This window comes from Bradyrhizobium betae (assembly GCF_004123905.1).
Classification (GTDB): Bacteria; Pseudomonadota; Alphaproteobacteria; order Rhizobiales; family Xanthobacteraceae; genus Bradyrhizobium; species Bradyrhizobium betae_A.
The window spans coordinates 332,405-387,640 of record NZ_MZXW01000035.1 but is presented as its reverse complement, the minus strand read 5'-3'; the positions used below and the strand labels follow the sequence as shown (position 1 = coordinate 387,640).

The 55,236-nt window shown below is 64.9% G+C and carries 53 protein-coding genes and 2 pseudogenes (2 of these 55 only partly in view); 25 read left to right on the top strand and 30 right to left on the bottom strand.

Annotated features, from left to right (window positions below; translation table 11 throughout):
• The 3 genes from B5V03_RS27030 to B5V03_RS27015 all read right to left on the bottom strand — a co-directional run.
• On the bottom strand, positions 1-1,004 hold the 5' portion of the coding sequence (locus tag B5V03_RS27030) for an MFS transporter (RefSeq protein WP_129273395.1). It extends 292 nt beyond the left edge of the window; the window shows 1,004 of its 1,296 coding nt (coding positions 1-1,004); it begins with the start codon at positions 1,002-1,004; its stop codon lies beyond the left edge, outside the window.
• Between the two features lie 112 nt (positions 1,005-1,116).
• Entirely contained in the window at positions 1,117-2,313 is a 1,197-nt protein-coding gene (locus B5V03_RS27025) for an acetyl-CoA C-acyltransferase (RefSeq protein WP_129273394.1), read from the bottom strand.
• A gap of 246 nt (positions 2,314-2,559) precedes the next feature.
• Complete coding sequence (locus tag B5V03_RS27015; RefSeq protein ID WP_129273393.1) at positions 2,560-3,330, bottom strand: enoyl-CoA hydratase; 771 nt, start codon at positions 3,328-3,330, stop codon at positions 2,560-2,562.
• A 153-nt stretch (positions 3,331-3,483) separates the two neighbouring features.
• Here B5V03_RS27015 and B5V03_RS27010 point away from each other — a divergent pair, with 153 nt between their 5' ends.
• Both B5V03_RS27010 and B5V03_RS27005 read left to right on the top strand, forming a co-directional pair.
• Entirely contained in the window at positions 3,484-4,017 is a 534-nt protein-coding gene (locus tag B5V03_RS27010; protein ID WP_129273392.1) for a PaaI family thioesterase, read from the top strand.
• Between the two features lie 64 nt (positions 4,018-4,081).
• The gene (locus B5V03_RS27005) at positions 4,082-4,702 is read left to right on the top strand and encodes a TetR/AcrR family transcriptional regulator (protein WP_129273391.1); all 621 of its coding nucleotides are present in this window, start codon (positions 4,082-4,084) and stop codon (positions 4,700-4,702) included.
• Between the two features lie 112 nt (positions 4,703-4,814).
• Here the strand turns inward: B5V03_RS27005 and B5V03_RS27000 are convergent, their stop codons facing one another.
• Positions 4,815-5,723: a LysR family transcriptional regulator gene (locus tag B5V03_RS27000; protein ID WP_129273390.1), complete on the bottom strand. Its 909-nt coding sequence runs from the start codon at positions 5,721-5,723 to the stop codon at positions 4,815-4,817.
• A gap of 100 nt (positions 5,724-5,823) precedes the next feature.
• Here B5V03_RS27000 and B5V03_RS26995 point away from each other — a divergent pair, with 100 nt between their 5' ends.
• The 8 genes and pseudogenes from B5V03_RS26995 (at position 5,824) to B5V03_RS26960 (ending at position 15,016) form a co-directional block, all read left to right on the top strand.
• The gene (locus tag B5V03_RS26995; RefSeq protein ID WP_129273389.1) at positions 5,824-7,320 is read left to right on the top strand and encodes a CoA-acylating methylmalonate-semialdehyde dehydrogenase; all 1,497 of its coding nucleotides are present in this window, start codon (positions 5,824-5,826) and stop codon (positions 7,318-7,320) included.
• A gap of 123 nt (positions 7,321-7,443) precedes the next feature.
• Positions 7,444-8,589, top strand: coding sequence for an isobutyryl-CoA dehydrogenase (locus B5V03_RS26990; protein WP_129273388.1), 1,146 nt, complete (start codon positions 7,444-7,446; stop codon positions 8,587-8,589).
• Entirely contained in the window at positions 8,586-9,653 is a 1,068-nt protein-coding gene (locus tag B5V03_RS26985; RefSeq protein WP_129273387.1) for an enoyl-CoA hydratase/isomerase family protein, read from the top strand. Before B5V03_RS26990 ends, B5V03_RS26985 begins: the two co-directional genes overlap by 4 nt.
• A 22-nt stretch (positions 9,654-9,675) precedes the next feature.
• Positions 9,676-10,572, top strand: a pseudogene (gene mmsB / locus B5V03_RS26980) (3-hydroxyisobutyrate dehydrogenase); the annotation flags it as partial.
• Positions 10,572-12,290 carry an AMP-binding protein gene (locus tag B5V03_RS26975; RefSeq protein WP_129273385.1) on the top strand — a complete coding sequence of 573 codons (1,719 nt, stop codon included), beginning with the start codon at positions 10,572-10,574 and terminating at the stop codon, positions 12,288-12,290. The pseudogene mmsB and the gene B5V03_RS26975, both read left to right, overlap by 1 nt.
• Positions 12,291-12,770 carry a MaoC family dehydratase gene (locus B5V03_RS26970; protein WP_129273384.1) on the top strand — a complete coding sequence of 160 codons (480 nt, stop codon included), beginning with the start codon at positions 12,291-12,293 and terminating at the stop codon, positions 12,768-12,770. It begins immediately after the preceding gene.
• A 105-nt stretch (positions 12,771-12,875) separates the two neighbouring features.
• Positions 12,876-13,793 carry an SDR family NAD(P)-dependent oxidoreductase gene (locus B5V03_RS26965; protein WP_129273383.1) on the top strand — a complete coding sequence of 306 codons (918 nt, stop codon included), beginning with the start codon at positions 12,876-12,878 and terminating at the stop codon, positions 13,791-13,793.
• A complete protein-coding gene (locus tag B5V03_RS26960) occupies positions 13,790-15,016 on the top strand; it encodes an NAD(P)/FAD-dependent oxidoreductase (protein ID WP_129273605.1) in 1,227 nt (408 codons plus the stop codon). Before B5V03_RS26965 ends, B5V03_RS26960 begins: the two co-directional genes overlap by 4 nt.
• Before the next feature lie 10 nt (positions 15,017-15,026).
• On the opposite strand, the gene B5V03_RS26955 is transcribed toward B5V03_RS26960, so the two are convergent.
• A complete protein-coding gene (locus tag B5V03_RS26955) occupies positions 15,027-16,244 on the bottom strand; it encodes an MFS transporter (protein WP_129273382.1) in 1,218 nt (405 codons plus the stop codon).
• A 93-nt stretch (positions 16,245-16,337) separates the two neighbouring features.
• Between B5V03_RS26955 and B5V03_RS26950 the strand changes: the two genes are divergently transcribed.
• Positions 16,338-17,240 (top strand): LysR family transcriptional regulator, encoded by a 903-nt coding sequence (locus tag B5V03_RS26950; RefSeq protein WP_129273381.1) that lies wholly within the window; start codon positions 16,338-16,340, stop codon positions 17,238-17,240.
• Here the strand turns inward: B5V03_RS26950 and B5V03_RS26945 are convergent, their stop codons facing one another.
• The 3 genes from B5V03_RS26945 to B5V03_RS26935 form a co-directional block, all read right to left on the bottom strand.
• Positions 17,241-18,320 carry a D-TA family PLP-dependent enzyme gene (locus B5V03_RS26945; RefSeq protein WP_129273380.1) on the bottom strand — a complete coding sequence of 360 codons (1,080 nt, stop codon included), beginning with the start codon at positions 18,318-18,320 and terminating at the stop codon, positions 17,241-17,243.
• A gap of 64 nt (positions 18,321-18,384) precedes the next feature.
• Positions 18,385-20,196, bottom strand: coding sequence for an ABC-F family ATP-binding cassette domain-containing protein (locus B5V03_RS26940; protein ID WP_129273379.1), 1,812 nt, complete (start codon positions 20,194-20,196; stop codon positions 18,385-18,387).
• Between the two features lie 2 nt (positions 20,197-20,198).
• Complete coding sequence (locus B5V03_RS26935) at positions 20,199-20,702, bottom strand: YaiI/YqxD family protein (RefSeq protein WP_129273378.1); 504 nt, start codon at positions 20,700-20,702, stop codon at positions 20,199-20,201.
• A 105-nt stretch (positions 20,703-20,807) separates the two neighbouring features.
• Between B5V03_RS26935 and B5V03_RS41690 the strand changes: the two genes are divergently transcribed.
• A complete protein-coding gene (locus tag B5V03_RS41690) occupies positions 20,808-21,605 on the top strand; it encodes a hypothetical protein (protein ID WP_164988308.1) in 798 nt (265 codons plus the stop codon).
• Positions 21,606-21,768: 163 nt separating this feature from the next.
• Here B5V03_RS41690 and B5V03_RS26925 read toward each other — a convergent pair whose 3' ends face one another.
• Positions 21,769-24,138, bottom strand: coding sequence for a xanthine dehydrogenase family protein molybdopterin-binding subunit (locus tag B5V03_RS26925; RefSeq protein ID WP_129273377.1), 2,370 nt, complete (start codon positions 24,136-24,138; stop codon positions 21,769-21,771).
• A 211-nt stretch (positions 24,139-24,349) separates the two neighbouring features.
• On the opposite strand from B5V03_RS26925, the gene B5V03_RS26920 reads away from it, so the two are divergent.
• The 3 genes from B5V03_RS26920 (at position 24,350) to B5V03_RS26910 (ending at position 28,254) form a co-directional block, all read left to right on the top strand.
• A complete protein-coding gene (locus tag B5V03_RS26920) occupies positions 24,350-25,420 on the top strand; it encodes a Ppx/GppA phosphatase family protein (protein ID WP_129273376.1) in 1,071 nt (356 codons plus the stop codon).
• A gap of 1 nt (position 25,421) precedes the next feature.
• On the top strand, positions 25,422-26,111 hold the full coding sequence (locus tag B5V03_RS26915; protein WP_129273375.1) for an RlmE family RNA methyltransferase: 690 nt from the start codon (positions 25,422-25,424) through the stop codon (positions 26,109-26,111).
• Between the two features lie 316 nt (positions 26,112-26,427).
• A complete protein-coding gene (locus B5V03_RS26910; protein WP_129273374.1) occupies positions 26,428-28,254 on the top strand; it encodes a hypothetical protein in 1,827 nt (608 codons plus the stop codon).
• On the opposite strand, the gene B5V03_RS26905 is transcribed toward B5V03_RS26910, so the two are convergent.
• Entirely contained in the window at positions 28,246-29,736 is a 1,491-nt protein-coding gene (locus B5V03_RS26905) for a DHA2 family efflux MFS transporter permease subunit (RefSeq protein WP_129273373.1), read from the bottom strand. The two genes, B5V03_RS26910 and B5V03_RS26905, sit on opposite strands and share 9 nt — an antisense overlap.
• A 419-nt stretch (positions 29,737-30,155) precedes the next feature.
• Here B5V03_RS26905 and guaB point away from each other — a divergent pair, with 419 nt between their 5' ends.
• A complete protein-coding gene (guaB, locus tag B5V03_RS26900) occupies positions 30,156-31,646 on the top strand; it encodes an IMP dehydrogenase (RefSeq protein WP_129273372.1) in 1,491 nt (496 codons plus the stop codon).
• Between the two features lie 16 nt (positions 31,647-31,662).
• Here guaB and B5V03_RS26895 read toward each other — a convergent pair whose 3' ends face one another.
• On the bottom strand, positions 31,663-32,127 hold the full coding sequence (locus tag B5V03_RS26895) for a hypothetical protein (RefSeq protein ID WP_129273371.1): 465 nt from the start codon (positions 32,125-32,127) through the stop codon (positions 31,663-31,665).
• A 170-nt stretch (positions 32,128-32,297) separates the two neighbouring features.
• Positions 32,298-34,427, bottom strand: a complete 2,130-nt coding sequence (locus B5V03_RS26890) for a methyl-accepting chemotaxis protein (RefSeq protein WP_245502349.1) — start codon at positions 34,425-34,427, stop codon at positions 32,298-32,300.
• A 137-nt stretch (positions 34,428-34,564) separates the two neighbouring features.
• Here B5V03_RS26890 and B5V03_RS26885 point away from each other — a divergent pair, with 137 nt between their 5' ends.
• Positions 34,565-35,587 carry an NADP-dependent oxidoreductase gene (locus tag B5V03_RS26885; RefSeq protein ID WP_164988307.1) on the top strand — a complete coding sequence of 341 codons (1,023 nt, stop codon included), beginning with the start codon at positions 34,565-34,567 and terminating at the stop codon, positions 35,585-35,587.
• A 152-nt stretch (positions 35,588-35,739) separates the two neighbouring features.
• On the top strand, positions 35,740-36,063 hold the full coding sequence (locus B5V03_RS26880; RefSeq protein WP_129273369.1) for a hypothetical protein: 324 nt from the start codon (positions 35,740-35,742) through the stop codon (positions 36,061-36,063).
• Positions 36,064-36,069: 6 nt separating this feature from the next.
• On the opposite strand, the gene B5V03_RS26875 is transcribed toward B5V03_RS26880, so the two are convergent.
• The 10 genes from B5V03_RS26875 to B5V03_RS41685 form a co-directional block, all read right to left on the bottom strand.
• A complete protein-coding gene (locus B5V03_RS26875) occupies positions 36,070-37,134 on the bottom strand; it encodes a LacI family DNA-binding transcriptional regulator (RefSeq protein WP_129273368.1) in 1,065 nt (354 codons plus the stop codon).
• 41 nt (positions 37,135-37,175) lie between these two features.
• Positions 37,176-38,207, bottom strand: coding sequence for a succinylglutamate desuccinylase/aspartoacylase family protein (locus B5V03_RS26870; protein ID WP_129273367.1), 1,032 nt, complete (start codon positions 38,205-38,207; stop codon positions 37,176-37,178).
• Between the two features lie 58 nt (positions 38,208-38,265).
• Positions 38,266-38,610, bottom strand: a complete 345-nt coding sequence (locus B5V03_RS26865; protein ID WP_027557462.1) for a RidA family protein — start codon at positions 38,608-38,610, stop codon at positions 38,266-38,268.
• A gap of 58 nt (positions 38,611-38,668) precedes the next feature.
• The gene (locus B5V03_RS26860; protein WP_129273366.1) at positions 38,669-39,466 is read right to left on the bottom strand and encodes a transporter substrate-binding domain-containing protein; all 798 of its coding nucleotides are present in this window, start codon (positions 39,464-39,466) and stop codon (positions 38,669-38,671) included.
• A 31-nt stretch (positions 39,467-39,497) separates the two neighbouring features.
• Positions 39,498-40,226: an amino acid ABC transporter ATP-binding protein gene (locus tag B5V03_RS26855; protein ID WP_129273365.1), complete on the bottom strand. Its 729-nt coding sequence runs from the start codon at positions 40,224-40,226 to the stop codon at positions 39,498-39,500.
• Entirely contained in the window at positions 40,213-40,863 is a 651-nt protein-coding gene (locus B5V03_RS26850; RefSeq protein ID WP_129273364.1) for an amino acid ABC transporter permease, read from the bottom strand. The genes B5V03_RS26855 and B5V03_RS26850 overlap by 14 nt, the downstream gene beginning before the upstream one ends.
• A gap of 9 nt (positions 40,864-40,872) precedes the next feature.
• A complete protein-coding gene (locus tag B5V03_RS26845; RefSeq protein WP_129273363.1) occupies positions 40,873-41,532 on the bottom strand; it encodes an amino acid ABC transporter permease in 660 nt (219 codons plus the stop codon).
• 9 nt (positions 41,533-41,541) lie between these two features.
• Positions 41,542-42,837, bottom strand: coding sequence for an alanine racemase (locus B5V03_RS26840; protein ID WP_129273362.1), 1,296 nt, complete (start codon positions 42,835-42,837; stop codon positions 41,542-41,544).
• Positions 42,838-42,979: 142 nt separating this feature from the next.
• The gene (locus tag B5V03_RS26835) at positions 42,980-43,822 is read right to left on the bottom strand and encodes a metallophosphoesterase family protein (RefSeq protein WP_129273361.1); all 843 of its coding nucleotides are present in this window, start codon (positions 43,820-43,822) and stop codon (positions 42,980-42,982) included.
• A gap of 68 nt (positions 43,823-43,890) precedes the next feature.
• Positions 43,891-44,514, bottom strand: coding sequence for an acriflavin resistance protein (locus B5V03_RS41685; protein ID WP_164988306.1), 624 nt, complete (start codon positions 44,512-44,514; stop codon positions 43,891-43,893).
• A gap of 159 nt (positions 44,515-44,673) precedes the next feature.
• On the opposite strand from B5V03_RS41685, the gene B5V03_RS26825 reads away from it, so the two are divergent.
• Together B5V03_RS26825 and B5V03_RS26820 are read left to right on the top strand one after the other, a co-directional pair.
• Complete coding sequence (locus B5V03_RS26825; protein ID WP_129273360.1) at positions 44,674-45,096, top strand: MAPEG family protein; 423 nt, start codon at positions 44,674-44,676, stop codon at positions 45,094-45,096.
• Between the two features lie 34 nt (positions 45,097-45,130).
• Complete coding sequence (locus tag B5V03_RS26820) at positions 45,131-46,429, top strand: RsmB/NOP family class I SAM-dependent RNA methyltransferase (RefSeq protein ID WP_129273359.1); 1,299 nt, start codon at positions 45,131-45,133, stop codon at positions 46,427-46,429.
• 219 nt (positions 46,430-46,648) lie between these two features.
• Here the strand turns inward: B5V03_RS26820 and B5V03_RS26815 are convergent, their stop codons facing one another.
• The 3 genes from B5V03_RS26815 to B5V03_RS26805 form a co-directional block, all read right to left on the bottom strand.
• On the bottom strand, positions 46,649-46,858 hold the full coding sequence (locus B5V03_RS26815) for a cold-shock protein (RefSeq protein ID WP_008141931.1): 210 nt from the start codon (positions 46,856-46,858) through the stop codon (positions 46,649-46,651).
• Positions 46,859-47,121: 263 nt separating this feature from the next.
• Positions 47,122-47,454 (bottom strand): DHCW motif cupin fold protein, encoded by a 333-nt coding sequence (locus B5V03_RS26810; RefSeq protein ID WP_129273358.1) that lies wholly within the window; start codon positions 47,452-47,454, stop codon positions 47,122-47,124.
• 331 nt (positions 47,455-47,785) lie between these two features.
• Positions 47,786-48,157: a nuclear transport factor 2 family protein gene (locus B5V03_RS26805; RefSeq protein WP_129273357.1), complete on the bottom strand. Its 372-nt coding sequence runs from the start codon at positions 48,155-48,157 to the stop codon at positions 47,786-47,788.
• Between the two features lie 150 nt (positions 48,158-48,307).
• Here B5V03_RS26805 and guaA point away from each other — a divergent pair, with 150 nt between their 5' ends.
• From guaA to B5V03_RS26785, 4 genes are all read left to right on the top strand, one after another.
• Positions 48,308-49,906: a glutamine-hydrolyzing GMP synthase gene (guaA, locus tag B5V03_RS26800; protein WP_164988305.1), complete on the top strand. Its 1,599-nt coding sequence runs from the start codon at positions 48,308-48,310 to the stop codon at positions 49,904-49,906.
• 52 nt (positions 49,907-49,958) lie between these two features.
• Complete coding sequence (locus tag B5V03_RS26795) at positions 49,959-50,861, top strand: HNH endonuclease (protein ID WP_129273355.1); 903 nt, start codon at positions 49,959-49,961, stop codon at positions 50,859-50,861.
• A 219-nt stretch (positions 50,862-51,080) separates the two neighbouring features.
• Positions 51,081-51,386, top strand: coding sequence for a hypothetical protein (locus B5V03_RS26790; RefSeq protein ID WP_129273354.1), 306 nt, complete (start codon positions 51,081-51,083; stop codon positions 51,384-51,386).
• 154 nt (positions 51,387-51,540) lie between these two features.
• On the top strand, positions 51,541-51,822 hold the full coding sequence (locus B5V03_RS26785; protein WP_164988304.1) for a PIN domain-containing protein: 282 nt from the start codon (positions 51,541-51,543) through the stop codon (positions 51,820-51,822).
• 110 nt (positions 51,823-51,932) lie between these two features.
• Here B5V03_RS26785 and B5V03_RS26780 read toward each other — a convergent pair.
• The 5 genes and pseudogenes from B5V03_RS26780 to B5V03_RS26760 all read right to left on the bottom strand — a co-directional run.
• Positions 51,933-52,022 (bottom strand): annotated as a pseudogene (locus B5V03_RS26780) (NADP oxidoreductase coenzyme); the annotation flags it as partial.
• Positions 52,023-52,026: 4 nt separating this feature from the next.
• Positions 52,027-52,659, bottom strand: a complete 633-nt coding sequence (locus B5V03_RS26775; RefSeq protein ID WP_129273352.1) for a class I SAM-dependent methyltransferase — start codon at positions 52,657-52,659, stop codon at positions 52,027-52,029.
• Positions 52,660-52,705: 46 nt separating this feature from the next.
• Positions 52,706-53,116, bottom strand: a complete 411-nt coding sequence (locus tag B5V03_RS26770) for a nuclear transport factor 2 family protein (RefSeq protein WP_129273351.1) — start codon at positions 53,114-53,116, stop codon at positions 52,706-52,708.
• 207 nt (positions 53,117-53,323) lie between these two features.
• Positions 53,324-53,917: an NADPH-dependent F420 reductase gene (locus B5V03_RS26765; protein WP_245502348.1), complete on the bottom strand. Its 594-nt coding sequence runs from the start codon at positions 53,915-53,917 to the stop codon at positions 53,324-53,326.
• 16 nt (positions 53,918-53,933) lie between these two features.
• Positions 53,934-54,668, bottom strand: a complete 735-nt coding sequence (locus B5V03_RS26760; protein ID WP_129273349.1) for an SDR family NAD(P)-dependent oxidoreductase — start codon at positions 54,666-54,668, stop codon at positions 53,934-53,936.
• A 272-nt stretch (positions 54,669-54,940) separates the two neighbouring features.
• Between B5V03_RS26760 and B5V03_RS26755 the strand changes: the two genes are divergently transcribed.
• Positions 54,941-55,236: the beginning of a LysR family transcriptional regulator gene (locus B5V03_RS26755; RefSeq protein ID WP_129273348.1), read on the top strand. It continues 601 nt past the right edge of the window; 296 of the gene's 897 nt are visible here — the first part of the coding sequence; its start codon is at positions 54,941-54,943; its stop codon lies beyond the right edge, outside the window.

Genomic DNA, 55,236 nt, shown 5'->3' with positions numbered 1-55,236 from the left:
GAGAGCCCATAGAACGAGAAATCGCTGAAGGGCAGGAAGATCAGCGAGAGCCCGCGCAGGCCGTAGTACCAGAACAGGAGGTAACGGTTGTCGTAGCGGTCCGACAGCCAGCCCGACATGATGGTGCCGAAGAAGTCGAAGATGCCCATCGCAGCGAGCAGGCTGGCGGCCTGCACCTGCGGGATGCCGAAATCGAGGCACATCGGAATCAGGTGGACCTGGACGAGGCCGTTGGTCGAGGCGCCGCAGACGAAGAAGGTCGCAAACAGGATCCAGAACGCACTCGACTTCGAGGCATCGCGCAGCGTGCCAAGTGCCACGGCCGTGATCGAGCCGTGGTTCACCGGCGGCACGGGCAGGGGCTCGGTGCCCTCGTCGCCGAACGGGCGTAAGCCGACGTCGCTCGGCCGGTCGCGCATCACGAGGAGGACGGCGAGGGCGGAAACGCCAAGCGCGATGCAGACGAAGCCGAGCGCAAGCCGCCAGCCGTAGCGTTCGGTCAGGCTTGCGAGCAGCGGCAGGAACACGAGCTGGCCGGTGGCGACGCTCGCGGTCAGGATGCCGACGACGAGGCCGCGCCGCGCCGCGAACCAGCGCGTCGCGATGGTGGCGCCGAGCACGAGCGCAGTCATGCCGGTGCCGATACCGATCACCACGCCCCAAAGCGCCACGAGTTGCCAGACCTGGGTCATGCCGAGCGAGGCCACCAGCGCCGACACCACGATGAGCTGGGCTAACAGCGTCACGTTACGCAGGCCGTAGCGGTTGAGCAGGGCGGCCGCAAACGGCGCCATCAAGCCGAACAGGATGAAGCGGATCGAGAGCGCCGACGAAATCTCCGCCGTGCTCCAGCCGAACTCCTTCTGAAGCGGAACGATGAACACGCCGGGCGCGCCGACCGTGCCGGCGCTGATCAGCGCGGCAAGGAAAGTCACGCCGACCATCACCCAGCCATAGTGGATATTGCGGCGGCCGAGCGCTGCCGCGAGCCAGTTCGAGATCATTGCCCCTCAATCTTGGTTGGCGGTCTCAGGGAGACCGGCGTCATTGTTCCAGTCTGGCATGGAAGTGGGAAGTCTGAAATGACAGACTTCCCTCGTTTACGGACTTTGGTCGTCAGTGCGTGAAACGCTCCACCGCGATCGCCGTGGCTTCACCGCCGCCGATACAGAGCGCCGCAACGCCGCGCTTGAGATTGTTGGCCTCGAGCGCGTGCAGCAGCGTCACGATCAGCCGCGCGCCGGTGGCGCCGATGGGATGGCCGAGCGCGCAGGCGCCGCCATTGATGTTGAGCTTCTCTCTGGCGATGCCGAGATCGCGCTGCGCCGCCATTGCCACCACGGCGAAGGCCTCGTTGATCTCGAACAGGTCGACGTCGCCGGCGCTCCAGCCGACCTTGTCCAGCAGCTTGCGGATCGCCGGGATCGGCGCCGTGGTGAACCATTGCGGCTCCTGGCTGTGGGTGGCGTGGCCCTTGATCTCGGCGATCGCTGGTAGCCCATTGCGATCGGCGAGCGAGCGTTTCGTCAGCACCAGCGCGGCGGCGCCGTCGGCATTGGCGGAGGAGGCGGCGGGCGTGATGGTGCCGTTGGCGCGGAATGCCGGCTTCAGGCCGGGGATCTTGGCGGGATCGACCTTCAGCGGATGCTCGTCATTGGCAACGATGCGCGGGCCGGCCTTCTCGCTCAGCGTGATCGGCACAATCTCGGCCTTGAACGCGCCGCTCTCGACCGCCTTGCGCGCGCGGCTCAGCGTTTCCATGGCGTAGGCGTCCTGGTCCTTGCGGGTGAACTGGTAGGCTTCGGCCGTGGCCTCGCCGAAATCGCCCATCGAGCGGCCGCTCTCGTAGGCGTCCTCGAGGCCGTCCATCATCATGTGGTCAATGATGCGGTCGTGGCCGGCGCGGTAGCCGCCGCGGGCCTTGGCGAGCAGGTAGGGCGCGTTGCTCATGCTCTCCATGCCGCCGGAGACGACGATGTCGGCCGAGCCGGCGCGGATGATGTCGTGCGCCAGCATGGTCGCCTTCATGCCGGAGCCGCAGACCTTGTTGACCGTAGTCGCGCCGGTGGCATCGGGCAGGCCGGCCGCGCGGGCAGCCTGGCGCGCCGGTGCCTGGCCCTGACCGGCCGGTAGCACGCAGCCCATGAAGACCTCGTCGACTTTCTCGGGCGCGAGTTTTGCGCGCTCCAGCACCGCACCGATCACATGCGAGCCGAGCTTGTGCGCGGGCAGCGGCGACAGCTCGCCCATGAAACGGCCAAGCGGGGTGCGGGCGGCGGAGACGATGACGACGGGATCGGCGGCTTCGGCCATGACAAAACTCCCTGTGATGATGGGTAAGATTACGCTCATCATATGATGCGGTGCAAAAAATGCAACCGCGCCGGGGATGAGAAAATCTGCGGTTCGCATGAGATTTGCTCGTGTGAGCGTCCCCTCAGCTGTCATCACCCGCGAAAGCGGGTGATCCAGTATTCCAGAGGCCGTGCGGGAATACGGAGGGGCCGCGGCGTACTGGATGCCCCGCTTTCGCGGAGCATGACACCGTCTTTGGAGCCCTTACCGCTTCCTGTTTACAAACGCCTGCATCAGCCGCGTCGGCTCGTCCGTCAGGAACGACTCGCCGAACACCTTCACGCTCAGATTGACCGACTCCGTCAGCGGCAATTCCTCCCATTGCCGGAGCAGCGCCTTCTGCGACCGCAGCGCCTCGGGGCCGCATTCGAGCAGCGCTTTCACGACGTGCTCGACCTCGGCATCGAGCCCACCTGGCGCGGCTACCTTGTCGACCAGTCCCCAGGCCAGCGCCGTCGGTGCGTCGATGTTTTCCGCCGTCATCACCAGCCAGCGCGCGCGGGCCCAGCCGATCAGGCGCGGCAAAAGTGCTGCATGGATCACCGAGGGGATGCCGACGCGGACCTCGGGCATGCCGAAATGCGCATCATGCGCGGCGATCCGGAAGTCGCAGGCGGCTGCGACCTCGAGCCCGCCGCCGAGACACCAGCCGGGCATGCGCGCGATCACGGGAGCGGGGAACTGGCGCACGGCTTCGCAGAGATCGCGCAGGCGGCTGATGAAGGCTTCGGCCGATGTCTGGTCGAGCTTCGCCATCTCCTTGATGTCGGCGCCGCCGATCATGCTCTTCTCGCTCTGGCCGCGCAGCACCACGACGCGGATGCTGCGGTCGGAGGAAAGCTGCTGCAAGCCTTCGCGCACCGCGTCGGTGACGGGCGAGCCCAGAATATTCAGCGAGCCGGCGTTGCAGATCGCGACATGGACGACGCCGCGCGCATCGCGCGTGACGCCACAGTGGTTGTTGAGCATTTCCATCGCGGGATCTCGGAGTTTCGTGGACAGGCGCGAGGCGCACCGGTCGCGATCACTTCCGGGCCGAAACGTCCCGCTTGTCAAGCGGGTGGCGCCTGAGTTGCCAGCGGGAAGTCCGCAGCATAGTATGATATTAATCATACAAAGAGGCGCCTGATGACTGACATCGCTCAACTCGACCTGTTTTCGCCCGCGCAGCGCCGTGAGCGCGTCGTGGACTGGCAGGTGCCGGCGCAGGTCGCGAAAGTCGCGATGGGGCTCTCCGGCATAGACGCCATGCTCGGCATCCGCGACGGCCGCTTGCCGCCGCCGCCCTTCGCAAAGCTGATCGGCTTCACCATGGCGGTGGTCGAGCCGGGCCGGATCGTGATGGAGCTGGAGCCGCGTGAGGACCTCGAAAATACTATCGGCCTCCTGCATGGCGCGACCGCCGCGGCGCTGATCGACACCGCTATGGGCTGCGCGATTTCGACGCGGCTGGAGGCCGGGCAGTCGTCCGTCACGCTCGATTTGAAGATGACCTTTCTGCGCCCGCTGTCGGTCCGTTCCGGGCTGATCTCGGCGGAAGGTAAAATCATCAAGCTGGGGCGCCAGACCAGCTACACCGAGGGATTTGTCCGCGACGGCAAGGGCGCGCTCGCGGTCCATGCAACTGCAACCTTTTCCATGATCGGCAACAACTTAGCGTGAATTAATACGCTGTCCGGTCCATTTCTGTGTTATGAGATGATCTCCGACATTCAATGAGATCCGTATGCGCTATTCCCGGGAACACAAGCAGGAAACCCACGACCGCATCGTCAAGAAGGCCTCGGTGCGGCTGCGCGAAAAGGGCGCTCACGGCATCGGCGTCGCCGACCTCATGAAGGAGGCGGGCCTGACCCATGGCGGCTTCTACGCGCATTTCGATTCCCGCGAGGCGCTGGTGATCGAGGCCTTTGGCTATGCCATGGACCGCGCGATGGAGAACTGGCGCAAACAGTCGCATCAGGTCGCACCCGAGAAGCAGCTCACCCAGATGGTCGAGACCTATCTCTCGGCGCTCCATCGCGACAATCCCGGCCATGGCTGCTCGATCCCTGCGCTCGGCGCCGAGATCGCCCGCGAGAGCCCGAAAACGCGAAAAGCCTTTGCCGGCAAGCTCGACGAGATGGTCGAGATGATGACGGACTACATCCCGAACCTGCCGCGCAAGGCCGCGCGCAAGCAGGCGATCGCGACGCTGGCGACCATGGCCGGCACCATGTTGCTCGCGCGCATTGCGGGGTCGAGCGAGTTGTCGGACGAGGTGCTGAAGGCGGGCAAGGACTCCGCGCTGGAGGGCGCGAAGCGGGAGCCGAAGGTGACCGCGGCGAAGAAAGCGAAGCAGAATTAGGCCGCGGTGCCGTAGCGTGGGCAAAGGCGCCCTTGCGCCGTGCCCACCATCTCTCCATGCGCGGCTGACATGGTGGGCACGCTTCGCTTTGCCCACCCTACGGGACCATCGTTTACTTCCCCGCAAACAGCGCCCGATCGCGCTCCACGATCTCGCCGATGTAATCCGCCACAGCCCTGATCCGCGCGAGATCCTTGCTGTCGGCGTGCATCAGCATCCAGAACGTCCGCGTGATCGAGATCTCTTCGGGCAACACCGCGACGAGCTGTGGATAGTCGGCCGCCATGAAGTGCGGCAGCACGGCGATGCCGAAGCCTGACAATGTGGCGTTGAGCTGGGCGATCAGATTGGCACTGCGGAAGCGCGCCGAAATCCGCGGCGAGACCTGCGGCAGATAGTCGAGCTCCGGCGTGAACAAGAGCTCCTCGATGTAACCGACGAAGCGGTGCTGCGGCAGCATTTCGCGCGAGGTGATCTTCGGATGGCGGTCGAGATAGCCAGGGGCCGCATAGAGCCCGAGGCGATAGTCCAGAAGCTTGCGGCCGACGATGCGGCCTTCCTTCGGCATGGTCAGGCTGATCGCGATGTCGGCCTCGCGCTTGGAGAGACTGAACAGCCGCGCTGTCGCTACAAGTTGCAGATCGAGATCGGGATAGCGGTCCGCGAACGGCGCCAGCCGCGGCGCCAGGAATGCGGTGCCGAACCCGTCGGGCGCGCCGATCCTGACCGTTCCGGTCAGCCGCGCCACCGAGCCGCCGACCTGCTCCTGGTTGGCGACGATGGTCGATTCCATGGCTTCCGCGCTGTCGGCGACGCGCTGGCCGGCCTCGGTGAGGAGATAGCCGGTCTTGCGCCGGTCAAACAGCTTCGCGGAAAGGTGCTTTTCCAGCCGGTCCACGCGGCGGATCACGGTGGCATGATCGACGCCGAGTTGCTTTGCCGCAGCCGAAACCGAGCCGCCCCGCACGATGGCCAGCACGAAACGAAAGTCGTCCCAATCGATAGCGCCTTGATCCAGCATTTTCGCACATCTATGGTGCATTATCTCAGACTTGAATCCTATAAAATGCAGGTCGATAGGATTTGTCAAAGCGATCAGACCGGGACCTAAGGAGTTTGCCATGCGCGCAGTCGGACATTTCATCGGTGGCAAGGAGGTCAAGGGTACCTCGGGCCGCACCGCCGACGTTTTCGAGCCGATGACCGGCGACGTCCAGGCCAAGGTCGCGCTGGCGTCCAAGGCCGAGGTTCGCGCCGCCGTCGAGAACGCGCGCGCAGCACAGCCCGAGTGGGCTGCGACCAACCCGCAGCGCCGCGCTCGCGTGATGATGAAATTCGTCGAGCTGGTGCAGCGCGACTACGACAAGCTCGCCGAGATGCTTGCCCGCGAGCACGGCAAGACCGTTCCCGACGCCAAGGGCGATATCCAGCGCGGCCTCGAGGTTGCGGAATTTGCCTGCGGCATCCCGCATCTGATGAAGGGCGAATACACCGAAGGCGCCGGCCCCGGCATCGACATCTATTCCATGCGCCAGGCGCTCGGCGTCGTTGCCGGCATCACGCCGTTCAATTTCCCGGCGATGATCCCGATGTGGAAATTCGCGCCCGCGATCGCCTGCGGCAACGCCTTCATCCTCAAGCCCTCCGAGCGTGATCCGGGCGTGCCGATGATGCTCGCCGAACTGATGATCGAGGCGGGCCTGCCAGCCGGCATCCTCAACGTCGTCAACGGCGACAAGGAAGCGGTCGACGCCATCCTCGACGATCCCGACGTCAAGGCCGTCGGCTTCGTCGGCTCCACCCCGATCGCGCAGTACATCTATGAGCGCGCGGCCCAGACGGGCAAGCGCTGCCAGTGCTTTGGCGGCGCCAAGAACCACGCCATCATCATGCCGGACGCCGACATGGACCAGGCCGTCGATGCGCTGATCGGCGCCGGCTACGGCTCGGCCGGCGAGCGCTGCATGGCCGTCTCGGTCGCGGTTCCCGTTGGCAAGTCCACCGCCGACCGGTTGATGGAAAAGCTGATCCCGCGCGTCGAGTCGCTCAAGATCGGCACCTCGATCGATCCGTCGGCCGATTACGGTCCGCTGGTGACGCGCGAGGCGGTCGAGAAGGTCAAGGGTTACATCGATATCGGCATCAAGGAAGGCGCGACGCTCGCCGTCGACGGCCGCGGCTTCAAGATGCAGGGCTACGAGAACGGCTTCTATCTCGGCGGTTCGCTGTTCGACAACGTCACCAAGGACATGCGGATCTATAAGGAAGAGATCTTTGGCCCGGTGCTCTCGGTCGTGCGCGCGCATGACTACAAGGAAGCACTCGCCCTGCCGTCCGAGCACGATTACGGCAACGGCGTTGCCATCTTCACCCGCGACGGCGACGCCGCGCGCGACTTCGCGGCCAAGGTCAACGTCGGCATGGTCGGCATCAACGTGCCGATCCCGGTGCCGATCGCCTATTACACTTTCGGCGGCTGGAAGAAGTCCGGCTTCGGCGATCTCAACCAGCACGGCCCGGACTCGGTCCGCTTCTACACCAAGACCAAGACGGTGACCTCGCGCTGGCCGTCCGGCGTCAAGGAAGGTGCGGAGTTCTCGATCCCGCTGATGAAGTAAACTCCCTCAGTCGTCATTGCGAGGAGCTCTTGCGACGAAGCAATCCAGACTATCTCTGCGGAGGGATACTGGATTGCTTCGCTGCGCTCGCAATGACGACGGAGTGAAAGGGTACGCGGCAGCATGCAGTTCGCTCTGAACGAGGATCAGATCGCGGTTCGCGACATGGCGTTGGCGTTTGCGGCGGAAAAGATCGCGCCGCACGCGTTGCGCTGGGACGAGGAGAAGCATTTCCCGGTCGATGTGATGCGCGAGGCGGCAACCCTCGGCATGGGCGGTATCTATATCCGCGAGGATGTCGGCGGCTCCGCCATGACGCGGTTCGACGCGGCGCTGATTTTTGAAGCGCTGGCGACGGGCTGCCCGACCACATCGGCCTTCATCTCCATCCACAACATGGCGAGCTGGATGATCGATGCCTACGGCAGCGACACCCAGCGCCACACATGGCTGCCAAAGCTCTGCACCATGGAGTTGATCGCGAGCTACTGCCTGACCGAGCCGGGCGCAGGTTCGGATGCAGCGGCGCTGCGCACGCGCGCGGTGCCCGACGGCGACCATTATGTGCTGAACGGCCAGAAACAATTCATCTCCGGCGCCGGCGGCACTGATGTGTTGGTCGTGATGGTGCGCACCGGCGGCGATGGTCCCGGCGGCATCTCGACACTCGTGATCGACGGCAAGACCCCGGGCGTCTCCTTTGGCGCCAATGAGCGCAAGATGGGCTGGAACGCGCAGCCGACCCGCGCTGTCATTTTCGAGAATGCCCGCGTGCCCGTGGCCAATCGGTTGAGCGAAGAGGGCACAGGCTTCAAGATTGCGATGGCCGGGCTCGACGGCGGCCGCCTCAACATCACGGCCTGTTCTCTTGGTGGCGCCCAAACTGCACTCGACAAGGCGCGCGCCTACATGAAGGAACGCAAGGCCTTTGGAAAACGTCTTGACGAATTCCAGGCGCTGCAGTTCAAGCTCGCCGACATGGCCATCGAGCTCGAGGCCGCGCGCACCTTTTTGTGGCGCGCCGCTGCCGCGCTCGATCGGAAAGACGCGGATGCCACCATGCTGTGCGCGATGGCAAAACGCTTCGGCACCGATGTCGGCTTCGAGGTCGCCAACCACGCGCTCCAGCTGCACGGCGGCTATGGCTACCTCAGCGAATACGGCATCGAGAAGATCGTCCGCGATTTGCGCGTGCACCAGATCCTCGAAGGCACCAACGAAATCATGCGGCTGATCGTGGCCCGCAAATTGATCGAGGGCGCGCGATGAGTTCAGTGGAAGAGGGCGATCTCATCGTTCGCCGCGAAGGCGCGGCGGGCGTGATCCGGCTCAACCGTCCCAAGGCGATCAACGCCATGACGCTGGAGATGTCGATCGGCATCGACGCGGCGCTCGATCAGTTCGAGACCGATGCCGAGGTCGCGCTGATGATCTTGGAAGGTGCGGGCGAACGCGGCCTCTGCGCCGGCGGCGATATCCGCAGCCTCTGGGACAGCTCGCGCGAAGGCGGCGATCTCGGCGCGCGGTTCTGGCGCCAGGAATACGTCATGAATGCGCGGATCGCGAAATATCCGAAGCCGTATGTCGCATTCATGGACGGCCTCGTGATGGGCGGCGGCGTCGGGCTGTCAGGCCACGCCAGCCATCGCATCGTCACCGACCGCACCAAGCTCGCAATGCCGGAGGTCGGGCTGGGCTTCTTCCCCGATGTTGGCGGCACCTGGCTGCTGTCGCGCTCGCCCGGCGAGATCGGCACCTACTTTGGTTTGACTGGGCAGACCATGAACGGTCCGGACGCGATCCATGCAAAGTTTGCCGATGCCGTGGTGCCTGCGGCCAAATGGCCGGAGCTGCGCGAGGCGCTGACGAGGGTTCGTCAGGGCGTGACCGCGGCCGACGTCACCAAGCTCATCAATGGCTTTGCGACCGGCGAGGCGGCGGGGCCGGTCGCCGCCAAAGAGCCCGTTATCGACGCATTGTTCGGCTTCGACCGCATGGAAGACATTTTCGCTGCGCTCAAGCGCGACGGCTCCGACTTCGCGCTGGCGACGATGAAGACGCTCAATGAAAAATCGCCCCGCGGCATGGTGGTGACGCTGAAACTGCTGCGGCTTGCGCGCACAGCGTCGAGCCTGGAAGAATGCCTCGTGCGTGAATATCGCGCCGCGCTGGAGGTCTTCCGCAGCGACGATTTCCGCGAGGGTGTCCGCGCGGCCGTGATCGACAAGGACCGCAATCCGATCTTTTCGCCGCCGCGGATCGAGGATGTGACGCAAGAGATGCTTGCGCCGTATCTCGCCGAGATCGGCGCCGACGAGCTGAAGTTCAACTAATAACGTCAATCTAGCGGAGGAAACGAAGATGGCCACGATCGCATTCATCGGTCTCGGCAACATGGGCGGCCCGATGGCGGCCAACCTTGTCAAGGCCGGCCACAAGGTCGTCGCGTTCGACCTCGTCGAGGCCTCGCGCGCGCAGGCGAAGGCTGACGGCGCCGGCATCGCCGACAGCGCGTCGGGTGCGGTGAAGGGCGCTGATATCGTCGTCACTATGCTCCCCGCAGGCAAGCATGTGCTCGGCGTCTGGAACGAGGTCGTTCCCGCCATGACCAAGGGCACGCTGATCATCGACAGTTCCACCATCGACGTCGAAAGCGCGCGGCAGGCGCATGCGCTCGCTGCCAAGAACGGCGTCCTCTCGGTCGACGCACCGGTCTCCGGTGGCACCGGCGGCGCCAAGGGCGCAACGCTCACCTTCATGTGCGGCGGTGAGGAGAACGCATTCGCGGCGGCAAAGCCCGTGCTGGAGAGGATGGGCAAGAAGATCGTGCATTGCGGCGGCGCCGGCGCGGGGCAGGCGGCAAAAATCTGCAACAACATGATCCTCGGCATTTCCATGATCGCGGTGAGCGAGGCGTTTGCGTTGGCTGAGAAGCTCGGCCTCTCGCATCAGGCGTTGTTCGACGTCGCCTCGACCTCGTCGGGCCAGTGCTGGTCGCTGACGACCTATTGCCCGGTTCCGGGCCCGGTGCCGACCTCGCCGGCGAACAACGATTACAAGCCGGGCTTTGCCTCGGCGCTGATGGTGAAGGACCTGACGCTGGCGCAGGACGCCGCCAAGGCGGCTGGCGCGGCGACGCCGCTCGGTCAGCACGCGCAGGAGATTTATCAGGCGTTCGACGCAGCCGGCCAGGGCGGGGTGGATTTTTCCGGAATTATCAAGCACGTTAGGGGGCTGGCCGGGAAAGCTTGATGACCACATTTCAGGAAGCGCGCGCGTTTCTGCTGCACAGCCGCACGGATTACGAGACAGCGGTCAAGGACTTCCGCTGGCCCGATCCGGTTCCCTTCAACTGGGCGCTCGACTGGTTCGACGCCGAGCTGGCGACGAATGCGGACAGCAAGGACCGCCCCGCGCTCTGGATTGTCGACGCCGCGCAGGACAAGCAGACAAAGCTCTCCTTCGCTGCGCTTTCTAAACGCTCGAACCAGGTCGCCAACTTCCTCCGCGCGCAGGGCCTGAAGCGCGGCGATCATCTCCTGCTGCTGCTCGGCAATGTGGTTCCGCTGTGGGAGACGATGCTGGCGGCGATGAAGCTCGGCGTTGTCGTGATCCCCGCGACCACTCTGCTCACCGCCGACGAACTGCGCGACCGGCTCGATCGCGGCAAGGCGAAGGCGGTGATGGCGGCGCAAGACCAGGTCGCGAAATTCGCGAGCCTTGGTGCCGAGAATATCGTGCGCATTGTGGTCGGTGCGGCCTCCGATGGCTGGCTCGCTTACGACGAGGCGGCGAAAGCGCCCGAGAGTTTTACGCCGGACGGCCCGACCAACGCCGACGATCCGATGCTGCTCTATTTCACCTCGGGCACGACTGCAAAGCCAAAGCTTGTTCTGCATAGCCAGCGCAGCTATCCGGTCGGACATCTCTCCACCATGTACTGGATCGGGCTGAAGCCCGGCGACGTCCACCTCAACATTTCCTCGCCCGGCTGGGCCAAGCACGCCTGGAGCTGTTTCTTCGCGCCGTGGAATGCGGGCGCGACCGTGTTCGTGGTCAATCAGCCACGCTTCGATGCCAAGGCGCTGCTTGCCACCATCGGCCGCTGCGGCGTCACCACGCTGTGCGCGCCGCCGACGGTGTGGCGGCTGTTCATCCAGGAGAACCTTGCGTCCTTCAAGGTCGCGTTGCGCGAAGTCTGCGGCGCTGGTGAGCCGCTCAATCCTGAAGTGATCGACCAGGTGCAGGCCGCCTGGCGCCTCACCATCCGCGACGGCTACGGCCAGACCGAAACGACGGCGCTTGCCGGCAACTCGCCGGGCCAAAAGATCAAGGTCGGCTCGATGGGCCGGCCGCTGCCGGGCTATCGCGTGCAGGTCAGCGATGCCGATGGCCAACCGGCGAAAGAGGGCGAGGTGACGCTGGTGCTGGGCGATAACCGTCCGGCCGGCCTGATGCAGGGCTATCAGGGTGACGACGGCGAGCTTTCCGGTGCCGAAGGCGATCTCTATCGCAGCGGCGATGTCGTGTTCGAAGACGAGGACGGCTATCTCACCTTCGTCGGCCGCTCCGACGACGTCTTCAAATCTTCCGATTACCGCATCAGCCCGTTCGAGCTGGAGAGCGTGCTGCTCGAGCATGAGCTGGTGGCCGAAGCCGCGGTGGTGCCGAGCCCCGATCCGATCCGGCTGGCGATCCCCAAAGCTTTCGTGCTGCTGATTTCGGGCGCGGAACGTTCGCCGGAGACGGCGCTGTCGATCTTCAAGCATCTGCACACGCGGCTTGCGCCATTCAAGCGCATCCGCCGGCTCGAAATCGTCACCGAGCTGCCGAAGACGATCTCTGGAAAAATCCGCCGCGTGCAGCTACGACGGCTCGAACGCGACGATGATCGCAACGATCCGCTGCGCGGCCGGGAATTCCGCGAGGAGGATTTTCCGGAGCTGCCGAAAACACGGAGTGAGACCTAAGTGAACGAAATCTGGAAGAAGCCGCCGATTTCCCTCGATGCCTATCAGGCCATGGTCGGCAAGGAGATCGGCGTATCGTCGTGGCATCTGATTGATCAGCCGCGCATCGACACCTATGCCGATGTGATCGAGGATCACCAGTTCATCCACGTCGACCCGGAACGCGCGAAGAAGGAAACCGCCTTCGGCACCACCATCGCGCACGGTTTTCTCACGATGTCGCTGCTCTCGATCATGTCCTATGAGGTGATGCCTGTCATCGCCGGCACCACGATGGGCGTCAATTACGGTTTCGACAAGCTGCGCTTCATCTCCCCGGTGCGCTCGGGCAAGCGCGTCCGCGGCCGTTTTGTCTTGGCGGAAGCCAAGCTCCGCAAGCCGAATGAATTGCAGTCCCGCACCAGCGTCACCGTGGAGATCGAGGGCGAGGATAAGCCGGCGCTGGTCGCGGAGTGGCTGGGCCTGATCTATTTCGCGTGACTATGCCGGGCTTGACCCGGCCACCCATCGCTGCTCAAAAGCCTGTCGATTTTGATGGATGGCCGGGGCAAGCCCGGCCATGACGATCCAACAGGAAGCACACCCATGGCAATCAGGTTCGACGGACGCGTCGCCATCGTCACCGGCGCGGGTAACGGTCTCGGCAAGGCGCATGCGCTGGGCCTCGCCAGCCGCGGCGCCAAGGTCGTCGTCAACGATTTCGGCGGCGCACGTGACGGCAGCGGCGGCTCGCTCTCGCCCGCCGAAGCGGTGGTCGAGGAGATCCGCAAGGCCGGCGGCACCGCGATGGCCGACGGCGCCGACGTGTCGAATTTCGAGCAGGTCATCGCCATGGTCGAGCGCGCCACCAAGGAGTGGGGTAGCGTCGACCTGATGTGCGCCAATGCCGGCATCCTGCGCGACAAATCGTTCGGCAAGATGGAAGCCGCCGATTTCCAGAAGGTGCTCGACGTACACCTCGTCGGCACCTTCTATTGCTGCAAGGCGGCGTGGGCCGGCATGCGCGACCGCAATTACGGCCGCATCGTGCTGACGACGTCGTCCTCCGGCCTCTACGGCAATTTCGGCCAGGCCAATTACGGCGCGGCCAAGTCCGGCATGGTCGGGTTGATGAACGTGCTCGCCGAGGAAGGCCGCAAGACCAACATCCGCGTCAACATCATCTCGCCGACCGCTGCGACCCGCATGACCGAAGAGCTGCTGCCGCCGCAGGCGTTGCAACTGATGAAGCCGAACGCGATCACGCCCGCGGTCGAATATATGCTCAGCGAGGACGCGCCGACCCGCACCATCATGGGGGCGGGCGCCGGCTCCTTCGCCGTGATCAAGATTCTGGAGAGCGAGGGCATCAACCTGCCGGAGTCCGAATGGACGCCGGACGCAGTCGCCGCGCATTTCGCCGAGATCAGCGATATGTCGAAGGCCAAGGCGCTGACGGGTGCATTCGAGCAGACGCAGAAATACGTGGCGCAGGCCGCGGCGCGGGCGGGGATCAAGCTCTGACTGACGTCGCCGTCATCGGGGCCGGTCCCGCCGGGCTGATGGCGGCGGAGGTGCTGGCGCAGGGCGGCGCCGGCGTCACCGTCTACGACGCCACGCCGTCCGCGGGCCGCAAATTCCTGATGGCCGGCCGCGGTGGACTCAATCTCACCCACAGCGAGCCGCTGCCGGATTTCCTCGCCCGCTACCGCGAGGCTATGCCGCATCTGCGCGCTGCGATCGAGGCGTTTCCGCCCGATGCGCTGCGCGACTGGAGCTTAGGCCTTGGGCAGCTGACCTTCGTCGGCAGCAGCGGGCGGGTGTTTCCAAAGACGTTCAAGGCGTCGCCATTGCTGCGCGCCTGGCTGCGGCGGCTCGACTCTGCCGGCGTCCGTTTTGCCTTTCGGCATCGCTGGACCGGGTGGGACGAGGAGGGACGGCTGCTGTTTCAAACACCCAATGGTCCCTCCATTGTTAATGCCGACGCCGCCATGCTTGCGCTCGGCGGCGCAAGCTGGCCGCGGCTCGGCTCGGACGGAGGTTGGGTCGATATCCTCGCAGAGAAGCGCATCGCCGTTTCAAAGCTGCGACCGGCCAATTCCGGCTTCACGCTCGCATGGTCCGACGTGTTCCGCGATCGTTTCGAGGGCCAGCCGCTCAAGGGCGTGGCGCTGACGATCGGCGCACACACGGTGCGCGGCGAAGCCATGATCACGCGGAGCGGCATCGAGGGCGGCGCGATCTATGCGCTGTCGGCGGAGCTGCGCGAGGCGGTGCTGGGTCTCGGGCAGGCGCGGCTGACGATCGCGTTGCGGCCCGACCTCGACGCCGCGGCGCTGACCACGCGGCTATCAGGGACGCGCGGCAAGCAATCGCTGGCGAACTTTTTGCGCAAGGCCGCGCAATTGTCGCCGGTCGGCGTCGGCCTGATGCAGGAGGCCGCCATCGCGTCCGGCCGGCCGCTGGCAGCGCTCTCGCCGGCGGAGCTTGCGAAGCTGATCAACGCCATTCCGGTTCAGCTCACCGGCGTCGCGCCGATCGAGCGCGCGATCTCGACGGCGGGCGGGGTGACCTTCGACGAGCTCGACGACCACTTCATGCTGCGCAAATTGCCGGGCGTGTTCGCCGCCGGCGAGATGCTGGACTGGGAGGCGCCGACCGGCGGCTATCTGCTGCAGGCGTCGTTTGCCACCGGTGCGGCGGCGGGGAGGGGCGTGCTGCGATGGCTTGCGCAATCTTCGTGCTGATCACTGCCCATCACGAGGTTCCCGTCCTCGTCACGAGATCCGTAATCAAACCGAGCAGACCGAAGCTCGCGGCCACGGCGCAAACCATGGTCCAGCCGCCATAGCTCCAAGCCAGTGAGGCCGACGCGGCACCGACACCGCCACCGATGAAGAACAGCGCGACGAACAGGCCGTTGATGCGGCCGCGCGCTTCGGGACGCAAAAGGTTGATCGCGCGGCGGCCGAGCGTCTGGTCGGTCGTGATGCCGACGTCGAGAAAGATCGTCCCGAGGCTCAGTACGAATAGTGCGGAGAAGGAGGACTCCAGCGCGCCGGCCCAGGCACAGAGCGCGAGCGAGCCGATGATGAGCAGGTGGGCAGCGACAAACATCGGGCGTGCCCAGCCCTTGTCGCCCCAGCGGCCCGCCATCGGGGTCGCCGCGGCACCGGCGACGCCGATCAGTGCGAAAGCGGCTATTCCCCTGGCATCGAGGCCGAACGGCGCCTCCGGCAGCCGCAGCGCGATCGCCGACCAGAAGGCGGTGAAGGAAGCCATGACCAGCGATGCGGTCCAGGCGCGCACGCGCAGCACGGGCTCTTCGCGCAGCAGCTTTGGAAAGGAGAGGAGCAATTCGGCGTAACTCGTGCGTGCCGTCGGTTGAAGGGTTGGAAGGTAACGCGCGAGCGCGCCGGCAAGCAGAGCCATCAGAGCGGCCGAGACGACGTAATAGGCGCGCCAGCTCCAGAGATCGGCGATCAGGCTCGCCGCAGGCCGCGACAACAGGATGCCGATCATCAATCCGCTCATCACCTCGCCGATGGCCTGGCCGCGACGCTCCGGCGTCACCATGGATGCAACCAGCGGAACCATCATCTGGATCGCCGCGCAGCAGGCGCCGAGAACGAAGGTCGCGAGCAGCAGCAGTGATGGCGCTGGCGCAAGCGCCGTGGCGAGCGCGGCAAGGATGGCACAGCCGAGCGTGCGCAGGATGACGCGCCGGTTCTCCGCGAGATCGACGAGGGGAACGAGCAGAAGGAGGCCGAGCGCATAGCCGAGCAGCGTCAGCGTGCTGATCAGGCCCACCTGCCACGCGGGCATCGACAATGAGCGCCCGATCAGCCCGAGCAGGATCTGCGGCGCGAACAGATTGGTGACGACGACACCGGCGGTGATGGCGCCAAGCCAGATCGGGGGCCGCTCGGCGAGCTGGTTTCGGGACGTAAGCTTGGTGGTTTCGGAAATCGTCATGGGACCTCGTCGGGCTCAGTGCCGGTCCCCTTTAAGCCGCAGGTCTAATATGCTACAATTCAATTAAGCCTATAAAGAATATGCGAGTTTGTTATGAATACCCGTGACCTCATCGCGTTCGTTGCTGTGGTCGAGACCGGATCGATCGTCGCGGCGTCAGCCCGCCTCAATCTCACGCAGCCCGGCGTGACGCGGCGCATCCAGAATCTCGAGGAGATGCTGGGCGCGCAATTGTTGGACCGTCTGTCGAAGCCGCTGAAGCCCACAGCCGCAGGTCATGAGGCCTATGAGCAGGGCCGGCGCCTGCTCAGGATGCTGGATGATTTCAAGGCCGGCGTCGCCAATGACGGCGTGGTGCGCGGCGAGTTCAGACTCGGCCTCACGCCGTTTCTCTCCGAGGCCGGACTCAGCGCGCCGCTCGATGCGGTGCGTGCCGAATTTCCGGCGCTGAGCGTGCGCGTCGTCTCGGGCTGGTCGCCCAACCAGGTCGAGCGGGTCAGCCGCAACGAGTTGGATGCTGCCGCAATCTGCCTGCCCGACGGGGCAGCGCCGCCCGCCGATCTCATCGCCGACGACCTCGGCGCGCAGCCGGTCGTGTTCGTCGTCGCGCGCGACATGAAGATCCCGCGCACCGTCGATCTGGAGCGCCTGTCGCAGCTATCGTGGGTGATCAACCAGGACGGCTGCGGATTTCGCGACACGCTGAGACGAAAGTTCGATGCCGAGCATCTGCCGTTCAACATCGCCGTCGAGGCGCTGGATAGCGAACTTCGCCTGTCGCTGGTGTCGCGCGGCCTCGGCGTCGGGCTGGTCACTCCGATCGCGCTGAAGCACAGCGCGTTTCGCGACAAGCTCAAGCCGGTTGCTGCGAACGACTTCAAGCCCGCCGTGCGCGCATGGGTAGTGCATCGCCCCCCAGCCGGTCGGCTGGAGCGGCCGATCAAACTCTTCCGCGAAGGGCTGGTCCGGGAGCTCCAGGCGCTGATCGGGGGCTAGCTACCGTAGCTTCCCGCGCGCCGCCACGGGCAGCGTGCCGATGATCTCCTCGCCGCGGACCATCACGACTTCGTCCATCATGTTGACGACGACGCAAACATGATTGGGCACGATCCGCACCACGTCGCCGACATTCGGCCGCGTGTTGCTGCGGGAGAGGTCGAGAAAGCCGTGCTCCTCGGCGAAGCGCGCGATCTTGGCTTCGGGGTGCTCGAGGATCAGGCCGTGGCCGTCGAGCCCGCCGGTGTCGGTTGTCAGCGTCTTCGAGCCGGCGTCCAGAATGCCGCGTTCGGGCGCGGCACGGCTCACCACGGTCGAATAGATGTGCAGCGCGCAATCGTCCCAGGTGGCGGAGCCAGCCGCGACCTGCATGCGGTCGTTGTAGATGTAGGTGCCGAAACGGTGCTCGGTGCCTCCCTTGAGCTTGCCGATGTTAACGAGGTTCGGCGTGCCGCCGGTCGAGACGATCCTTGCATCGAGCCCGTGTGCGCGCACGCCGGCCAGCGCCTCATCGAAGAACTTCTGCGCATCCGCCCAGCCGGTCTCGGTCGGGTACATCATGAAGCCCGCGAATTGCAGCCCCTGGGACGCGGCGATCTCGCGCGCCAGCGCAATCGCTTCCGCCGGCGTCTCGACGCCCGCGCGCCTGCGGCCCGTGTCGCATTCGACGACGACCGAGAGCGGACGGCCTGAGGCTGCAGCTGCCTTCGGCAGACCCGCGACGACGGTGGAATTGTCGGCGGCGACCGTCATGTTGGCCTTGGCCTGGAGCGCGCCGAGCCGCGCCATCTTCTCTTCGCCGAGCAGATTGTAGCTGATCAGGATGTCGTCGATGCCGGTATTGGCCATGATCTCGGCCTCGCCGAGCTTCTGGCAGGTGATGCCCTTGGCGCCGGCCGCGACCTGCATTTTTGCGATCGTCGGGTTCTTGTGCGTCTTGATGTGGGGACGGTTGGCTACTCCAGCGTCGTCGCAGGCCTTCTGGATCCGCGCGATGTTGCGCTCGACCTTGTCCATGTCGATGACGGCGCAAGGAGTACCGTATTCACGTGCGATCTTGGCGGCGAGGGGCGTTGTCATGGGAGTCTCTTAGTTGGCGCGCATTCTGGTCGCAAAACCGGTGCCCACTTTTGCGGAATGCGCGCTAGGCCTGTTCAATCTCTTCACGGAGCATTTCAAGTTCGAGCCAGCGCTCTTCGGCGGTGGACAATTCGTCATGCGCCTTGGCGATAGCGGCGGAGGTGTCGTCGAATGTCTTGCGATCCCTGGCGTAGAGGTTGGGATCGTCGAGCACGCGTTGCAGCCTGGCGATATCGGCCTGCAATTTTTCCATCTTCTTCGGTAGCGTTTCCAGCGCGTGCTTGTCGTTGAAGCTCAGCTTCCGCTTGGGCGCGGACGAGGGAGCCGCAGCGCGCTCCTCTTTCTTCTCCGCAGGTGCCTGCGCTTTTGCCGTCTCGCGCTTCAAATCCGCGCCGCGTTGCGCCAGCATGTCGCTGTAGCCGCCGGCATATTCCGTCCACTTGCCGTTGCCCTCTGGCGCGATCACCGAGGTGACGACGCGATCGAGGAAGTCGCGGTCATGGCTGATCAGGATCACCGTGCCCTCGTAATCGCCGAGCATGTCTTCGAGCACGTCGAGGGTCTCGAGATCGAGATCGTTGGTCGGCTCGTCCAGCACCAGCAGGTTCGAAGGTTTTGCCAGCGCGCGCGCCAGCATCAGCCGGCCACGTTCGCCGCCGGAGAGCACCTCCAGCGGCGTGCCGCGCTGCTCCTGCGCGAACAAAAAGTCCTTCATGTAGCCGACGACATGCTTCGGCTTGCCGCCGACCATGATCTGGTCGCCGCGGCCGCCAGTCAGCGCGTCTGCCAGCGTCGTCTTGGGATCGAGGCTTTCGCGGTGCTGGTCGAGCGTCGCCATCTCCAGATTGGCGCCGAGTCGTATCGTGCCGGAATCAGGTTGCGCGCCGCCGGTGAGCAGATTGACCAGCGTGGTCTTGCCGGCGCCGTTCGGGCCGACGATGCCGAGCCGGTCGCCGCGCTGGATGCGGGTGGAAAAATTGTCGATGATCATGCGATCGCCAAAAGCCTTGGTGACGCCCTTGGCCTCGATCACGAGCTTGCCGGATTGCTCGGCTTCCGCGGCGGCGAGATTGGCGCTGCCGGCGGTGCCGCGATAATTGCGCCGCTGGTCGCGCAGTGCGTGCAGATTGCCGAGCCGCTTGACGTTGCGCTTGCGGCGGCCGGAGACGCCGTGGCGCAGCCAGTGCTCCTCGTCGACGATCTTGCGGTCGAGCTTGTGCTGGTCGCGTTCCTCTTCCGCCAGCACCTCATCGCGCCAGCTCTCGAACGAGGCAAAGCCACGATCGATCTGCTTGATCTTGCCGCGGTCGAGCCACGCCGTGGAGCGCGAGAGATTGGCGAGGAAGCGGCGGTCATGGCTGATGATCACCAGCGCGCTGCGCCTGGAGTCGAGCTCCTTTTCCAGCCATTCGATGGTGGAGAGATCGAGATGGTTGGTCGGCTCGTCCAGCAGCAAGATGTCGGGCGAGGGCGCCAGCACCCGGGCGAGCGCCGCGCGGCGGGCCTCCCCGCCGGAGACGTTGGCCGGGTTCTCTTCGCCGGTCAGCCCGAGCTGCTCCACCAGATAGCGCGCCTGGTACGGATCGTCGCCCGGTGCGAGTCCGGCTTCGACATAAGCGAGCGTGGTCTTGTGCTCGCCGAAATCAGGCTCCTGCGGCAGATAGCGGACGGTCGCGCCCGGCTGCACGAAGCGCGTGCCGCCGTCGGCCTCGACGAGGCCGGCCGCGATCTTCAGCAGCGTCGACTTGCCCGAGCCGTTGCGACCGATCAGGCAGACGCGCTCGGATGGTGCGACATTGAGCTCGACGCCTGACAGCAGCGGCGTGCCGCCAAAGGTCAGCTTGATGTCCTTGAGTTGAATTAGCGGCGGCGCCATGACTAGCCTTGACTCAAATTCTGGCTCGTTGCGGCCTGATCGGCGCGGCGGCGCTGGATCCGGCGCAGCGTCTGGTCGAGCGCCGAGAGAAAGGTGGAGCGGTCGCGCGGCGAGAACGAGCGCGGGCCGCCCGTGACCTCGCCGGCCGAGCGCAGATCCGTCATCAGATTGCGCACCGCCAGCGTCATCCCGATCGATTCCTCCGTGAACGGCTTGCCGTTCGGCGCGATCACGTCGGCGCCCGCCTTCACGCAGCGGCTCGCCAGCGGAATGTCGGAGGTCACGACGACGTCGCCCGGCTTGGCCCGCTCGGCGATCCAGTCGTCGGCCGCGTCCATGCCGCTGCCCGCGGCAATGCGCTCGATCAGCGGGTCCTGCGGCACGCGAATAAAGTTGCCGGCGACCACGCTCACGGGCACGCCATGCCGGCTCGCGACGCGGTAGATTTCGTCCTTCACCGGGCAGGCGTCGGCGTCGATATAGATGCGGGTGGGGGTGTCAGTCATTCGCCGCGTGGTACCCCATTCGGGCCGCAAAGGCGAGGGGATTGACCGGTGTTCCCGGGGGCCTACGATCGGCCCGAAACAACAAGAATTTAGGGAAGGCCCACCATGCCGAACCGGCTCGAAACCTACCGTGTCGAGGCCTACAACACCGCCAAGCAGTCCGAAAACAAGATGCATGACGACACGGTGGCGCGCCGCTTCGGCTTTTCCGGCGGGCTGGTCCCCGGCGTCGATGTCTTCGCCTATATGATGCACGTGCCGGTGGCGCGCTGGGGCCGCGATTTCTTGTCGCGCGGGCTGGTCGAGGCCCGCTTCATCAAGCCGGTCTATGACGGCGAGACGGCGGACGTCGATGCGACCGAGCACAACGGCCTGCTCACGATCGAGGTGTTCGGTCGTACCGAGCTGTGCGCGACCGGGACGGCCTCGCTGCCGGCCGCAGCGCCTGCGGTTTTGCTGGGCGACTATGTCGCGGTCCCGTCTGTGGCCGAGCGCAAGCCGGTCAGTCCCGCGACGTTCGAGACAGGCAAATGGCTGGGCACGGCGCCGCGCCGCTGGGCCGGGCGGGATGCGACCGGCTATCTCGCCGATGTCAGGGAAAATGATCCGATCTTCGCGCGCGAGGGGTTTTGCCACCCCGGCCTGATCCAGCGCGTCATGAACCGCGTCCTCGTCGACAACACTATTCTGGGCCCGTGGATCCACGTCGGCAGCCGCATGCAGCTTTTGTCAGCGGCGCGCGCTGGTGACGAGATCACCGCGCGGGCCAAGGTCACCGCGAACTACGAAAAGAAGGGCCACCGTTTCGTCGAGCTCGACGCACTCGTGGTTGCCAACGGCACCACGCCTCTTGCGCATTGCCTGCACACCGCGATCTACATGCCGCGTGAGCAGGCGGCGTAGGGGAGGGGCACAGCGCGTCCCCATATTCGCTGTCATTCCCCTCGAAGGCGGGGAATCCAGTACGCCGCGGCTTATCGTTTCTAGCCGCGCCGTCTCTGGAATACTGGACCACCCGCCTTCGCGGGTGGTGACAGCGGAAAACTGGGGAGCGCGCGCGAGCCCCTTACGCCGCCCGCTTCGCGTCCTGGATCGCGCGCCACACCCTCTCAGGCGTCAGCGGCATGTCGATGTGCTTGATGCCATACTCCGAGAGCGCATCGAGCACCGCGTTCACCACCGTAGACAGGCTGCCGGCGCAGCCGGCTTCACCGCAGCCCTTGCTGCCGAGCGGATTGGTCGTGGCCGGCACGGGATGATCGCCGACCTCCATGAACGGCACATCTTCAGCGCGGGGCAGGGCGTAGTCCATCAGCGAGCCCGTGATCGGCTGGCCGCTCTCGTCGTAGCGGACGTGCTCCATCAGCGCCTGGCCAATACCCTGGACGACACCGCCATGGAGCTGGCCCGCGACCAGCATCGGGTTGATCACCGTGCCGAAATCGTTCACCGCGCTGTAGCGCACGATCTGCACCACGCCGGTGTCGGGATCGATCTCCACTTCAGCAACGTGGCAACCGTTAGGGAAGGCCGACGGCACCGGATCGCTGGTGTGGTCGACGTCGAGTGAGTCAGGCACGCCGTCCGGCGTCTTGCCGTCATGCAGCTTCTTCGCCAGCTCCATGATGTCGATGCTCCGGTCGGTGCCGGCGATCGTAAAGCTGCCGTCGGCGAACTCGATGTCGGCTTCGGAGGCTTCGAGCATGTGCGCGGCGGCGCGCTTGCCCTTCTCGATGACGAGCTTGGCAGCGCCCACGATCGCCATGCCGCTTGCGGTGATCGAGCGCGAGCCGCCGGTGCCGTTGCCGGTGTGGACGATGTCGCTGTCGCCCTGCACCAGCTTGACGCTGTCGAAGGGCACGCCCAGCTGCGCGCACAGCACCTGCGCGAAGGCGGACGCGTGGCCCTGGCCGTAATCGAGCGTGCCGGTGATGAGCTGCACGCTGCCATCGGCATCGAACACGATCTTGCCGAGCTCGGGGCTCGGTGGTGCCGTGACCTCGAGATAGGAGCCGACGGCGATGCCGCGCAGCTTGCCGGCCTTCTTGCTCTCCTTCTTGCGCTTGGCAAAGTTCTCGTGGTCGGAGATCTCGAGCGCCTTGCTGAAGACGGCCTGGAAGTCGCCGCTGTCATAGGTGACGCCGGAGGACGCCGCGAACGGCATCTGGTTCTGCTTGATGAAGTTGCGCTTGCGCAGCGTCAGGCGGTTGATGCCCATCTCGTCGGCGGCACGGTCGATCAGCCGCTCCATGTAATAGTTGGCCTCGGGCCGGCCAGCGCCGCGATAGGCGCCCATCAGCGTGGTGTTGGTCAAGACCGTCTTGATGTCGACGCCCATCAGCGGCGTGCGGTAGACGCTGGAAAAGTTCTTGCCGGTATTGAGCGACAGCGGTCCCGGTGCAACGCCGGTGATGTAGGCGCCGAGATTGCCGTAGCCGGACAGTTTTGCCGCGAGGAAGTGGCCCTCGGCATCGAGCGCGAGCTCAGCGTGAATCTTCTGGGCACGGCCGTGGCTGTCGGAGAGGAAGCTGGTCGAGCGCTCGTCCAGCCATTTCACCGGCTTACCCAATGCCTTCGCCGCATAAAGGATGCACATGTATTCGGGATAGTTGACGTTCTTCATGCCGAAGGAGCCGCCGACATTGGCGGTGAGGATGCGCACCTTCTCGTTCGGTACTTTCAGGTTCTTGGCGAGGTTGGCGCGGTTACCCGCAACGCCCTGCGTCGGCATCTGGATGGTGTAGCGCTCGGTTGTCTTGTCGTAGGAGGCAAGCCCCACGCGCGGTTCCATCGAGACCACGGCGACGCGGGTGTTGTCGATGTCGACCTTGGTGACATGGGCGGCGCTGGCGAACGCCGCGTTGACCTTGTCCATGTCGCCATAGTGGTAGTCGAGCGCGACGTTGTTCGGGATGTGGTCGTAGAGCTGGGGCGCGCCGGGCTTGGCGGCGTCCTCGGGATCGGTCACCGCCGGCAGCGGCTCGATATCGACCTCGACGGCCTCGGCCGCATCGCGCGCCTGGGCGAGCGTCTCCGCCACCACGAAGGCGACGGGATCGCCGACGAAGCGGACCTTGTCGGTTGCGAGCGGCGGGCGGTTGGTCTGGAGCAGGGGCGAGCCGTCGCGGCTTTTCAGCGGCAGGCCGCAGGTGAAGGGGCCGTAGCCGGCGGCATCGAGGTCCTTGCCGGTCCAGACCCCCAGCACGCCCGGCATCGCCCTGGCGGCGTCGGTTCCGATGGCGCGGATGATGCCATGGGCATGGGTGGAGCGGACGATCACGGCATAGGCCTGGCCGGGCAGGTTGAAATCGTCGGTGTAGCGGCCCTTGCCGCGCACCAGGGTGTCGTCTTCCTTGCGGCGGACGGGTTGCCCGACGCCGTATTTTTGCAGTGCAATAGCGTTTTCGAGCGTGGAGGATTTGGTGTGTTCTTGCATGGAAATGACCTGAAAAGCCGGCAATTGCGCGTTTTGGGGGGCGCCTGGAGGACCGGACCCTCCAAAAATAACCCACGGCCCCGTTCACGACAACGCACGAATGGGCATGGTCCTATGTGATGCGTTGTTGCGCAGGCCTGCCGCGCTGCTAATGTTTCAGGCGAAAAATCAATTCCAGACCGGCCCGACCGGCCGCGGAAAGACAGTTTGTATGAATGACCACACGCGGCTCCGCGACGGCCATGCGCCGCACGGTGAGCTGGAGGGGTCGATGGCGGCGGTGGCGTTGGCCCCCGAACCGGCCGTCCCCGCGCAAGCGGGAACCGGTGTCTATGCGGCGCTGGACCTCGGCACCAACAATTGCAGGCTGCTGATCGCCTGTCCGACCAGCGATGGCTTTCGCGTGGTCGATTCCTTCTCGCGCATCATCCGGCTCGGCGAGGGCGTCTCGGCGACCGGCTGCATCAGCGAGGCCGCGATCGAACGCGCCATCGCTGCGCTCAGCATCTGCCGGGACAAGATCAACCTCCGTAAGGCCAGGCGGCTGCGGCTGATCGCGACCGAAGCCTGCCGCGCCGCCTCGAACGCGGAAGGTTTCCGCAGCCGCGTCGCGGCCGAGACCGGTATCGAGCTCGAGGTGATCGACCGCGAGACCGAGGCTTCGCTCGCCGTGCTTGGCTGCTCGCCGCTGGTGGATCCCAGGGGCAGGGGCGCGATCCTGTTCGACATCGGCGGCGGTTCGACCGAGCTGGTGCGGATCGAGCGCGATTCCACCAATCCGGAGCCGCGTATCAATGCCTGGATGTCGATCCCGTATGGCGTGGTCACGCTTGCCGAGCAGTTCGGCGGCCGCGACGTGACGCCGGAGATCTACGCCGCGATGGAGCGGGAGGTCGCACACCACGTCGCGCCGTTCGCGGAACAGCACGGCCGCGATCTCACCGATATGCACCTGCTCGGCACATCAGGCACGGTGACGACGCTCGCCGGCATCCACCTCAATCTCGCGCGCTATGACCGCCGCCGCATCGACAGCATCTGGATGAACGATTCCGACATCACCGCCACCATCAGCAAGCTGCTCGGCATGAGCTATGAGGAGCGCGCGAACAACAGCTGCATCAGCGTCGAGCGCGCCGATCTCGTGCTCGCCGGCTGCGCCATCCTCGATGCGATCAGGAGCGCGTTCCCGCTGCCGCGCCTGCGCGTCGCCGACCGGGGCCTGCGCGAGGGCATGCTGGTCGAGATGATGCGCGAAGACGGCGCGCTCAGGAGCTGGTGAGATGGCCAAGGACACCACCGGCCGCTTGCACGTCCAGGTCAAAACCCACGGCAAGCGCAAGCTCTCGTCGAAGCTCTGGCTGGAGCGGCAGCTCAACGATCCCTATGTCGTCAAGGCGAAGGCGCTCGGCTATCGCTCGCGCGCCGCGTTCAAGCTGCTCGAGATCGACGACAAATATCGCCTGCTGAAATCGGGTATGGCCGTGGTTGACCTCGGCGCGGCACCAGGCGGCTGGAGCCAGATCGCGGCCAAGCGCGTCGGCTCGGTTGACGGCAAGGGCAAGGTGATCGCGATCGATCTGCTGGAAATGCCAGAGATTGCCGGCGTCGAGTTCGCGCAGCTCGACTTCATGGACAATGATGCACCGGAAAAGCTCACCGCGATGCTCGGGGGCGGCGCGGACGTCGTGATGTCCGACATGGCCGCCAACACCACCGGCCACCGCAAGACCGATCAGCTCCGCATCGTCGGCCTGATCGAGACCGCCGCCGCCTTTGCCTGCGACGTCCTGAAGCCCGGCGGGACTTTTTTGGCGAAGGCGTTCCAGAGTGGCGCTGACGCCGACCTCCTCGCCCAGCTCAAGCGCGATTTTGCGACGGTGCGCCATGTGAAGCCCGCTGCGAGCCGACAGGATTCGTCGGAGCGCTACGTGCTCGCGACGGGGTTTCGGGGCGGAGCGGACCGAGAATAGCAGTCGGGATTTTCTCCCGAGCGGTTCGCTCATCCTTCCAATGTTCTGGAGTTGCGCCGGCGTCGTGCTTGTCGCGGCGCGCATTCGCGCGTGCGAAGCCGCGCGGAATATAGATATCATAAAATATGTTATAGTATCATAATCCTGTAGCGATCGAGGGTGATGATGCTGCTTGCCGCAATCTAGGCGGGCAATCCTGTTTTTGGGGAATGGCATGTGCATCCTGACTAATCGCGCCCGTCGAGCCGGCCGGCAAGATCGTCGTCTTGTTCTTGCGGCTCTTGCCGCTACGGCCCTCAGCCTGAGCCAGGTGCGGATGGCCGCTGCCGACGCCGGCATTTTCGTCGATGCATCGTCGATCGTACAGCTCTGCGCGGGTGCCGGCTGCGACGACCTCAAGACTTTGCAGAACATCTACCAGGGAGCGAATGTTCCGGCAGAGCCCGCGATGGGTACGGCGCTCTCGGCGCTGTCGGCGAGAATCGCCGAGCTCAAGATCAAGCGGCTCCGCATGCTCCAGGGCGACAATCTGTGCGACCTGGATGCGAACGGCAATCTTGGTAGCGTCACGATCGCGGCGAATCCCGACGGAAGCGCCGTCAGGAATCCCGACGGCAGCTACGTGTTTACGCCGGTAACCTCGGGCGGCTGCAATCTGATCGACTGGACCTTGCCCTGGTCGCTCAACAACGGTCTGTCGGTTCATGCGGCGGTGGGCTCGTTCATGCCGCCGAGCTTCATCGGCAGGACGCCGGCGTCGCCCTACGATGGCGCGGAGAACTGGAGCCCGGCGACCCTTGCGCTGTACAAGACCTACGCGGATCGCCTGGTGCGCTTCATCGTGACCAGGGCGTTCGACAACGGTGCGCCGTCGGTGATCTTCGAAGTCAGCAACGAGCTCGACATCGCCGACAGTTCGCCGCAGACCTTCGACCAGAACCATCCTGCGAACAACAAGCTCGCGCCGTTGGGCCCCTGGGAACGCTGGCTGTGGTGGATCGATCCAAGCTCCTTCGATGTCCACGGGTGGCCGGGGATGCCGGGGTCTTATCCTTACTCAACCGATAAACGGCGCGTGGAGCATGCCATCTCTCCGATCCAGAAGATCTACGCAGACGTGATCAAGACGGTCAGGGACGAGCTTGCTGCGAGCGGAACGTATCCCGGCAAAACCATTGAAATTGCAGGTCCGGCATTCTCGAGCGCCGGCTTCAATTGGTATCCGTTGCACGGCCAGCAGACCCTGGAAGAGGATTTTCTCGATCAGATGTTGAGCCCGACAGCGCTGACCGGGAAGTTCAACGCGCCGCTCGATCGCTTCTCGTTCCACTATTACGGCGACTTCCAGAACGGCTTTGGCTGGGATCCCGGCGCGGGACCGAAGACGACGCTGAAATTCGTGACGGACACCGTCAAGGCCAAATTGACCGCCCTGGGAAAACCGAACACGCCGCTGTTCCTGACGGAGTGGGGACCGGCTGCGATCGGCGCCAACATCAACTATACTCACACCGGCGCGGCATGGGCGGCAGCTTTCCTGACCGAAGCCGTGGCTGATGGCATCACGGCAGGATCCTATCTGATCCTGAGCGACGCCGTCGGCAACGCTGCGGACGGCGACCTGGGCATGCAAAGCATGATGCACAAGCTCACCGACGCCAGCGGCGGGGTGCATTATTATCCAAAGCCTGTGGCCAATGTCTTCAAGATGTTCAACATGATGACGGGCACCCGCAATGCGGTCACCGTGTCGCCGACCGGATCAGCTTCTAATCTAGGTGCGTTCGTAACCAGCGATGCGAATTCGGCGAGCGTTCTCGTCTACAATTACAATTCGTCGGTGTTCAACAACAACGCCAGTTCGACGGTCGAGACGCCCGAAATCTTCACGATCAACATTGGCAACCTCTGGGGCCCCCAAGGCTATACCGGTCCCGTGACGGTCAAGCGGTATTTGATCGATGCCAATACGAGCAATCTCTCCGCCTTCCTGAAGCCGGATGGCACGCATCCTTCACCCGAGCTGCAACTCGTCGACCCGCAGACCACGGGCCATGTGTCGGACAATCAGCTCGCAATCAGCAGCGCGTCGCCGCTGGGGCTCGGCGTGGTCCTCTACCGGATCGAACGGCAGTCACCCTAGCCGCTGATCCCGCACGTCCTGGGTATCTTCCGTCGCCGTCTTGACGGCGGCGCTCGCCGCGCTCTTGGCGGCACCCTTGCGGCTGGAAATATCCACCGCCTTGCGGCCGGAGATCTCGTGGCCGGCGTCCGCGGGCATCTGCCAGAAGAAGAAGCTCGATACCGCCGAGGTCAGCGCCACCACGACGAAGGCGGGCGCGAACACGGTGGCGTTGAGCTCGCTGACGTGGCTGAGCCACATCGTCGTCTCCACCGAGGCTGCGCCGACGGCGACGCCGGCGGAGACCGCGAGCTGCTGGTTGACGCTGACGAGCGTGGTGGCGCGGCTCATCTGCGGCGGCTCGACGTCGGCATAGGCGACCGTGTTGATCGCGGTGAACTCGAGCGAGCGGAAGAAGCCGCCGACCACCAGGATGATCATGATGATCAGCAGCGGCGTGCTCACCGTGAACAGCGCACAGGCGGCGAGGAAGACGGCGCTGACGATCGCGTTCACCGTCATCAGATTGCGGAAGCCGAAGGTGCGGATGAGGCGCGCGGCCAGCGTCTTCATGCCCATGGCCCCGAGCGAGGAGGCGAAGGTGACGAGGCCCGAATGGAACGGCGACAGGCCGAAGCCGATCTGCATCAGGAGCGGCAGCAGGAAGGGCAGCGCGCCGATGCCGAGGCGGAACAGGAAGCCGCCGAGGATCGCCGCGCGCAGCGTCGGCAGCTTGAGCAGCGAAAAGTCCAGCACCGGCGATCCCGTTCGCCGGGCGTGAATGACATAGAGCGTCATCGAGATCGAACCGCCCACGACGAGGGCTGCGATCGTGCTCCACGGCAGCAAATTGAGGCCGGCAACGGACAGACCGAAGGCGATGCCGGCGAGCCCCAGCCCCGCGAGCACCATGCCGTAGAGGTCGAACGGCTCCCGCTCGTCGCTCTTGATCGGATCAATGAACTTCAAGGCCATGAAGATGCCGAGCAGCCCGATCGGGATGTTGATCAGGAAGATCCAGTGCCACGACGCATAGGTCGTGATGAAGCCGCCGAGCGGCGGCCCGATCACGGGACCGATCAGGGCTGGGATCGTCACCCAGGCCATCGCATTGACCAGCGCGCTCTTGTCCACCGAGCGCAGCAGCACCAGACGCCCGACCGGCGTCATCATGGCGCCGCCCATGCCTTGCAGGATGCGCGCGAACACGAAGTCGGTGACAGAGGTCGAGAGCGCGCAACCGACCGATCCCACCATGAACACGCCGACCGCGATCGCGAACACCATCCGCGCGCCGAACCGGTCGGCGGTCCAGCCGCTCGCCGGGATGAACACGGCCAGCGACAGCAGGTAGGAGGTGATCGCGAGCTTCAGCGTCAGCGGGCTGGTGCCGATATCGGCCGCGATCGCCGGCAGCGAGGTGGCTATGACGGTCGAGTCCATGTTCTCCATGAAGAGAGCAGTGGCCACGATCAGCGGAATGATGCGTTGCTTGTCGACCATGACGGATTGGTAATGGAAATCGGAAGGAGGGGCGCAATTGCGGCTTATCACCGCCATCAGACCGGGACCATTGCGGATCAACGCATAGCACCTAAATCCTGCGTAACAACGGTGTGACCCTCCCTTCAGGGTTGCGCCCGATGGCGGGACACGTCGTCTCGCTCTCGCGTCGCTCGCGGACGCGCCACCCATCGCGCCCCGGAATGGCAGTGAGCATGGGCTATCCACGCTGAATTTACCTAAAAAGCCTGTGCATGGCTGGCCAGCGGGCCGAATTGCTTTGATTCGTCACGCGGGCATGCTATCGACCCGCGTCAACCCCACCGATGGGCTCCGATTCTCAGGCGATGCCGCAAGGTACGCCGTGGGCGGCGCTCATCCATAGCTATTTGCGGCAGGGCCGCGGAAGGAGTTGGCACATGGCCACGGTGCAACAAGGCATTCGCGAAGCCTTTACGTTCGACGACGTGCTGTTGAAGCCGGGCCTGTCGGACGTGATGCCGGGCGAGGTCGATATCCGCTCCCGCGTGACCCGCGCCATTCCGCTCAACATTCCGATCATGGCCTCTGCCATGGACACCGTCACCGAATCCCGCATGGCGATCGCCATGGCGCAGGCCGGCGGCCTCGGCGTCATCCACCGCAATTTCGATCCCGAAGGGCAGGCCGCCCAGGTGCGGCAGGTCAAGCGCTACGAATCGGGCATGGTGGTGAACCCGCTCACCATCAGCCCCGACGCCACGCTGGATGACGCGCTCAAGCTCATGAGCGACCACGGCATCTCCGGCATTCCCGTCGTCACTGGCGCAGGCAAGAACACGCCAGGCAAGCTGGTCGGCATCCTCACCAACCGCGATGTGCGCTTTGCCACCGACCGCCGGCAAAAAGTCTCCGAGCTGATGACGCATGAAGGTCTCGTCACCGTGCGCGAGAATGTCAACCAGGACGAGGCGCGGCGGATGCTGCACCAGCATCGCATCGAGAAGCTGCTGGTGGTCGACGAGCAGTATCGCTGCGTCGGCCTGGTCACCGTCAAGGACATGGAGAAGGCGGTCGCCCATCCGCTCGCCTGCAAGGACGCGCAGGGGCGCCTGCGCGTCGCCGCCGCCACCACCGTCGGTGATAGCGGCTTCGAGCGCACCGAGCGGCTGATCGATGCCGGCGTCGATCTCGTCGTCGTCGACACCGCGCATGGCCATTCCCGTCACGTGCTGCATGCGGTGAACCGCATCAAGCGCCTGTCCAACTCGGTGCAGGTCGTGGCCGGCAACGTGGCGACGTCCGAAGGCGCGCAGGCGCTGATCGATGCGGGGGCGGACTGCATCAAGGTCGGCATCGGCCCGGGCTCGATCTGCACCACGCGCATCGTCGCCGGCGTGGGCGTTCCCCAGCTCACCGCGATCATGGATGCGGTGGAAGCCGCGAAGAAGTCGGATATCCCCGTCATCGCCGACGGCGGCATCAAATTCTCCGGCGATCTTGCGAAAGCGCTCGCCGCCGGTGCCGACATCGCGATGGTCGGCTCGCTGCTCGCCGGCACCGACGAGACGCCGGGCGAAGTGTTCCTGTGGCAGGGCCGTTCCTACAAGGCCTATCGCGGCATGGGCTCCGTCGGCGCGATGGCGCGCGGTTCGGCGGATCGCTACTTCCAGCAGGACATCAAGGACACACTCAAGCTCGTGCCCGAAGGCATCGAGGGCCAGGTGCCCTACAAGGGTCCGGTCGGCAATGTCATGCACCAGCTCGCCGGCGGTCTTCGTGCCGCGATGGGCTATGTCGGCGCCAAGGACATGAAGGAATTGCACGACAAGGCAAACTTCGTCCGCATCACCGGCGCAGGCCTGCGCGAAAGCCACGTCCACGACGTGACCATCACGCGCGAGGCCCCGAACTATCCGGGCGGCGGCTAGTTCGCCCGACGCGAGGTCATGTGCTGATCGTTATCGGTGATGGGATCGGCGGAGCGGAATGATCCAGCTCCGCGGCGGCCGGTCTTTTGGTGTTGATGAACGACCAGATCAGCGCGGCCGGCCACGCCAGGATTGACCACCACGCTTGGCCGCCGAGGCCGACCCAGCTGTTGACAGCTATCCCGGCCAGGCAGAGGAGGGACATGAAGAAGGATAGGAAATTCAACAGGAATATAAACAAGACACAAGGATGATTGAGCAAGAGTGCGATCCATGTTGGCGAGAGGATGAGCACGAAACCTGCGAAATAGTGGGCCGCTTCACGAAAATCAGGGGATGCGTCTGAGAGCCACGCAGTAACTATGGGGCCGATCACAAAGATCAGTATCGGCAAGGAAGCCAGGGCGGCCGTTATTTTCCATGCCATGCTCTTCGGGGCTGCGAGACCCATTTGCCCGACGTGCTGCCTCAGCGATGTCATTTCCCGTCCAACTGTTATTTTGCTGACCACTTTTGCCGCCGCCGATGATGCCGCGCACGGCAGAGGCGAGGCGACCGCCTTGATACAGCCTAGACTAGTAGAGATGGGTCGATCGCGGCCTTAATCCGGCCCTTAAAATTTTCCGGAAGACGGGGTCTTTGGCGCCGCCTCTAGGCCGCGCGCACGGCCTCGAGAAATTTCCCGACCTCGAGCTTGAGGCGGCTCGAATCCGAGGCGAGCAGTTGGGCGGCGGTCAGCACCTGGGACGAGGCCGAGCCGGTCTCGCTGGCGCCCTGCTGGACGTCATTGATGTTGGCGGAGACCTGCTGGGTGCCGTGCGCGGCCTGCTGCACGTTTCGCGCAATCTCCTGCGTGGCTGCGCCCTGTTCCTCGACGGCGGCGGCAATCGTCGAGGAGATTTCCGACAGTCTCCCGATCGTCTCGCCGATCGCCTTGATGGCGCCGACGGATTCCTGCGTCGCCGTCTGGACGCTGCCGATCTGCTGCTGGATTTCCTCGGTCGCCTTCGCGGTCTGCTGCGCCAGTGCCTTTACCTCCGAGGCGACAACGGCGAAGCCGCGGCCGGCGTCGCCGGCGCGGGCGGCCTCGATCGTCGCGTTCAGCGCCAACAGATTGGTCTGGCCTGCGATCGAGTTGATGAGCTCGATGACGTCGCCGATCCGGCTTGCCGCTAGCGACAATTCGCCGACGCGTTCGTTGGTGCGGCGGGCCTGCTCGACGGCGTCGCCGGCCACGCGCGCGGATTCCTGAACCTGCCGGCTGATCTCGTTGACCGACGACGTCAGCTCCTCGGTCGCGGAAGCGACCGATTGCACGTTGGCGGATGCCTCCTCCGACGCAGCCGCGACGGCCGTCGTCAGCGTTTGCGAGCGATCGGCTGTCGTGTTCAAGGTGCCGGCCGAACCTTCGAGCTTGGTTGCCGCCGACGACACCGTGCTGACGATCTCGCCGATCGCGACCTCGAAATCGCGCGTGATGACGTTGACGCGGCGACCACGTTCGATCTGCGCTTCGGCGTTGCGGGCAGCATCCTCGTCGGCGAGCTTTTTCGAGACCAGGGCGTTCTTGAAGATCTGGAGCGCGCCAGCCATGGTGCCGATCTCGTCCTTGCGATGCCCGTCGGGGATTTCAGCGTCGAGCTCGCCGTCGGCGAGCCGCAGCGTCGTTCCGGTCAGTCGCACCAGCGGGCCGATCACCTGGCGCATCACGGCGATCACGACGGCGACCGAGGCGATCAGCACAACCAGCAGGGCCGCGAGCGCCCAGGTCAGCCGCATCTGCGCCTGCGCGATCGCAGCGTCATTGGCGTCGTGGGCAAAGGTCAGGGCGGCGTCGCGCAGAACGAGCACGCTGTTCATGACGGGCGCGAGCCAGCCGGGCCACTCGGCCTCGCTGATCGGGCTCGGACGGCCTTCACGTGCGGCCGCGACCATCTCGCGAAGTCGCGGCTCGCCTTCGGTCATCAGCTTCGCGCGCACCTTGTCGATGGCGTTCACGAGCGCCGGCGCATCGCCGACATTGTGCACGCCCTGCTCGATCTGCATCCAGATCAGCGCGACCTGACCCGTCAATTCCGTCACCTCGACGCGCTGGGCTGCGGACAAGGGCTGGTTGCGGGCAAACAGGCCGAGCACGGCGGCACGTGCGCCATTGATGGCGCGCATGCTTTGTGCGCTCTGCGCCAACGCCGCCGAAGGCAGCAGGTTCTCGATGTCGCTGCCGGTCCGCGACAGGTTGATCGAGGCCTCGCTTGTCGCCGCGGTGAGGGCGTCGATGGAGCGTGCAAGTCCATCCACGATCGCCGTCTGGCTGTTGGCGGGGCGTTGCGGCTTGGGCAGGACCACGGCCTGACGGCCTGCACTGCGCAGCTGCTGCAACGCCTGCTCGGTTGCTTCGATCGATTTCGTTGGCAGCTCGGCTGCGAGAATAGCCGCCTTGGCCGCGGCGACGGCGGCGTCCGTGCTGGCGACGGTCTTGTCCAGGGTTGATAGTTTTTCAGGCGTGGCGGGGTCGGCCGGGGTTGCCACCGCGAACCAGGCGGTGCGTTCGACCGGAACCAGGCTGCTCGCCTTCATCGTCAGCTCGAAGGCGGTCAGCGAGCGCGCGGCCGCCTCCCGTTTGCGCAGATCGCCCCATCCGCCCCAGGCGACGGCGCCTGCGAACGCGACCGCCAGAAGGCTCGTGATCAGATTGCCTGCCAGGACACGCCAGCGCAGGCTGATGCCGCCCTTCGTTCCGATGTTGGAGGAAGGTTCGGACGGCAGGGAAAGCTCTGGCACCGGATCGGCTCTTTGATCGTGGAATGGCCACGCAATTTTAGTTCGCAATCGCGACCAAAGCCTTAATTGACCGGGAGTTTGCTTCGCCGCGCCGCTCCCCCTAAATCATGGCGACAAGCAATCCGGAGGAAGCCATCATGTCCCAAGCCAAGCGCATCGTTCTCGCCGCGCGTCCCGTTGGCGAGCCAAAGCCGTCAGATTTCCGCATTGAGGAATTCGCCGTCCCAACGCCAGGGCAGGGCGAAGTCCTGCTGCGCACGATCTGGCTGTCGCTCGATCCCTATATGCGCGGCCGCATGAGCGATGGTCCGTCCTACGCCGCACCCGTGCCGATCGGCGGCGTGATGGAAGGCGAGGCGGTCAGCGAGGTCGCGGCCTCCAACAATCCTGACTTCGCGGTAGGAGACATCGTGCGAGCTCGTACCGGCTGGCAGTCGCATGCGATCTCGAACGGCAAGGGCCTGACGAAGGTCGATCCCAAGCTCGGTCCGATCTCCACGTCCATCGGCGTGCTCGGCATGCCTGGCATGACGGCGTATACGGGCCTGCTCGACATCGGCAAGCCACAAGAGGGTGAGACCGTCGTTGTCGCCGGCGCCTCCGGCGCGGTCGGCTCGGCCGTTGGCCAGATCGCGAAGATCAAGGGGGCGCGCGCTGTCGGCATCGCCGGTGGCAAGGACAAGTGCGACTACGTGGTGAAGGAGCTCGGCTTCGATGCCTGCATCGATCACCGCGATCCTGATCTGGCCGCCAAGCTGAAGGACGCCTGTCCGAAGGGCATCGACGTCTATTTCGAGAATGTCGGCGGCGCCGTGTTCGAGGCGGTGTTTCCGCTGCTCAATCCATTCGCGCGTGTGCCGGTCTGCGGCCTCATCGCGCATTACAACGACACCGAGGCCAAGCCGCCGAAATGGGCTGGCGCGATGATGCGCGCGACCCTGACCAAGCGGCTGACCTTCCGCGGCTTCATCGTCTCCGACTTCGCCGCCCGCCATGGCGACTTCCTGCGCGACATGTCTGGGTGGGTCCGCGACGGCAAGGTAAAGTACAAGGAGTTCGTCACCGAGGGCCTGGAGAGCGCGCCCGGTGCCTTCATGGGGCTGCTGAAGGGCGCCAATTTCGGCAAGCAGCTGGTGCGGGTCGGGCCGGACAAAGCCTGATTTGGCTGCAATCCACCGCCTTTGGCGGGCTGGATGGTTAAAAAAGAGTCACCGAACGGCCACACCCGTCCGCAAAAGCCGCGGGTGTGACCGTCGGTTCATTGACGGACCGGCGAAGGCATTGAATCATCGCGCATATTTTAGGTGCTGCGATGTTAGAGATCAGTATTTTCTGCGTAATCCTTCTGGCTGCCGGCTATTGGGTGGCGATGTTCGTCATGGGCCGCCACGACGACGTCATTCATGGCAAGTTCGTCCACGCCGAGGAGGCGGGCGATTTCGCGCAGGCCGCGATGCCGGCGCTACCGCCGTTCCCGAAGCGTCCGGTCAAGGCTGTGCAGCCCGGCAGTGTCCGGACCGGCAGTGTCCGGTCTGCCAGTGTCCAGCCCGCGATCGCTGAAGCGAAGCCGGTGAACAGCGCCGCGCTGGAATCGTTGCTCGCTGCGATCCAGCAGGATCTCAAGAGCGTCGCGTAAGCACGCTCAGACGCTGCCGCGCTCGACCAGGAACAGATCGACGGCCAGCCTCTGTTCGGCCAGTTGCGTGCCGGACAGGCGCGCCAGCAAGAGCTCGCCCGCGATGCGCCCCACTGCCGTCGCGTCGAACGAGATGGTGGTGAGGCCGGGCGTGATCTGATCGGCGACGTCGTTGTCGCCGAAGCCGAGCACCGCGAGGTCGCGCGGCACCGACAGGCCGCGGGCGCGGGCCTCGATCAGCGCGCCGGTCGCGAGCAGGTCGTTGGCGCAGAACACCGCATCGACGTCGCCGCCGCGCTCGAGCAGGGCGGTGAAGGCGGCGCGTCCGTCAACTAACCCTGTGACCTCCCCAACGAGGATCTCGTGAACGATCGTGAGCCCAAGCTCGGCCGCTGCCGCACGAAAACCGTCGCGGCGCAGCGCGCCGCGGCCACTGCTGCGTCCGATGAAGGCAACGCGGCGGCGACCGGCCTCAGCCAGCCTGCGCGCCGCCATCGCGCCGGCATCCGCATTGGGCAGTCCGACCAGCATGTCGATGGGGTCGCGCGGAAACGCCCAGGTCTCGATCACGGGAATGCCGAGCTCGGCAAGCGCCGCGCGGTTCTCCTCGAGCTCGATCACGCCGGTGAACAGCACCGCTGCGGGGCGGATGCCGCGCAGCGACTGGATCATCGCGACTTCCTTGGCATAGGAGTAGGAGGTCTGGCCGACCAGCACCTCGAAACCCTCAGGCTCCAGCGTCGCCGCGAAGCTGCGCACCGCAAGGCCGAACTGCTGGCTGAGGATGTTGGAGACGAAGGCGACGACTAAATTCGACCGGCCCGAGCGCAGCGCGCGCGCGTGCGGGTTGGAGGCGTAGCCGGTCGCCTCGATCACTTCGAGAATGCGCTCGCGGGTTTCGCGATTGACCTTCTCGGGGTGGCGCAACACCCGCGACACCGTGATCGGCGACACGCCCGCGCGCTCTGCCACCTCCTCGATGCGCGGCGGCCGTCCGGTCGCGCTGGCGCGGCCGGGCGGCGCCGGAATGCGCACCACGTCGTCATAGCCTGGCTTTGCCGGATCGGTCATCGAATCCTGAAAGGGTGGATGCAACAGGAGGCTAATCGAACTCAGCTCGTCGTCAAAACCTCCTCGCGCTTCAAGGCGCGGCCGACCTGGACCAGGCAGTCGCCGCTCTGGCTGTCGGTGTGCAGGCGCTGCGAGATCACGATGCCGTCTGCGGGAAAGCGCAGCACCTCTTCCGGCAGTTCCGGTCGCTCGAAGTCGTGATACCAGCCGGCGACATCGCCAGCCGCCACGCGCGCGCCGACTGTGACCGCGGGCTCGAACCAGCCGCGCCGCGTCGCGAACACCGCCTGTGCGTGGCTTTGCAGCGCCAGTAGCTCAGTGGCGCGTTCGACCGGCGCATGCGGTCCCAGCACTGGTGCCTGGACGATGCCGAGCGCCAGCAGCAGGCGATCGACGGCGCGCGCGGTGAGCGCCATGGTCTCCGGCGTGACGGTACCGCCGCCGCCGAATTCGCCCGACAGCCCGATCGCGCCGGCGCGCGCGGTTGCCGCCATCGAGGTCGGCGCGGTCGCGCCGTTCTCGGCGACGAAGGCGAAGGGCATGCCCAACCCCTCCATCAGGCGCAGCGCATGACCAAACATCTCGGGCGGTCCCTGCCGCTCGATCAGCGCGCAGGGCACATGGGCCATCGAGGTGCCACCGGAGTGGATATCGAACACGACGTCATGCCGCGGAAACAGCTCGTGCTCGAGGAAATGCGCCAGACGAAACGTTGGCGTGCCCGCGGCATCGCCGGGGAAGGCGCGATTGAGGTTGCCCTCGTCCAGCGGCGAGCGGCGGCGCGCCGCCATCACGGCGGGCCAGTTGGCGAAGGGCAGGATGGTAATCTCACCCTTGATGGCGGCAGCATCGAGCCGGCGATACAGCCGCGTCAGCGTGATCTCGCCCTCATATTCGTCGCCGTGATTGCCGGCCATCAAAAGAAGCTTGGGGCCGGCGTCGTTCTTGATCCGGAAGATCGGGATCTTGAGCTGGTAATAGGGCGAGCGGTCGATCGAGAAGGGAATGCCGAGATGGCCGGACCATTTCTGGTCCTTCTCGAAATCGATGTTGTGGAACAGTCCGGTATGCATGGGAGGCCTCGGGGCCGCGTCGTTGCCGACGCCGGCCGAAGGTTGGAAGAAGCGCTCGTCAGAGCAAGGCGACCGCGGTCATCTCGACACGCAAATCGGGATCGGCAAGGCGAGCCTCGACGCAGGCGCGCGCCGGCGGATTGGCCGGATCGATCCAGGCATCGTAGACCGAGTTCATGGTGTCGAAGTCGATGATGTGCGGCAGGAAGACGTTGACCGCGATCAGCTTGGAGCGGTCGGAGCCGGCCTCCTTCAGCAGCGCGTCGATCTTGGCGAGCACCTGCTGGGTCTGCGACACGATGCCGGCCTTGCGGTCATCCGCCACTTGACCAGCGATGTGCACCATGCCGCCGGCGGCGACCGCCTGGCTCATGCGTGAACCCACGACGTAACGTTTGATCATCTGAAAGTCTCCTCGTGAAGGTGAGGCTCCCGCGACGCGCGCGGGAGCGCGTGCGAGCTTACAGCGTCGGAAGCGTCTGCTCTTCCTTGAACCATTTCAGCTGCAAGGCGCCGAGCTTGCCGTTGAGCTTGTTGAAGAAGATGTCGGTGTTGATCCAGTTGAGCAGGTTCTGCTCGCCCTGGCGAACGCCGACATGGGCGGGAGACTGGCGGATCAGGAATTTCAGCTCGACCTCCTTGGTCGGGTTCTGGTCCTGCACCTTCAGCGCGATGGCGCTGTTCTCGGCAAATGTGTCGGCCTGTCCCGCGAGGTAGGCGGCGAGGGCGGCCGGCGTGTCCTCGAAACGCACCAGCTTCACCTTCGGCGCGTTGTCGGTGAGCCAGACGTCGAGCGTCGAGCCCTTGGCCACGGCAACGCTGCGGCCGTCGAGATTGTCGGGCTTCTTGCCGCCGGCGGCCGGAATTGACTTGGCACCGTAGACGCCGAGATTCACCACCGCATAGGGCTGCGAGAACATCACCTGCTGGGCGCGCTCGGGCGTGGCGCCGAGGCCCGCGATCAAGATGTCGATCTTGTCCGACAGAAGGCTGGGAATACGCGCGGCGCCGGTGACTGGGACCAGCTCGAGCTTCACGCCCATGTCGGCGGCGATCAGCTTGGCAAGATCGGCGTCGAGGCCTGCGATCTCGCCCTTGTCATCCTTGAAGCCCCACGGCGCGGCATCGGTCAGAAGGCCGACGCGGAGCTTGCCCGAGCCGAGCACGTCCTGGAGCTTGTCGGCGTGGGCAAGGTTCGGCGCAGCAATGACGGCAAGCGCAGTGGCTGCGATCGCAAAGAGGGACTTCAGTTGTCTCATGACTCTCTCCTGGTGGCGGATGGCGGGTTGATCATTTCGCGGAAGCGATGAAGCTTGCGAGCTCGGGGGTCTCGGGGCTGGCGAACAGCTTTGCCGGTGGGCCCTGTTCCCAGACGCGGCCCTGATGCATGAAGACGATGCGGTTGGCGACGTTGCGGGCAAAGCCCATCTCGTGGGTGACGAGGATCATGGTCATGCCCTGCTTCGCCATCGCCTCCATCACCTTCAAGACTTCGCCGACGAGCTCGGGGTCGAGTGCCGAGGTCACCTCGTCGAACAGCATGAGGTGAGGGGCCATCGCGAGACAGCGCGCGATCGCGACGCGCTGCTGCTGGCCGCCGGAGAGCTGCTCCGGCCAGGCGTCGATCTTGTCGGCGAGGCCGACGCGGGCGAGCACATCCTCGGCCAGCGCTCGCGCGCGGGCCTTGTCGGTACGGCCGGTGAGGAGCGGGGCCAGCGTGACGTTGCGCTCGACCTTCAGATGCGGAAACAAATTGAAGGCCTGGAACACGATGCCGACGCGCTGACGGAATTTCTTCAGGTCAGGCATTTTGGCATGGACCCGCTCGCCCTCGACGCGGATCTCGCCGGAATCGACGCTCTCCAGCGCGTTGATGCAGCGGAGCAGCGTCGACTTGCCCGAGCCGGAGCGGCCGATGATCGTGACGATCTCGCCTTCCTCGACATCGAGCGAGACGCCCTTGAGCACCTCGACCTTGCCGAATGTCTTGTGCACGTCACGGATTTCAACGAGAGCCATCGAGGCGGGCCTCCAGGGAGCGGGACCAGAGCGTAAACGGCAGGCACAGAGCGAAATAGATCGCGGCGACCAGCGCGTAGGTGAGCAATGGCTGGAACGTCGCCGCGCTCACCACCTGACCTGCGCGCGCGAGCTCGACGAAGCCGAGGATCGAGGCAAGCGAGGTGCCCTTGATGAGCTGCACCAGGAAGCCGACGGTCGGCGGCAGCGACAGGCGCAGCGCCTGCGGTGCGATGATGTGGCGGAATTGTTGCCAGGCCGAGACGCCGAGGCAGGCGCCGGCCTCCCATTGCGCCTGCTTCACGGCCTCGAGCCCACCGCGCCAGATCTCGCCGAGGAATGCGGCGGTGTAGAGTGTGTAGGCCACGGTGACGGCAACGAGCGCCGGCACCTGGATTCCCAAAAACACCGGCATACCGAAATAGAAGAAGAACAACAGCCCGAGCAGCGGCACGCTCTGGACGATCTGGATGCACGCCGCCATGGTCCAGCGCAGGCCGGCAAAGCGGCTGATGCGGCCCATCGCGAGCCCGAGCGCCAGCGGCGCACCGAAGCCGAGCGCGAGCACGACCAGCGCAACGGTCCAGCGCAGGGCCGCAAACAGCGAGACGAAGTCGATGAGGGAGAAGGATCGCATCGCTTGCCCTCAGCGCCGCCGCGGCCAGCGGAAGGCCGCCGCACCGATGATGGCGAACAGCGCCTTGAACGACATCGCCATCGCGAAATAGATCACGCAGATCACCGCATAGACCTCGAAGCTGCGGTAGGTGCGGCTTTCGATGAAGCCTGCGACATGAAACAGCTCATCAGTGGCGACCTGCGAGGCGAGCGAGGTGCCGAGCAGCAGGAGCACGAACTGGCTGGTCACCGCCGGATAGGCGTTGCGCAGCGCCGGCGGCAGCACGATGTGGCGAAACACCTGCCAGCCTGATAGCCCGAGGCACTGGCCGGCTTCGACCTGGTTGCGCGGGATGGAGTCGAGGCCGGCGCGGACGATCTCGACCGAATAGGCGCCGAAATAGAGCGAGAGCGCGACGGCGGCGGCCTCGAACGCCGGCAACTTCAGGCCGAAGTTCGGCAGCACGAAGAACACGATGAAGAGCTGGATCAGCGACGGCGTGTTGCGGAACAATTCGATGTAACCGCGCACCAGCCAGCGCAGTGGCGTGATGCGGCCGTTCAGCGCGACCGCGCCGGCAACGCCGATCAGGAGGCCGCATACCGCCGAGATCACCGTCAGCTCGAGCGTGACGATGGCCCCGTCGATGAGCTGATTCTGATAGCGCCAGAGCGGCAGGAAATTCATCGTGCGCGCTCAGCCGAACTGGGTAGGGAGGGCGCGCGTCACGACGCCGTCGGCATCGAGGGCGAGGATCACGCGCCAGCGGTCGAGGCAGGTGCAGGGATGCGAGATGCCGAAGGCGATGATGTCGCCGACGGCCAGCGCTGCTTCGGGCGCGACGGAGAGGAACGCGTGCTGGTCGTTGAGGCGCGTCACCGCCAGCTGAGTGGCGAGCCCTTGCTGCTCGACGCCGTCGCGGAAGACGCGCAAGGGCACCGGCAGTCCCTGATCGAAGGAGGCATCGCGCATACCGAAGCCTGCGATCGCAAGCCCGGCCTCGGGGCGCGACAGCACTTCGGCCCAGAGCGAGAGTGCCGGACGAAAACTGTCGGACGCAGAATGTCGCGCGCCGTTGATGAGAAGACCACCGCGCCGGTCGATCTCGGCGAAGGCGCGGGCATAGATGCCGTGATCGGCGAAGAACAGCGCGCCGGAGCGGAGGATGACCGTGGCGTTGTCATCGGCCTGTGCGCCTGGTGCGAGCGCCCGGGCGACGACATCGAAATAGGCGGAGCCGCCGGCGCTCATGATCAGTGGCCGCTGCGGGGCAGCGGCGCGGACCATGGCAAACGTCTCGATGGTGCGCTCCAGCAGTGCCGCGATCGCGCGCATCGTCTCCTCGGCATCGGCTGTTGCGGCTGCGCCTTCATAGGTCGCAATGCCGCCGAGCACGAGCCGGTCGGCGGCGAGCACGGCCGCGATCGTCGCTTCGATTGCGGTGCGATCTCGGGCGCCGGCGCGGCCCGCACCGAGCTCGACCAGCACGGACAAGTCGCCGCGTTCTGCGATCCGCGCCGCCTCAGCGAGCGCTGCGACTGCGGCGGGTGAATCGGCGAAGGCGTGAAACTCGACGTCGGGATAGGCGCGGAGCAGCGCGCCGAGCCGCCGGCCGGAAGCGAGCCCGCCGATCTCGTTGGCCAGCAGCAGGCGTCGCTCGCCGCTCGCGAGCAGCACGGCGGCCTGCTGGATGTTGGCGACCGTCGTGCCCCAGGCGCCGGCCGCGCGTAGCGAGCGCGCGAGCTCCGGCGACATCGGCGTCTTGGCGTGGGGGGCAACGGCAACACCGGCGCTCTTACACCAGCGCAGGAAGAGGTCGCGATTGGCGGCGAAGGCGGCCTCATCGAGCGTGAGGACGGGCAGGGCAAGATCGCCGCGGGAAGGCTGCCAATTCTCGCTGGCGATCTCATCGACCGGCAGGCCATCGACCAGGGGAATACCCCGAATGGTCGCTGAAAGACGTTGGCCATCCCACCGGGACAAGAACTGCATCATCGCTCCCTCAGCGGCCCTCGACCGCTGAAGAGAACGATATGTCGGAATGACAACGTTGTCATTAGGCTCTTTTAGTCGTTCCTAAGCCAAATTTGATGCAATGAGGTATTAGGGTAGGGAATGGTGCTCGTCGCCTGGGCTAATGCTCGCCGCCCATCTGCGCGAGCAACTCCTCGATATCGACATCGACCTGGCCGGCCGCGCGGAGGTGACGAACCTCAAAGCTGTCGGGCTGAAAGCGATACTCGACGAGGCCCGTCTCCTTGATCGCGATCCGGTCCTGGCGCTGATCGTTGATCTTGAAGCCGGCTGATGGCGCCCAGACGTGGCGGGTGTGGCGATAGCTGAAGTCGCGCCGCTGGTGCACATGGCCGCTGGCGATCAGCCGCAAATCGACATGCGCGAACATTTCGATCAGCCGCGCGCGCGCCGGCTGCGGCACGTAGCGGATCGAGGTTTCCGGTGTCTCGGGGTCGTCGGGCAGGTTGAGAAAGAGCGGCTTGTGCACGAACAGCGCGACCGGCCCGCCGTTCACGCGCGAAACTTCCTGGGACAGCCAGTCGAACTGCTCGGCCTCGAAGGCGAGGCCCGAATTCATCACCAGCGTGTTGAGGCCGATGAAGCGCCAGCCTGCGGCCTCGAACGACCAATGATCCTCGCCGATGATATCGCAAAATTGCTGGCGGTGCGCTTCCGCGACCGGCGGTTTTGGCGCGGGCCCGATCGCGGTCGGATTGTCGCCGATATCGTGATTGCCGGGGATGTAGCGGCAGGCGCCGGGCAGGGCGTTGTGCAGGCTTTTCGCGAATTCGACATCGTCACGACTTGTGGGCCCGTCGAAGGAAACGTCGCCGGTGTTGATGACGAGATCGGGTCTGTTCGCGTCGATATGCTCGCTGACCGCGTGGAAGTTTGCGATCAGGCCGGGAAAGCGCCGGCCGAGATGCGTGTCGGAAATCTGCGTCAGGCGAAATTCGGACATGCACGAAGTATCGCGCGGCCAAACGTCGGAACGATGACGCGCACGCGTCATCCGCGATCGAACAAAGTTTAAAGCACGCGATAGCGGATGGTGTAGGCGTCCTGCGGGACGACCGCGACGGCCCCAGGTGAGGCGATGCGATCGGCGAGGTGCCAGGGGCCGAACTGCTCGGACCGATGTGGTTCGGCGGGCAGGCGGAGGCGGAATTCGAACGTGCCCTTGCCGGGCAGGTTCACGACCAGCACGCGGTCGGCGGTGCGGTGGTTGAGCGCCACTGCGCCGCGCAGCACGGCGCGTCCGTCGGCGAGGTCGCGCACGCCGTCGACCAGCGCCAGCGTCTGGTTGCGGTCGGTGTGCAGCTCGATCTGGCTATCGGACACCGCCGTTAGTGTCTCCCTGGGCATGCGGATCTCGAACTCGACCGCGGGTTTGGATGGGTTGAGGCCGAGATAGGCCAGCGCAGCGTGGCGCATGTCGTAGGCGGCGAAGCCGAACAGGGCGACGGCAGTGAGCGCAGCCAGGCCATGCCTGACGACGTCGCGCCAGGTCCGGTAGCTCAGGCGGAAATAGACCGTCAGTGCCAGCGCAACCGCGAGCGCCGTCGCGACACCTGAGAGCGCCGACATCAGCATGCCGAGCTGGCCGTCAGCGGATTCGGCCCAGGAGCTCATCAGGCCTGACAGGGTGTTCATGGCGCCATCTCGCCTCAGGTCCCGAAAAGGGACCAAAATCGCTTTAACTATCGGTGGTTGGTCGCAAGATATGGAACGCCGGTTCAACTCGTTGATTGTCAGCGCCAGCAGTCGCGGCTAATGACGGCTCGCGGCGTTCCGCCTTACGGGAAAGTTCCGATGTCCATCCAAATGGTTCTGCTGCCTGTCTTCGTGCAGGTCGGCCTCACCTTCGCGCTCCTGATCGGCATGGTGTTCGGGCGCCGGAAGGCGCTGGTCTCGGGCGAGACCAAGATCCGCGACATTGCGCTGGGCGAGCCGAACTGGCCGCAGGGCGCCACCCAAATCGGCAATTGCTACCGCAACCAGTTCGAGCTGCCGGTGCTGTTCTACGCCATGATCGCGCTGGCGCTGCCCTTGCGCCATGCCGATCTCTTCATCGTGTTGATGTCCTGGGTGTTCGTGGTGACGCGCTTTGCCCATGCCGGCGTGTTCGTCTCCTCGAACGATCTCGGCCGCCGCTCCACGATCTGGCTCGCCGGCGTGCTGGTGCTGCTGGCGATGTGGATCTACTTCGCCCTCAAAATGCTGTTGCTGATCTGACTCTTAGGAGTCCGATTTCATCTGAAAGATTCAAATGACTCCCGCTGCCCGGCTGTCCGCAGCCATCGAACTGATCGACACCATCGAGAGAGACCGCGTGCCCGCGGCCAAGGCGCTGAAGGAGTGGGGCACCGCGCATCGCTTTGCCGGCTCCGGCGACCGCGCCGCGATCGCCGGCCTCGTCTGGGACGTGCTGCGCCGCTACGCCTCGAGCGCGTATCTGATGGATGCCGACACCGCACGCGCGCGGCTGATCGGCATGCTCCGCCTCGAGCGCGAGATGGACATGGCGACCATGGCCGCCTTGTTTGACGGCGGCCGTTTCGCGCCGGCGCCGCTGACCGAGGCCGAGCAAGCCGCGCTCAGCCATCGCTCCCTGAAGGACGCACCGGCCGCCATCGCCGGCGACTATCCCGAATGGCTCGATTCCCACCTGGCCAAAGTCTTCGGCGAGGACCGCGCCGCGGAGGCGGCCGCGATGGCGAGCCGGGCGCCACTCGATCTGCGCGTCAACACGCTAAAATCCAATCGCGACAAGGTGCTGAAGGCGCTGGCTCATCTTCATGCTGAACCGACGCCATGGTCCGCAAACGGCTTGCGCATCGCACTTTCGGCTGATGCGCGCAACCCCGGCATCCAGGCCGAAGAGGATTTCATCAAGGGCGGCGTTGAAGTGCAGGATGAGGGATCGCAGCTGGCAGCCGCTTTGACTGCGGCAAAACCCGGCGAGCAGGTGATCGATCTCTGTGCGGGGGCCGGCGGCAAGACGCTGGCGCTCGCCGCCATGATGCAGGGCAAGGGCCGCCTGATCGCGACCGACAGCGACAAGCGCCAGCTTGTGCCGATCCACGAACGCCTGTCTCGTGCCGGCGTCCACAATGCCGATGTGCGCACGCCCAAGGGTGAGACGGATACGCTTGCCGACATCCACGCCACCGCCGACCTTGTCGTGATCGATGCCCCCTGCACGGGAACCGGAACCTGGCGCCGCAATCCCGACGCAAAATGGCGCATGCGGCCGGGCGCGCTAGAGATCCGCCTGCGCGACCAGGCCGCGGTGCTGGAGCGCGCGGTTCCGTTGGTGAAGGCCGGCGGCCGCATCGCCTACATCACCTGCTCGGTGCTGGCGGAGGAGAACGGCGAGCAGGTGAGGGCGTTCATTGGCCGCCATCCGGAATTTGGGGTCGTCCCGCCCGAGCAGACCGCAAGCGTGCTCTGGGACAAGGCGGAAGATTTTGCGCAAGCCGCGATGCAGTCGGCCGAAGGCTGGCTGATGACGCCGCGGCGGACGGGGACGGACGGGTTCTTCGTCTCGGTGTTGCGGAAAGCGTAGGTCTCGCAGGGTGGGCAAAGCGTAGCGTGCCCACCACCATTCCCAGTGAGACGAAGATCGTGGGCACGGCGCGAAGAGCGCGCCTTTGCTCGCCCTACGGCACCGCTGATCAACGTTGTCATCCCGGCCAAAAACAAAAACCCCGCGAACCGAAGCTCGCGGGGCTTTCTAACTCTAGCGCTCTGCCGGTACGTCCGTGGTCAGAGCACTGCGCAGGCGTTAGCCGACGCGGAGATTGTCAGCCGACGACTTGCCGCTGCGACGATCGGCGACGATGTCGAACGAGACCTTCTGACCCTCGTTGAGGGAGGAGAGGCCAGCGCGCTCGACGGCGCTGATGTGAACGAACACGTCCTTCTGGCCGTCATCCGGCTGGATGAAACCATAACCCTTTTGGGTGTTGAACCACTTCACGGTGCCCATAGCCATGGGAATTTCCTTTAGTTAGTTAGAGAGGATACGCACGCGGGCCGGTACGCATCGCTGCGCCCATAACCCTGATGAGTCGATGTTTGGAGAATTCATCTGGCGTGCGCGCCTGTCTTAGACGAGGCGAAGCGGCCCAGTCGTTCGGCCAAGTATCGATGATCACATTATAGCGAGATTTTGGGCCACTTCAAGGCACCACCCGCCACCCGGTACATCGGGTGGCTTTGCTATTTTGCGGTGCAAATTGACCGTTCCGGCGGACCTCAATCGACGATGAAAAGCGTCGCGCCTGATGCCGTCGAGGACCGGTGCGCGGCGTCGCCGAAATCGGAGACCTGGTAGCTCATCCCCGCCGTCAGCTTGAACTTGCGCCCGTCGCGCAGCTCCGAGACGAGCTCGCCCTTGACCACGTAGATCACGTGGCCGCGGTCGCACCAATGGTCGGCGAGATAGCCCGGCGAATACTCGACCATCCGCACCCTGAGATCGCCGATATTGAGCGTGCGCCACTTGGCTTGGCCGGTCTCGCCGGGATGCGTGGTGGCCTCGACCTTGCTCCAGTCGGTGACGGTGAAGGGGGAGGTGGGGAGTTTCATCGGGGAATCCTGTGTCAGAGCCGGCGGGCGGAGTGTTAGCGCAGGCTCACGCCTCAGTCTCCGTCATTGCGAGCACAGCGAAGCAATCCAGAAATGCATCCGCGGCGGCAGTCTGGATTGCTTCGCTGCGCTCGCAATGACGCCTGTGGAAGCAGCACGCTCAACTCTCTCACCGTCACCCTGAGGCGGCCGCTTCTTCAGCGGCCCTCGAAGGGCGACGGCCCGGCTGCCAGCTCGGCCGTGCATCCTTCGAGGCTCCCGGCGCGATGCTTTTAGCATCGCGCCACTCGCGCCTCAGGATGACGGGGAAGAGTAGGCGCCGCCGCATCGTTCAATGCGGCAAATGGTTCGCCGAGCCCTGCACGATCAGCCCCGCATCATTCACCCGCAGATACTCGCAGATCCGCTTGCAGCGCTCGTTCTCGTAAAACACCACCACGCTATCCGGGCTGACGAACACATCGATCAGCGTGAAATGCAGCCCCGGAATCAGCCCGAGCGCCTTGCCCCAATACGCCCGCAACGCGTCCTTGCCGCGCACGGTGCCGCTGGCATCGAACCCCATCATGGGAATGCGGTCCGAGGTCATCACGGCGTCCTCGGCATAGAGCGTAAGCACGCGCTGGAGATCGCCAGTGTTCCAGGCCTCGACCCAGGTCCGGCCGAGGGCTGCAAGCATTGATGACTGATGAAACTGTGACATGGCGTTCTCCCTGACTGGACCCCTGTTTGCTGAAGGGTCAAATTAGGTCAATAATACTTACCTATATCGATTTGTCCATGCCCAAAGAAGCATGTGGGCGCCCAAACCTGCGCGGTTGCGGCGAGGAGCGCCGTCGCGTATCTGCTTGCCATGACAGCAGCACAGAACGACCGCTCCGCGTCGACGCCTTCGGTGGCCTCGGCGCACGACAAGATTCTCATCGTCGACTTCGGCAGCCAGGTGACGCAGCTGATCGCGCGTCGCGTGCGCGAGGACGGCGTCTATTGCGAGATCGTCCCGTTCAACAAGGCCGAACAGGCCTTTCTGGAGATGAAGCCGAAAGCGGTGATCCTCTCCGGCGGCCCCGAGTCGGTGCACGAGGCCGGCTCCCCCCGCGCTCCGCAACTGATCTTCGCCTCCGGCGTGCCCGTGATGGGCATCTGCTACGGCCAGATGACCATGGCCGAGCAGCTCGGCGGCACCGTCGAGGGCGGCCATCACCGCGAATTCGGCCGCGCCGACGTCGAGGTCAAGGCGCCGAGCAAGCTGTTCGAGGATGTCTGGTCGCCGGGCGGCAAGAACCAGGTCTGGATGAGCCATGGCGACCGCATCACAAAAATGCCGCCGGGCTTCTCGGTGGCCGGCACCTCGCCGAACGCGCCGTTCGCGATCATCCAGGACGAGACGCGCAAGTATTACGGTCTGATGTTCCACCCCGAAGTGGTGCACACGCCCGACGGCGCCAAACTGATCCGCAACTTCGTCCGCAAGATCGCCGGCCTCACCGGCGACTGGACCATGCGCGCCTTCCGCGAGGAGGAGATCGCAAAGATCCGCGCGCAGGTAGGCCGAGGCAAGGTGATCTGCGGCCTCTCCGGCGGCGTCGATTCAGCGGTCGCGGCCGTCTTGATTCACGAAGCCATCGGGGACCAGCTCACCTGCGTCTTCGTCGATCACGGCATGCTGCGCCTCGACGAAGCCAAGACCGTCGTCGACCTGTTCCGTCACCACTACAACATCCCGCTCGTGCACGTGGATGCGTCCAAGCAATTCTTGGGCGAGCTCGAAGGCGTCACCGATCCAGAGACCAAGCGCAAGACCATCGGCCGCCTCTTCATCGAGGTGTTCGACGCCGAGGCCAAGAAGCTCGGCGGCGCCGATTTCCTCGCCCAAGGCACGCTCTATCCTGATGTGATCGAGAGCGTCTCCTTCACCGGCGGACCTTCTGTCACGATCAAGTCGCACCACAATGTCGGCGGTCTGCCCGAGCGCATGAACATGAAGCTCGTCGAGCCCCTGCGCGAGCTGTTCAAGGACGAGGTGCGCAAGCTCGGCCGCGAGCTCGGCCTCCCCGAAATCTTCGTCGGCCGCCACCCGTTCCCCGGCCCGGGCCTTGCCATCCGCTGCCCCGGCGACATCACCCGCGAAAAACTCGACATCCTGCGCAAGGCCGACGCCGTCTACATCGACCAGATCCGCAAGCACGGCCTCTACGACGACATCTGGCAGGCCTTTGCCGTGCTGCTCCCCGTCAAGACCGTCGGCGTCATGGGCGACGGCCGCACCTACGACTACGTCGTCGGCCTCCGCGCCGTCACCTCGACCGACGGCATGACCGCGGACTTCTACCAGTTCGACATGAAGTTCTTAGGCGAGACCGCCACGCGCATCATCAACGAGGTGAAGGGCGTGAACCGGGTGGTGTACGACGTGACGAGCAAGCCGCCTGGGACGATTGAGTGGGAGTAGGGTGATGCCTACTCCATCCGTAACGCTCCGTAGAGGTCGTGACGCATAGATCATGGGATTTGGGGTCTTCATCCATCGATCGGACTCGATCTACGATGACAGCCCCGCTGAACGGTATCAGTTTCCCAACCAGTATTTACGCCGCGTCGAAGCCTGCATCGGCGATTGGATCATTTATTACGAACCGAGCAAGGTCGCCGAGACGCGCGGCTACTTTGCGATTGCTCGGGTTCAGCAGGTTATTCCTGATCCCGGCACTGCGGGGATGTATCTCGCTCTCATCGAGGCCGGAAGTTATCTCGAATTTGCCAATCCAGTTTCTTTCAACGGGCCGAGTGGCCCCGTAGAGCGCGGTGTCGTGAATGAGCAGGGCCGCATTTCAGGACGTGCTCAGTCTGCAGTCCGTCCCATCTCGCCTGACGATTTCAAGAGAATATTCGAACTTGGTTTTGCGGAAGGTGCGCCGCTGCTGCCCCGAATTGATGCCGATGTTCGGTTGGCTCAACTCGATGAAGGGGAGCAGACGCCGTTCATATTTGAGAAGCAAAGAGATCGCGTCAGCCTTACCGTATCTCGAGTTCTGCGCGATCGCGTATTTCGTCGGATCGTGCTGCGTGCCTATGATGAACGCTGCGCCGTTACAGGGCTGAAGCTCATCAATGGAATGGGGCGCGCAGAAGTAGCAGCGGCGCACATAAGGCCTGTTGAGGCCAATGGGCCAGACACCGTAAGCAATGGGATCGCACTGTCCGGTACAGCTCATTGGATGTTCGATCGTGGTTTGATCAGCTTGGCCGACAACTTGGAAATATTGATCTCGCGCCATACAAACGACTCGGAAGGAGTCCGTTCGGTGATCAACAAGAGCGGCCGTGCACTTGAACCAAGAAAACGGTCGGATCGACCTCATCCGCATTTTCTAAAGTGGCACCGCGAGCATTGTTTCAAGCAATGAGAACATTGCTGAGAAATGGCATGGTATGCCTTTCGTCGGCCAAGGTCACCAACGCTTCATTTGAACGGAGAAGAGGTGGGGGTTACGGTGACTGTGCACAATACTCGCAATGCAGCGCCAGCTTTCATTGGTCGGGCTTTACGGTGAGTTCACCCAACCCGCTTGCCACCTCGCAGCATAGACATTGAAATCGGTTACATACAGGCGCATGTAATCCTCATGACCCACATCAGCATCCGCGATCTCCAGAAGATTTCCGGCGAGGCGATCGGTGCGCTGCCGGGGCCGACGCCCGTGAAATCGGGTGAGCGGACGGTCGGGCTGCTCATTCCTTTCAAGTCGGCCGATCCGGATCGCCTTGCTGCCGTCTTGAAACGAGCGACGGTGCTGGCCAAGGACCGCGATGCGCGCGCGGACGATGCGGCACTGGCGGCGTTCGGCGATGTCGATCCGGTCGATTGGTCGGTCGCGGCCGTGAAAGCCCTGACGGGCAAGCCCGGCAAGTCGCGCAAGGCGAAGCCGTGAGACGGCCGTCGACGACGATCGTCGTCGACGCGGCTGTTCTGATTGCCGCGGTTCGAGGTCGAAGTTCCGGCGCGATCCTGAAGGCCGCTGGGAACGCGATCTTGGCACGACCGATCGTGTCGTCCAGGAGGAGCGTCAGCGTATCGAGCTCGGATTGAAGCGCCCCGAGCTGCTCGGCGTTCTCGACGATCTCGCGGATGTGCTCACCGTCGTGCCCGTCGCCGCTCTGGAGCCGATGTTTGCCCGATGCGAGGAAACCCTTCGCGACGCCGCGCCCAGCCGCAACGGGTCGGTGCGCGCCGCCCACGTGCTGGCGCTGGCCTGGAGTGTCGAGGCTGACGTCTGGGCGACGGACCGCGACTTTGCGGGGACCGGCGTCGCAACCTGGTCGACGCCGAACCTCATGCGCGGGTTTGCCGAAGTCGGCGCGGGATAGGGGTCATCGCGTGGCCCCCGGCACAAACACCGGATCTCGACCGCAGCCTCCTATAATCATATTCGGTCGCGCGCTGGTCAAAGAAGTTGGCGCGCGACCTGTTCTGGGCGTCAATCCTGGAAGATGAGCGGCCCCCAAACGCGGCCGCGTGCGTGCATCAGCGCACCACCCTCGCTGAGCTTTCCCAGCTTGACGGGTGCACTGTCAGGGCTTCACGAACCGATAGGCGAAGCGATCGGTGTCGCCCTTGATCGAGGGATCGAACACCTTGATCGCGTGCGGATCGTCCTTGTTCGCGAGCATTGTGCTTTCCGCGTCCAGCGCGAAGCCGGCGGCCTCCACCTCCTCGCGAACGAATGCAGGCTCGATCCGATGCAGCGACTGGGCGTCGCTCGTGCCCGCCCCGACGGCGGCGGCGTGGTCGACGATGACGTAGGACCCACCGGGCTTCAGCCGCTCATAGACGGCACGATTGAAGTGGGCCGCCGTCGCGCCCCTGGCCTGTATCAGCGCGGTGTGGAGATCGTGGTAGAACAGGTGCAGCCACAGCACGTCCGCTGGCTGCGTGGCCTGCGGCATCGCGACGAGGTCCGCCGAGACGGCTTCGACGTTCTCCCGGCCGGGCTCCTTCGCGAGTGTGCGCATGCGGCCGACCGGATCGTTCTTGAAGTGGGCGACTTCGGCCGGCACGAAGCTGTAGACCCGTCCGTCGGGTCCCACGATTTCGGAGAAGAGACGGGTCCAGTCGCCGTCGCCCGGGTAAACGTCGATGACGGTGGCGCCCGCGTCGACGCGTGCGAACCGGATCAACTCGGACAGCTTGGATTGGTCGTACATCGGGATCTCCATTACGGGGGGCATTCGATTCCCACGTCGAGCTTGACTAGGTCTTTGCGTCCATCTGCGAGGCCCGCGCCAGTGCTTGCGTGTCGATGTACTCCTGGATGTGTGCGACTTTTCCATCTCGAACGGTAATGTCGAAGACCCACTCGTCCTTGAACGGCTTGTTCGTGGCTTTGATTTTTCCGGTAGCGACGCCGACGACCAGAACCCGGTCTCCCTGCGCCACGAATTCCGGGGGCTGTGTGTATGTCATTTCCACCTCTTCGGACGCCTTCTGCAGCACAGCCGCCACTTCGGCGTGTCCGCGGTGCGTGCCGGCCAGCGGCCAGTCCTCGCCCGGAATGATCCACGCGATGTCTTCGGCGACCAGCGCCAGCAGACCCGCTTTGTCGCCGCGGCCGATCGCGGCGAAGAAGTCCTTCACGGTCCGGACGTTTGTCTCGGTGCTCATGGTCATTTCTCCATTTCGCTCCGATCGGATCGCGCTCGATCCGATCGCGTGCGTCCTGCCCCCGACGGTGGGGACGTCGCGTTGTTCAGTCGAACTTGATCAGGTCCTCGAAGATCAGCTGACCCCAGCTATATCCGGTCGCGCGCTGCTCGAGGAAGTTGGCGCGCGCGACCGGTTCTCGGCGTCGGTCACACGGTCGTGGATTGATTACTGCTCCTTCCTGAACAAATCCTGGAAGATGAGCGGACCCCAAACGCGGCCGCGTGCGTGCACCAGTGCGCCACCCTCGTTGAGCTTGCCCAGCTTGACGGGTGCGAAGCCGAGTTGTTTGGCCAGGGCCTCCACCGGACCGATCGCGTCCTCGTCGTCACTCGACAGGAAGACGACCCGGTGGCCGCCCTCGACGGCCGGATCGGCCGCCAGTTTGGTCGCACCCAAATGATTGAAGCCTTTCACGAGCCTGGCACCGGTGAACGCTTTCGCGACGACGGCGGAGGATAGGAGACCGTCCAGCTCTTCTCCAAACCCGTTCGTCGCGTCGATGATCGTCTTGCCTTTCCAGCTCGGCAGGGCCTTCGCAACTTCGCGATGCTCCCCGAACGGGACCGCCAGGATGATGGTGTCGGCCGCGAGCGCGTCCCGCAGCGACTTGGCGACGACCGTGGGTCCGATCGCACGCGCCTGCGGCGCCAACGCCTCGGGCGGCCGGCGGCTCGCGACTGTGACCTCGATATTCTTGCGGGCGAAGGCGTGGGCGAGGGCCTGGCCTATCTTGCCGAATCCTATGATTGCGTAGCTCATGATGCGTCTCCTGTTTTCAGATGGCCGAGAAGCCGCCGTCGACGGACAGCTCCAGCCCATTCACGAAGCTGGAATCGTCAGACGCGAGAAACAGCGCAGCCGCCGCAATTTCCTCAGGACGCCCCATTGTTCCCCGTGGGATCAGGGATTCGAACATCTGCTTGGCTTCCGGGGTGAGAACCTGGTCCTGCATCGGCGTGGCGATCGGCCCCGGATGCAGCACGTTCACCCTGATATTCCTGGCCTTCAGCTCGTTGAGCCACCCGCGCGCGAACGCGTGCAACGCCGCCTTGCTCGCCGCATAGACGCTGTAACCGGGAAAGCCCTTCAGCGAAGCGACTGATCCGGTCATGAAGATCGATCCGCCATCGTTGAAAAGCGGCAACGCCTTTTGCACCGTGAACAGTGTGCCGCGCGTATTCAGGCCGAAGGTCGCATCGAAATGCCGCTCGGTGATCTCGCCGAGCGGGAGGGCTTCGCCCGTGCCGGCGCTCGCGTACAGCACATCGATCTTGCCCTTGACCCGCTTGACCGTGTCGAACAGACGGTCGAGGTCGTCGAGATCGGCTGCGTCGCCGCGCACGCCTGTCACGTTCCGGCCAATCAGCTTGACGGCTTCGTCGAGCGTCTCCTGTCTCCGGCCCGTGATGAAGACGTAGGCGCCTTCTTCGACGAACTTCCTGGCGCTCGCCAGCGCCATGCCGCTCGATCCGCCCGTGATGACTGCAACCTTACCTTCAAGCTTTCCCATGATCTTTCCTTCAGACTCCGTCCTGGCCGATCGGGGAGGTCCCCCGAGACCCCCGACATAGGTCTGCCGGCGTCAGGCGTTGAGTGCGGAAACGCGCACATCGGTGGTGCAAAATCGATCCGGTTGGACAACCGACGCCAGCCGCGAGAATCGGTGTCCGCCGTTCGAAATCGGGCCGCGTGCGTCGATATGGGCTATGAGATCGCCCATCCTGCTGTACGATGCGTCGGATACGGGCTTGGAAGGCGCACCGCGTGGTGCCGGATTGCACCATGATCGACTGGGATGACGTTCGCTATTTTATTGCCGTGGCACGCGGAGGCTCGGTGCGGGCCGCCGCCGAGGGCCTCGGGGTCAATCACTCGACCGTGCTGCGACGCATCGCCCAGCTCGAGGAGCGCCTCGGGGCGCAGATGTTCGAGAAGCTGCCGTCGGGATACCGCCTGACGGCTGCGGGCGAGGAGGTCCTCGAACTCGCGAACCAGATGGAAGCGTCGTCGCACCAGCTGGAGACGCGCGTGTTCGGGCGCGACCAGAGCGTGCGCGGGCTTCTGCGGGTGACGCTGGC

What these genes read in the sequence shown, in the direction of transcription:
- B5V03_RS27025 (WP_129273394.1), bottom strand. Translation starts at nt 2,313, where the DNA reads ATGGCCGAAGCCGCCGATCCCGTCGTCATCGTCTCCGCCGCCCGCACC.
- B5V03_RS27015 (WP_129273393.1), bottom strand. Translation starts at nt 3,330, where the DNA reads ATGGAAATGCTCAACAACCACTGTGGCGTCACGCGCGATGCGCGCGGC.
- B5V03_RS27010 (WP_129273392.1), top strand. Translation starts at nt 3,484, where the DNA reads ATGACTGACATCGCTCAACTCGACCTGTTTTCGCCCGCGCAGCGCCGT.
- B5V03_RS27005 (WP_129273391.1), top strand. Translation starts at nt 4,082, where the DNA reads ATGCGCTATTCCCGGGAACACAAGCAGGAAACCCACGACCGCATCGTC.
- B5V03_RS27000 (WP_129273390.1), bottom strand. Translation starts at nt 5,723, where the DNA reads ATGCTGGATCAAGGCGCTATCGATTGGGACGACTTTCGTTTCGTGCTG.
- B5V03_RS26995 (WP_129273389.1), top strand. Translation starts at nt 5,824, where the DNA reads ATGCGCGCAGTCGGACATTTCATCGGTGGCAAGGAGGTCAAGGGTACC.
- B5V03_RS26990 (WP_129273388.1), top strand. Translation starts at nt 7,444, where the DNA reads ATGCAGTTCGCTCTGAACGAGGATCAGATCGCGGTTCGCGACATGGCG.
- B5V03_RS26985 (WP_129273387.1), top strand. Translation starts at nt 8,586, where the DNA reads ATGAGTTCAGTGGAAGAGGGCGATCTCATCGTTCGCCGCGAAGGCGCG.
- B5V03_RS26975 (WP_129273385.1), top strand. Translation starts at nt 10,572, where the DNA reads ATGACCACATTTCAGGAAGCGCGCGCGTTTCTGCTGCACAGCCGCACG.
- B5V03_RS26965 (WP_129273383.1), top strand. Translation starts at nt 12,876, where the DNA reads ATGGCAATCAGGTTCGACGGACGCGTCGCCATCGTCACCGGCGCGGGT.
- B5V03_RS26955 (WP_129273382.1), bottom strand. Translation starts at nt 16,244, where the DNA reads ATGACGATTTCCGAAACCACCAAGCTTACGTCCCGAAACCAGCTCGCC.
- B5V03_RS26950 (WP_129273381.1), top strand. Translation starts at nt 16,338, where the DNA reads ATGAATACCCGTGACCTCATCGCGTTCGTTGCTGTGGTCGAGACCGGA.
- B5V03_RS26945 (WP_129273380.1), bottom strand. Translation starts at nt 18,320, where the DNA reads ATGACAACGCCCCTCGCCGCCAAGATCGCACGTGAATACGGTACTCCT.
- B5V03_RS26940 (WP_129273379.1), bottom strand. Translation starts at nt 20,196, where the DNA reads ATGGCGCCGCCGCTAATTCAACTCAAGGACATCAAGCTGACCTTTGGC.
- B5V03_RS26935 (WP_129273378.1), bottom strand. Translation starts at nt 20,702, where the DNA reads ATGACTGACACCCCCACCCGCATCTATATCGACGCCGACGCCTGCCCG.
- B5V03_RS41690 (WP_164988308.1), top strand. Translation starts at nt 20,808, where the DNA reads ATGCCGAACCGGCTCGAAACCTACCGTGTCGAGGCCTACAACACCGCC.
- B5V03_RS26925 (WP_129273377.1), bottom strand. Translation starts at nt 24,138, where the DNA reads ATGCAAGAACACACCAAATCCTCCACGCTCGAAAACGCTATTGCACTG.
- B5V03_RS26920 (WP_129273376.1), top strand. Translation starts at nt 24,350, where the DNA reads ATGAATGACCACACGCGGCTCCGCGACGGCCATGCGCCGCACGGTGAG.
- B5V03_RS26915 (WP_129273375.1), top strand. Translation starts at nt 25,422, where the DNA reads ATGGCCAAGGACACCACCGGCCGCTTGCACGTCCAGGTCAAAACCCAC.
- B5V03_RS26910 (WP_129273374.1), top strand. Translation starts at nt 26,428, where the DNA reads ATGGCCGCTGCCGACGCCGGCATTTTCGTCGATGCATCGTCGATCGTA.
- B5V03_RS26905 (WP_129273373.1), bottom strand. Translation starts at nt 29,736, where the DNA reads ATGGTCGACAAGCAACGCATCATTCCGCTGATCGTGGCCACTGCTCTC.
- guaB (WP_129273372.1), top strand. Translation starts at nt 30,156, where the DNA reads ATGGCCACGGTGCAACAAGGCATTCGCGAAGCCTTTACGTTCGACGAC.
- B5V03_RS26895 (WP_129273371.1), bottom strand. Translation starts at nt 32,127, where the DNA reads ATGACATCGCTGAGGCAGCACGTCGGGCAAATGGGTCTCGCAGCCCCG.
- B5V03_RS26885 (WP_164988307.1), top strand. Translation starts at nt 34,565, where the DNA reads ATGTCCCAAGCCAAGCGCATCGTTCTCGCCGCGCGTCCCGTTGGCGAG.
- B5V03_RS26880 (WP_129273369.1), top strand. Translation starts at nt 35,740, where the DNA reads ATGTTAGAGATCAGTATTTTCTGCGTAATCCTTCTGGCTGCCGGCTAT.
- B5V03_RS26875 (WP_129273368.1), bottom strand. Translation starts at nt 37,134, where the DNA reads ATGACCGATCCGGCAAAGCCAGGCTATGACGACGTGGTGCGCATTCCG.
- B5V03_RS26870 (WP_129273367.1), bottom strand. Translation starts at nt 38,207, where the DNA reads ATGCATACCGGACTGTTCCACAACATCGATTTCGAGAAGGACCAGAAA.
- B5V03_RS26865 (WP_027557462.1), bottom strand. Translation starts at nt 38,610, where the DNA reads ATGATCAAACGTTACGTCGTGGGTTCACGCATGAGCCAGGCGGTCGCC.
- B5V03_RS26860 (WP_129273366.1), bottom strand. Translation starts at nt 39,466, where the DNA reads ATGAGACAACTGAAGTCCCTCTTTGCGATCGCAGCCACTGCGCTTGCC.
- B5V03_RS26855 (WP_129273365.1), bottom strand. Translation starts at nt 40,226, where the DNA reads ATGGCTCTCGTTGAAATCCGTGACGTGCACAAGACATTCGGCAAGGTC.
- B5V03_RS26850 (WP_129273364.1), bottom strand. Translation starts at nt 40,863, where the DNA reads ATGCGATCCTTCTCCCTCATCGACTTCGTCTCGCTGTTTGCGGCCCTG.
- B5V03_RS26845 (WP_129273363.1), bottom strand. Translation starts at nt 41,532, where the DNA reads ATGAATTTCCTGCCGCTCTGGCGCTATCAGAATCAGCTCATCGACGGG.
- B5V03_RS26840 (WP_129273362.1), bottom strand. Translation starts at nt 42,837, where the DNA reads ATGCAGTTCTTGTCCCGGTGGGATGGCCAACGTCTTTCAGCGACCATT.
- B5V03_RS26835 (WP_129273361.1), bottom strand. Translation starts at nt 43,822, where the DNA reads ATGTCCGAATTTCGCCTGACGCAGATTTCCGACACGCATCTCGGCCGG.
- B5V03_RS41685 (WP_164988306.1), bottom strand. Translation starts at nt 44,514, where the DNA reads ATGAACACCCTGTCAGGCCTGATGAGCTCCTGGGCCGAATCCGCTGAC.
- B5V03_RS26825 (WP_129273360.1), top strand. Translation starts at nt 44,674, where the DNA reads ATGTCCATCCAAATGGTTCTGCTGCCTGTCTTCGTGCAGGTCGGCCTC.
- B5V03_RS26820 (WP_129273359.1), top strand. Translation starts at nt 45,131, where the DNA reads ATGACTCCCGCTGCCCGGCTGTCCGCAGCCATCGAACTGATCGACACC.
- B5V03_RS26815 (WP_008141931.1), bottom strand. Translation starts at nt 46,858, where the DNA reads ATGGCTATGGGCACCGTGAAGTGGTTCAACACCCAAAAGGGTTATGGT.
- B5V03_RS26810 (WP_129273358.1), bottom strand. Translation starts at nt 47,454, where the DNA reads ATGAAACTCCCCACCTCCCCCTTCACCGTCACCGACTGGAGCAAGGTC.
- B5V03_RS26805 (WP_129273357.1), bottom strand. Translation starts at nt 48,157, where the DNA reads ATGTCACAGTTTCATCAGTCATCAATGCTTGCAGCCCTCGGCCGGACC.
- guaA (WP_164988305.1), top strand. Translation starts at nt 48,308, where the DNA reads ATGACAGCAGCACAGAACGACCGCTCCGCGTCGACGCCTTCGGTGGCC.
- B5V03_RS26795 (WP_129273355.1), top strand. Translation starts at nt 49,959, where the DNA reads ATGGGATTTGGGGTCTTCATCCATCGATCGGACTCGATCTACGATGAC.
- B5V03_RS26790 (WP_129273354.1), top strand. Translation starts at nt 51,081, where the DNA reads ATGACCCACATCAGCATCCGCGATCTCCAGAAGATTTCCGGCGAGGCG.
- B5V03_RS26775 (WP_129273352.1), bottom strand. Translation starts at nt 52,659, where the DNA reads ATGTACGACCAATCCAAGCTGTCCGAGTTGATCCGGTTCGCACGCGTC.
- B5V03_RS26770 (WP_129273351.1), bottom strand. Translation starts at nt 53,116, where the DNA reads ATGAGCACCGAGACAAACGTCCGGACCGTGAAGGACTTCTTCGCCGCG.
- B5V03_RS26765 (WP_245502348.1), bottom strand. Translation starts at nt 53,917, where the DNA reads ATGAGCTACGCAATCATAGGATTCGGCAAGATAGGCCAGGCCCTCGCC.
- B5V03_RS26760 (WP_129273349.1), bottom strand. Translation starts at nt 54,668, where the DNA reads ATGGGAAAGCTTGAAGGTAAGGTTGCAGTCATCACGGGCGGATCGAGC.